The organism is Streptomyces sp. NPDC102490 (assembly GCF_044765285.1).
Lineage (GTDB): Bacteria > Actinomycetota > Actinomycetes > Streptomycetales > Streptomycetaceae > Streptomyces.
In genome coordinates, this window is the sequence record NZ_JBIWJU010000008.1 from 1 (window position 1) to 57671 (window position 57671).

Annotated in this window: 32 protein-coding genes and 9 pseudogenes (1 of these 41 running past the window's edge); 15 read left to right on the forward strand and 26 right to left on the reverse strand. The window is 70.4% G+C overall.

Going from position 1 to position 57671, the window contains the following annotated elements; all coding sequences use genetic code 11:
- A partial coding sequence (locus ACIRGB_RS19180; RefSeq protein WP_403866064.1) for a type I polyketide synthase occupies window positions 1-2153 on the reverse strand: 2153 nt, incomplete at its 3' end.
- Window positions 2154-2258: 105 nt separating this feature from the next.
- Window positions 2259-2789, reverse strand: a complete 531-nt coding sequence (locus tag ACIRGB_RS19185; RefSeq protein WP_403866066.1) for a pyridoxamine 5'-phosphate oxidase family protein — start codon at window positions 2787-2789, stop codon at window positions 2259-2261.
- A 375-nt stretch (window positions 2790-3164) separates the two neighbouring features.
- Here ACIRGB_RS19185 and ACIRGB_RS19190 point away from each other — a divergent pair, with 375 nt between their 5' ends.
- From ACIRGB_RS19190 to ACIRGB_RS19210, 5 genes and pseudogenes are all read left to right on the forward strand, one after another.
- Window positions 3165-14978 (forward strand): SDR family NAD(P)-dependent oxidoreductase, encoded by an 11814-nt coding sequence (locus tag ACIRGB_RS19190; RefSeq protein WP_403866069.1) that lies wholly within the window; start codon window positions 3165-3167, stop codon window positions 14976-14978.
- A 54-nt stretch (window positions 14979-15032) separates the two neighbouring features.
- Window positions 15033-19124, forward strand: coding sequence for a type I polyketide synthase (locus ACIRGB_RS19195; protein WP_403866072.1), 4092 nt, complete (start codon window positions 15033-15035; stop codon window positions 19122-19124).
- Window positions 19125-19195: 71 nt separating this feature from the next.
- Window positions 19196-20026, forward strand: a complete 831-nt coding sequence (locus ACIRGB_RS19200) for an SAM-dependent methyltransferase (protein WP_403866075.1) — start codon at window positions 19196-19198, stop codon at window positions 20024-20026.
- Window positions 20027-20137: 111 nt separating this feature from the next.
- A pseudogene (locus ACIRGB_RS19205) lies at window positions 20138-20807 on the forward strand (DDE-type integrase/transposase/recombinase); the annotation flags it as partial.
- Window positions 20798-21016, forward strand: a pseudogene (locus ACIRGB_RS19210) (IS701 family transposase); the annotation flags it as partial. The pseudogenes ACIRGB_RS19205 and ACIRGB_RS19210, both read left to right, overlap by 10 nt.
- Before the next feature lie 318 nt (window positions 21017-21334).
- Here the strand turns inward: ACIRGB_RS19210 and ACIRGB_RS19215 are convergent.
- Window positions 21335-22164 (reverse strand): IS5 family transposase gene (locus ACIRGB_RS19215; protein WP_403867144.1). Its coding sequence is split into 2 segments (ribosomal slippage): window positions 21335-21832 and window positions 21835-22164, totalling 828 coding nucleotides; the frame shifts between segments, so codons are not numbered across the junction.
- A 289-nt stretch (window positions 22165-22453) separates the two neighbouring features.
- Here ACIRGB_RS19215 and ACIRGB_RS19220 point away from each other — a divergent pair.
- Both ACIRGB_RS19220 and ACIRGB_RS19225 read left to right on the forward strand, forming a co-directional pair.
- Window positions 22454-23788: a M15 family metallopeptidase gene (locus ACIRGB_RS19220; RefSeq protein ID WP_403866078.1), complete on the forward strand. Its 1335-nt coding sequence runs from the start codon at window positions 22454-22456 to the stop codon at window positions 23786-23788.
- Window positions 23789-23887: 99 nt separating this feature from the next.
- Entirely contained in the window at window positions 23888-24790 is a 903-nt protein-coding gene (locus ACIRGB_RS19225) for an NUDIX domain-containing protein (RefSeq protein ID WP_403866081.1), read from the forward strand.
- Between the two features lie 328 nt (window positions 24791-25118).
- Here ACIRGB_RS19225 and ACIRGB_RS19230 read toward each other — a convergent pair whose 3' ends face one another.
- From ACIRGB_RS19230 to ACIRGB_RS19280, 11 genes are all read right to left on the reverse strand, one after another.
- Complete coding sequence (locus ACIRGB_RS19230) at window positions 25119-26555, reverse strand: leucyl aminopeptidase family protein (protein ID WP_403866084.1); 1437 nt, start codon at window positions 26553-26555, stop codon at window positions 25119-25121.
- Window positions 26556-26569: 14 nt separating this feature from the next.
- The gene (locus tag ACIRGB_RS19235; RefSeq protein WP_403866087.1) at window positions 26570-27148 is read right to left on the reverse strand and encodes a DUF2087 domain-containing protein; all 579 of its coding nucleotides are present in this window, start codon (window positions 27146-27148) and stop codon (window positions 26570-26572) included.
- Between the two features lie 141 nt (window positions 27149-27289).
- Window positions 27290-29281: a RiPP maturation radical SAM C-methyltransferase gene (locus ACIRGB_RS19240; protein WP_403866090.1), complete on the reverse strand. Its 1992-nt coding sequence runs from the start codon at window positions 29279-29281 to the stop codon at window positions 27290-27292.
- 7 nt (window positions 29282-29288) lie between these two features.
- Window positions 29289-30524, reverse strand: a complete 1236-nt coding sequence (locus ACIRGB_RS19245) for a cytochrome P450 (RefSeq protein ID WP_403866093.1) — start codon at window positions 30522-30524, stop codon at window positions 29289-29291.
- The gene (locus ACIRGB_RS19250) at window positions 30502-32004 is read right to left on the reverse strand and encodes an amidohydrolase (RefSeq protein ID WP_403866096.1); all 1503 of its coding nucleotides are present in this window, start codon (window positions 32002-32004) and stop codon (window positions 30502-30504) included. The genes ACIRGB_RS19245 and ACIRGB_RS19250 overlap by 23 nt, the downstream gene beginning before the upstream one ends.
- Entirely contained in the window at window positions 32001-32792 is a 792-nt protein-coding gene (locus ACIRGB_RS19255) for an alpha/beta fold hydrolase (RefSeq protein WP_403866099.1), read from the reverse strand. The genes ACIRGB_RS19250 and ACIRGB_RS19255 overlap by 4 nt, the downstream gene beginning before the upstream one ends.
- Window positions 32779-34767, reverse strand: coding sequence for a RiPP maturation radical SAM C-methyltransferase (locus ACIRGB_RS19260; protein WP_403866102.1), 1989 nt, complete (start codon window positions 34765-34767; stop codon window positions 32779-32781). The genes ACIRGB_RS19255 and ACIRGB_RS19260 overlap by 14 nt, the downstream gene beginning before the upstream one ends.
- A complete protein-coding gene (locus ACIRGB_RS19265) occupies window positions 34764-36134 on the reverse strand; it encodes a YcaO-like family protein (RefSeq protein ID WP_403866105.1) in 1371 nt (456 codons plus the stop codon). The genes ACIRGB_RS19260 and ACIRGB_RS19265 overlap by 4 nt, the downstream gene beginning before the upstream one ends.
- Window positions 36058-37248: a YcaO-like family protein gene (locus ACIRGB_RS19270; protein ID WP_403866108.1), complete on the reverse strand. Its 1191-nt coding sequence runs from the start codon at window positions 37246-37248 to the stop codon at window positions 36058-36060. Before ACIRGB_RS19270 ends, ACIRGB_RS19265 begins: the two co-directional genes overlap by 77 nt.
- A 135-nt stretch (window positions 37249-37383) precedes the next feature.
- Window positions 37384-37521: a bottromycin family RiPP peptide gene (botA, locus tag ACIRGB_RS19275; RefSeq protein WP_403866111.1), complete on the reverse strand. Its 138-nt coding sequence runs from the start codon at window positions 37519-37521 to the stop codon at window positions 37384-37386.
- Between the two features lie 126 nt (window positions 37522-37647).
- Window positions 37648-39534 carry a RiPP maturation radical SAM C-methyltransferase gene (locus ACIRGB_RS19280; protein ID WP_403867148.1) on the reverse strand — a complete coding sequence of 629 codons (1887 nt, stop codon included), beginning with the start codon at window positions 39532-39534 and terminating at the stop codon, window positions 37648-37650.
- 428 nt (window positions 39535-39962) lie between these two features.
- On the opposite strand from ACIRGB_RS19280, the gene ACIRGB_RS19285 reads away from it, so the two are divergent.
- Window positions 39963-40874 (forward strand): class I SAM-dependent methyltransferase, encoded by a 912-nt coding sequence (locus ACIRGB_RS19285; protein ID WP_403866114.1) that lies wholly within the window; start codon window positions 39963-39965, stop codon window positions 40872-40874.
- A 145-nt stretch (window positions 40875-41019) separates the two neighbouring features.
- Window positions 41020-42315, forward strand: coding sequence for an MFS transporter (locus ACIRGB_RS19290; protein ID WP_403866117.1), 1296 nt, complete (start codon window positions 41020-41022; stop codon window positions 42313-42315).
- A gap of 426 nt (window positions 42316-42741) precedes the next feature.
- Here ACIRGB_RS19290 and ACIRGB_RS19295 read toward each other — a convergent pair.
- Window positions 42742-43096 (reverse strand): annotated as a pseudogene (locus tag ACIRGB_RS19295) (TetR/AcrR family transcriptional regulator); the annotation flags it as partial.
- Here ACIRGB_RS19295 and ACIRGB_RS19300 point away from each other — a divergent pair.
- Window positions 43026-43289 (forward strand): hypothetical protein, encoded by a 264-nt coding sequence (locus ACIRGB_RS19300; RefSeq protein WP_403867196.1) that lies wholly within the window; start codon window positions 43026-43028, stop codon window positions 43287-43289. The pseudogene ACIRGB_RS19295 and the gene ACIRGB_RS19300 sit on opposite strands and share 71 nt — an antisense overlap.
- Window positions 43290-43299: 10 nt before the next feature.
- Here ACIRGB_RS19300 and ACIRGB_RS19305 read toward each other — a convergent pair whose 3' ends face one another.
- The 3 genes and pseudogenes from ACIRGB_RS19305 to ACIRGB_RS19315 all read right to left on the reverse strand — a co-directional run bounded on the left by ACIRGB_RS19305 (window position 43300) and on the right by ACIRGB_RS19315 (window position 46731).
- Complete coding sequence (locus ACIRGB_RS19305) at window positions 43300-44151, reverse strand: NAD(P)H-binding protein (RefSeq protein ID WP_403866120.1); 852 nt, start codon at window positions 44149-44151, stop codon at window positions 43300-43302.
- Window positions 44152-44323: 172 nt separating this feature from the next.
- Window positions 44324-45283: pseudogene (locus ACIRGB_RS19310) on the reverse strand (helix-turn-helix domain-containing protein).
- A gap of 263 nt (window positions 45284-45546) precedes the next feature.
- On the reverse strand, window positions 45547-46731 hold the full coding sequence (locus tag ACIRGB_RS19315; RefSeq protein ID WP_403867151.1) for an IS701 family transposase: 1185 nt from the start codon (window positions 46729-46731) through the stop codon (window positions 45547-45549).
- Window positions 46732-46857: 126 nt separating this feature from the next.
- Between ACIRGB_RS19315 and ACIRGB_RS19320 the strand changes: the two genes are divergently transcribed.
- A complete protein-coding gene (locus ACIRGB_RS19320) occupies window positions 46858-47253 on the forward strand; it encodes a hypothetical protein (RefSeq protein WP_403866123.1) in 396 nt (131 codons plus the stop codon).
- A gap of 339 nt (window positions 47254-47592) precedes the next feature.
- Here the strand turns inward: ACIRGB_RS19320 and ACIRGB_RS19325 are convergent, their stop codons facing one another.
- A complete protein-coding gene (locus ACIRGB_RS19325) occupies window positions 47593-48186 on the reverse strand; it encodes a TetR/AcrR family transcriptional regulator (protein ID WP_403866126.1) in 594 nt (197 codons plus the stop codon).
- A gap of 71 nt (window positions 48187-48257) precedes the next feature.
- On the opposite strand from ACIRGB_RS19325, the gene ACIRGB_RS19330 reads away from it, so the two are divergent.
- Complete coding sequence (locus ACIRGB_RS19330; RefSeq protein WP_403866130.1) at window positions 48258-48965, forward strand: hypothetical protein; 708 nt, start codon at window positions 48258-48260, stop codon at window positions 48963-48965.
- Window positions 48966-49393: 428 nt separating this feature from the next.
- Here the strand turns inward: ACIRGB_RS19330 and ACIRGB_RS19335 are convergent, their stop codons facing one another.
- Both ACIRGB_RS19335 and ACIRGB_RS19340 read right to left on the reverse strand, forming a co-directional pair.
- Window positions 49394-49957 carry a hypothetical protein gene (locus ACIRGB_RS19335; protein WP_403866133.1) on the reverse strand — a complete coding sequence of 188 codons (564 nt, stop codon included), beginning with the start codon at window positions 49955-49957 and terminating at the stop codon, window positions 49394-49396.
- A 104-nt stretch (window positions 49958-50061) separates the two neighbouring features.
- Window positions 50062-50319, reverse strand: a pseudogene (locus ACIRGB_RS19340) (hypothetical protein); the annotation flags it as partial.
- On the opposite strand from ACIRGB_RS19340, the pseudogene ACIRGB_RS19345 reads away from it, so the two are divergent.
- Window positions 50308-50586, forward strand: a pseudogene (locus ACIRGB_RS19345) (winged helix-turn-helix transcriptional regulator); the annotation flags it as partial. The pseudogenes ACIRGB_RS19340 and ACIRGB_RS19345 overlap by 12 nt on opposite strands.
- A gap of 280 nt (window positions 50587-50866) precedes the next feature.
- Here ACIRGB_RS19345 and ACIRGB_RS19350 read toward each other — a convergent pair.
- The 4 genes and pseudogenes from ACIRGB_RS19350 to ACIRGB_RS19365 form a co-directional block, all read right to left on the reverse strand.
- Window positions 50867-50983: pseudogene (locus ACIRGB_RS19350) on the reverse strand (3-oxoadipate enol-lactone hydrolase); the annotation flags it as partial.
- The gene (locus tag ACIRGB_RS19355) at window positions 50962-51537 is read right to left on the reverse strand and encodes a site-specific integrase (protein ID WP_403867153.1); all 576 of its coding nucleotides are present in this window, start codon (window positions 51535-51537) and stop codon (window positions 50962-50964) included. The pseudogene ACIRGB_RS19350 and the gene ACIRGB_RS19355, both read right to left, overlap by 22 nt.
- A gap of 31 nt (window positions 51538-51568) precedes the next feature.
- On the reverse strand, window positions 51569-51958 hold the full coding sequence (locus tag ACIRGB_RS19360) for a hypothetical protein (RefSeq protein WP_403867156.1): 390 nt from the start codon (window positions 51956-51958) through the stop codon (window positions 51569-51571).
- 403 nt (window positions 51959-52361) lie between these two features.
- Window positions 52362-52517: pseudogene (locus ACIRGB_RS19365) on the reverse strand (DNA-binding response regulator); the annotation flags it as partial.
- On the opposite strand from ACIRGB_RS19365, the pseudogene ACIRGB_RS19370 reads away from it, so the two are divergent.
- Window positions 52518-52694: pseudogene (locus tag ACIRGB_RS19370) on the forward strand (response regulator transcription factor); the annotation flags it as partial.
- A gap of 13 nt (window positions 52695-52707) precedes the next feature.
- Here the strand turns inward: ACIRGB_RS19370 and ACIRGB_RS19375 are convergent.
- The gene (locus ACIRGB_RS19375; protein ID WP_403866136.1) at window positions 52708-53850 is read right to left on the reverse strand and encodes an IS110 family transposase; all 1143 of its coding nucleotides are present in this window, start codon (window positions 53848-53850) and stop codon (window positions 52708-52710) included.
- Between the two features lie 455 nt (window positions 53851-54305).
- On the opposite strand from ACIRGB_RS19375, the gene ACIRGB_RS19380 reads away from it, so the two are divergent.
- Window positions 54306-57671, forward strand: the 5' portion of a protein-coding gene (locus ACIRGB_RS19380) for a hypothetical protein (protein WP_403866139.1). The gene runs 1638 nt beyond the window's last position; only the first 3366 of its 5004 coding nucleotides appear in the window; its start codon is at window positions 54306-54308; its stop codon lies off the right edge, out of view.

Consider the following 57671-nt stretch of genomic DNA (forward strand, 5'->3'; position numbering starts at 1 on the left):
CCCTCGACCGCAGACCCCTCCCCCGACACCACCACCGACCCCGGACTGTTCACCGCCGCGATCGACACCCCACCACCCGACTCAGCCACCACCGGTGCCACCACATCCTCACCCGCGGCAACCGCCACCATCACCCCACCCGGCGCCAACCCCTGCATCAACCGGCCCCGCGCACTCACCAACACACACGCATCCGCCAGCGACAACACCCCCGACACATGAGCCGCAGCAACCTCCCCCACAGAATGACCCGCCACAAAATCCGGAACCACACCCCACGAACCGAACAACCGGAACAACGCCACCTCAACCGCGAACAACGCCGGCTGCGCAACCTCCGTCGAATCCAACAGCCCCCCAGCACCCTCCTCACCGAAAACAGCCGCCCTCACCACCGGATCCAGCAACTCACACACCTGATCCAAGGCAGCCGCGAACACAGGGAACAGCCGATACAACTCCCGGCCCATCCCGACCCGCTGCGAACCCTGTCCGGTAAACACCACCGCCACACGGCCCGGGCCGGCCACACCGGACACACACCCCGCCCCGGCCCCACCCCCGGCAACAACCCCCAACCGATCCAGCAACTCCTCCCGCCCCGACGCAACCACCACCGCCCGATCCCCATGCACAGCACGACCAACCGCCAACGAATACGCAACATCCGCCAACACCACATCCGGCCGCTCCACCACGAACGACCGCAACCGAGCAGCCTGACCACACAACCCCCCCGACCCACGCCCCGACAACACAAACGGCAACACCGCCGGTGCCTGCCCGGAGTCCGCCTTACCGGTCTCCGGTTCCCTGCGCGGCACCGTCGAGGCGGGCGGGGCATCGCTGAGGACCAGGTGGCAGTTCGTGCCGCCCATGCCGAAGGAACTGACGCCGGCGATCAGCGGGCTGTCGGCCGATTCCCATGAACCGAGGTCCTGCTGCACTCGGAGATTGAGCTCGTCCAGCGCGATCTCCGGGTTGGCCAGCTCGTAGTTGAGACTGGCCGGGAGTTCGCGGTGACGGATCGCCATCGCCACTTTGATGAGGCCGGCGATCCCCGCGGCTGCCCCCAGATGCCCCAGGTTCGTCTTGACCGATCCGACGGACAGCGGTCGCGTTCGCGGCCGGGCGGAGCCGACGACGGCACCGAGCGCGGAGGCCTCGACGGGGTCGCCGGCGGGTGTTCCCGTTCCGTGCAACTCGACGTACTGGAGTTGCGCGGCACTGATTCGAGCGCGCTCGTGAGCGCGGCGCAGGGCGTCTTGTTGTGCGAGCTCGTCGGGCTGGGTCAGGGCGTGCCCGTTGCCACCGTGGTTCACGGCGCTCCCAAGGATTACGCACTGGGGAGTGTCACCGTCGGCCAGGGCGTCCTCGAGCCTCTTGAGCACGACGAGACCGCCGCCTTCGCCCGGCACATATCCGTTCGCGCGAGCGTCGAAGGTGTAGCAGCGGCCGTCCGGTGACAGCGGACCCCAACGGTCCGCGATGTCCACGGACTCCGGCAGCAGGTTGAGCTGCACGCCGCCCGCGACGACGAGGTCCGACTCGCCGGTGAGCAGGCTCTGGCAGGCCAGGTGAACGGCGACCAGCGATGACGACTGACCGCTGTCGATGCCCACACTGGGCCCGTGCACGTCCAGGAAGTGGGAGAGCCGGTTGGCGATCAGCGAACGTTCGGTGCCGGGGTAGGTGTGCCGGGTCGCCGCACTGGCACCCTCGCGGTGCACTAGGTGGGCGTAGTCGTCGGCGAAGGCGCCCACGAAGACACCGAGTCGGCCGCCGCGCACGCTGTCCGGCACGATCCCCGCGTCCTCCAGCGCCTCCCACCCCAGCTCCAGCACGAGTCGCTGCTGCGGGTCGACGGACGCCGCCTCGCGGGCGGAGATACCGAAGAACTCGGCATCGAACTCGTCGACGGCGTCGAGGAACCCGCCCCAGGGGGGCGCAACCGTCCTGTTCGGGCCGCGTCGTCCGGGCGGGCGCTCGGTGATCGCGTGGCGTCCCGCGGCCAGGAGGCGCCACAGTTGCCGAGGCCCGTCGGCGCCGGGGAAACGGCAGGACGTACCAACCACCGCGATATTGCCGTCTTGGGCCCGGACATCCACCCGGATCGTCCCCTTCCACGTTCGAATCGCGTCTTGCAGGGCCACGGCAGAGAGCGTCATTCACCGTGGGTCGTCAGAGGACAACGGGGGTTGTAAGAGGGCCCGTAGGCACAAGGAACAGGCCTGGAACGGCTTGCCTGACGGCCGATCTCAGTCGGTCAGGACCGCGGGAAAGTCCCACCTCGTCGCGGACTCCCATCCGGCAATTCCCGCCCAGCCGTAGACCCGTTCGGGATTCAGCCGAAACACGGGAGCGCTCTGACCGAAACGCGTGTGGACGCGATCCTCGCTCACTGTGAGTTCCCAGTCGTATTTCGCCCCGACACCTTCGGCGAGCACGTTGATTTCGTTGTCTCCGAGCACTCGGGAGCAACTGCCCTCTATCATCACGACGTCCTCGCCGACCTGCAGGTTCACGGAGGCCCGCGGGTTGGTCTTCAGGAATTCGCCGGAGCGGTTCTGGCTCGAGAACCAGAAGGTGTTCTGCTCCCAGACACCCCACAGGGGCCTACTGTGCGGGCGCCCGTCCGGGCTGGTGGTGACCAGCCAGTAAGTGGCCGCGGACTTCAGCAGATTCTCCGCCCAGCTCCACGGTTGTGTCGGCCCCGGCGCGGTCTGACGGAAGATGAATGCCGGCGTCCCCGTCGGCTTCTCCTTGTTGTCCAACACCTCGGCAGTCATGCTGCTGTCCCTTCGCTCGTCCGCTGCGGGCGACCAGCGAGACGCACCGGTCTGGCTTTCGCGATTCATGCTCGCAGTGCGACTGCGACAACGACACCCCGAAAATCCGCGCGCCGACCGGGAGGGCGACTAGGGGGATTAGGGGGTGCCCGCGACGACGTGCGTAAGAGCATGGTTGTTCACGCGACCGCCCAGAGGCGGTTCTGATCGTGCTCCCACTCAAGCCTTTTCGGCGCAGCTCTTCGCCGGACCGCCGGACCACCGGCCTCAGCAGACGCCTGCCACGTGTCCAGGCATGACAAGTCCGGGGTATGCCGGACCACTCCGGGGTCCCACGGGCCACTGGAACAGACAGAGACAGATGGGGTTGCTCGTATGGAGAACGAGGACAAGCTTCGCCAGTATCTCAAGTTGGTCACGAGCGACCTCTACCAGGCTCGCAAGAAGATCACGGAGAGGGAGGCCCAGGACACCGAGCCGATCGCCATCGTCTCGATGGCGTGCCGCTTGCCCGGCGACGTCTGGTCGCCGGAGGACCTCTGGGAGCTGGTCTCCAGTGGCACCGACGCGATCGGCGACTCGCCGACCGACCGCGGCTGGGACATGGACAGCATCTACGACCCGGAGCCCGGCAAGCCCGGAAAGACGTACACCCGCCAGGGCGGCTTCATGTCCGGCCTGGCCGACTTCGACGCGGACTTCTTCGGCATCTCCCCGCGCGAAGCTCTCGCCATGGACCCGCAGCAGCGGATCGTCCTCGAAGCCGCCTGGGAGTCGTTCGAACGTGCCGGCATCGACCCGGAGACCCTCCGCGGCACCGAGACGGGTGTGTTCATCGGCTCCAACACCCATGACTACGTGCCGTTGACCGTCACGGCCCCCCGCGAGGTCGACGGCTATCTGCTGCTGGGCAACGCACCCAGCGTGCTCTCCGGCCGCGTCGCGTACACGTTCGGCCTCGAGGGCCCCGCTGTCACCGTCGACACCGCCTGTTCCTCCTCGCTGGTCGCGATGGACTATGCCATCCGGGCCCTGCGCCGCGGCGAGTCCACGATGGCTCTGGCCGGCGGCGTCGCGTCGATGTGCTCGCCCCTGGTCATGGTCGACTTCAGTCGACAGCGCGGCATCGCGCCCAACGGCCGGTGCAAGGCGTACGCGGACACCGCCGACGGCACCGGCTGGTCGGAGGGGGTCGGCCTGGTCCTGCTGGAGCGGCTCTCCGACGCACAGGCCAACGGCCACCCGGTGCTTGCCGTCATCCGTGGTTCGGCGATCAACCAGGACGGTGCCTCCAACGGTCTGACCGCTCCCAACGGTCCCGCCCAGCAACGGGTCATCCAGGCGGCGCTGGCCGACGGCCAGGTCCCGATGGAGCAGGTCGACCTGGTCGAGGGGCACGGCACCGGCACCCGGCTGGGCGACCCGATCGAGGCGCAGGCCCTGCTGGCCACCTACGGCCGCAAGAAGAAGAACGGCGAGCCGCTGTGGCTGGGCTCCCTGAAGTCGAACGTGGGTCACACCCAGGCGGCCGCGGGCGTCGCCGGTGTGATCAAGGTGGTGATGGCCATGCGCCACGGCGTTCTCCCCAAGACGCTGCACGTGGACGAGCCGACGCACGAAGTGGACTGGTCGGCCGGCGGCGTCGAGGTGTTGACGGAGAACCGCCCGTGGCCGGAGAACGAGTGGCCGCGCCGGGCAGGTGTGTCATCGTTCGGGATGAGCGGTACCAACGCGCACGTCGTCATCGAGGAGGCGCCCGCGCCGGAGGCGGTCGAGGCCGAGCCGGTGAGCGCGCAGCCGACCGCCTTGCCCTTCCTCCTCTCCGCCCGTACTCCGCAGGCCCTGGCCGGCCAGGCGACGCGGCTGCGCGACTGGCTCGCCGAGGAGGATGTCGCCCTGCTCGACGTCGCGAAGTCGCTCGCGCTGCGCCGTGTGACGTTCGAGCACCGCGCCGCCGTGGTCGCGGGCAACAAGGAGGACCTGCTCGCGCAGCTCGACCTGCTGGCCGGCGGCGGCAGCGGTGCCACGGCGGTCGTCGGCACCGAGTCCCGCGGTCTCACCGCGGTGATGTTCCCCGGACAAGGCTCGCAGCGCACCGGCATGGGCTCCCAACTCGCCGCCGCGTTCCCCGTCTTCGCCGCGGCGTACTCGGAGGTGCTGGGGTGGCTCGACCCCGAGCTGCCGCGGATCATCGCCGAGGGCGGCCCGATGCTGGATCGGCCCGAGTACGCCCATCCCGCGCTGTTCGCGGTCGAGGTGGCGCTCTACCGGCTGGTCGAGTCGTGGGGGCTGCGCCCCGACCACCTGCTCGGTCAGTCCTGCGGGGACATCGCGGCGGCGCACGTCGCGGGTGTGCTGTCGCTCGAGGACGCGGCCACCATGGTCACCGCCCGGGCACGGCTGATCCAGACCTCGGCCGCCGGTGTGATGGTCTCGGTCGCGGCCGGCGCCGACGTGGTGGAGCCGGTCATCGCCGACTTCGAGGGCGTGTCGCTCGCCGGAATCAACAGCCCCGGTTCAGTCACCGTCTCGGGGCTGAAGGGCCCGGTCGAGACGGCCGTGGCGCGACTGACCGAGCTCGGCCACTCGTGCCGCACGCTGCGGGTCGGCGTCGCGGGCCACTCGGTCACGATGGAGCCGATCCAGGCCCAGTTCCGGGCCGTGGTGGAGACGTTGACCTATTCGCCCCCGTCCATCCCGCTGGTGGTGCCCGCCGAGGTGCTGTGCACCCCCGAGTTCTGGGTCCGGCAGATGCGCGAACCGGTGGACCTCGTAATCGGCGTGGCCCGGCTGCGCGAGCGCGGCGTCACCCGACTCGTCGAACTGTCGCCCGCCGCGTCGATGAGCAGCGACGTACGCAAGTGCTACGGCGACGAGTCGGTGGTGGTCACGCCGACCCTCCGCAGCCGACGCGACGAGGTGGAGTGCATCGCCGTGGCCATGGCCACCCTGCACGCCGCCGGTGTCGAGCTGGACTGGGCCGCCTTCTTCGCCGGCACCGGCGCGCGAAGTGTCGACCTGCCCACCTACGCGTTCCAGCACGAACGCTTCTGGCTGGAGACCAGCCACGTCGGAGGGCACGACCTCGGTTCGGTCGGCCTGCGCTCGGTGGACGCCCCGCTCCTGGGCGCCGGCGTCTCGCTCGCCAACGACGGTGGTTTCCTGTGCACCGGCCGGCTGTCGCTCTCCGCCCAGCCCTGGCTCGCCGACCACGCCCTGTTCGGCCGCACCCTGCTGCCCGGCACCGCGTTCGTCGAGTTCGCGCTGCGCGCGGCGGACCAGGTCGGCTGCGAGCTCGTCGAAGACCTGACCATCGAGGCTCCGCTGCTGCTGGAGCGGGGCGGCGTGGCGCTGCAGATCGTGGTCGGCGAGCCGGAGGAGTCCACCGACCGGCGATCGATCACCGTCTGGTCGCAGCAGCAGGACCCGGACTCCCCCGACACCGAGGCGGCCTGGACACGGCACGCCGGCGGTTTCGTCTCGGGGACCGCCGGCGTACGCCGCGACGACCCCGAGATGGCCGAGTGGCCGCCCGCCGGTGTCGAGGAAGTCGAACTCGGCGACTTCTACGAGACCTTCGCCGCGGCCGGGTACGGCTACGGGCCGGTGTTCCGCGGGCTGAAGGCCGCCTGGCTGCGTGACGGGGAGGTCTTCGCCGAGGTGACGCTGCCCGAGCACGTGGGCGACGCCGACGCGTACGGCATGCACCCCGCCCTGCTGGACGCCGCGCTGCACGCGATCGCGGTCACCGGCACCACCGAGGGTGTCGTCCCCTTCGTGTGGTCGGGCGTCCGGCTGCACGCCGTCGGAGCCTCCGCGCTGCGCGTACGGCTGACTCCGGTGGGGACCGACACGGTGGCACTGCTGGTCGCCGACGGGACCGGCCGCACGGTGCTGTCCGTCGACTCGCTGACCTTGCGGTCCGCCACCGCGGAGCAGATCGCCGAGAGTACCTCCCAGGCCCACGGCCCCCTCTACGAGATCGAGTGGGTCCCCGCCGGTGAGGCCGAGGCCTCGTCGCCCGCCGTCTGGGCGAACCTGGGCGGCGGCGCGCCCACGACAGGCACGGCGTACGACGGCTTCCCCGCGCTGCAGGCCGCCCTCGACGCCGGGGGCGAGGTGCCCACCGTGGTGCTGGCCGCTCCCGGTCCCGACCACGACCACGACGTGGCCGCGAGCGTGCACTCGGGTGTCAACCGGATGCTGGAACTGGTGCGCCACTGGCTGGCCGACGAACGGCTGGCCGCCTCACGGCTGGTCCTGGTCACCCGGGGCGCGCTGGCAACGTACGAGGGTGAGCACGTCCGCGACCTGACCGGTGCGGCCCTGCACGGCCTGTTCCGCTCGGCGCGTGCCGAGAACCCGGGCCGGCTCGTCCAGGTCGACCTCGCGCCCGGCGAGCCCGACACGGCCGTGGAGGCGGCGCTCGGCGCCGGGGAGGACGAGGTCGCCGTACGCGCGGGCACGACCCTGGTGCCGCGCCTGCTCAAGGTCTCCCCCTCGACGACGCTCACCGTGCCGGCGGAGACGGCCGCCTGGCGCCTGTCCGCCCCGCACCCCGGCACTTTCGACGGGCTCGCACTGATCGAGTCGCCGGAGGCGGTCGCGCCGCTGGCCGAGGGCGAGGTGCGGATATCCGTCCGGGCCGCCGGCCTGAACTTCCGGGACGTCATGTCCACCCTGGGCCTGGTCCGCGGTCAGGAAGTGCTCGGCGGCGAGGCGGCCGGAGTGGTGACCGAGGTCGGCCCGGGAGTCACCGGTCTCGAGCCCGGAGACCGGGTGATGGGCCTGTTCTTCGGACCGTTCGGGCCGGTGGCCGTGGGCGACCACCGGATGGTGGTACCGATCCCGGACGGGTGGTCGTACCTGCAGGCCTCGACCGTCCCGATCACCTACCTGACCGCGTACTTCGGGCTCGTCGACGTGGCCGACCTGCAACCCGGCGAGTCCGTGCTGGTCCACGCCGCCGCCGGTGGCGTCGGCATGGCGGCCGTGCAGCTGGCCACCCATCTGGGTGCCGAGATCTTCGCCACCGCCGGCCCCGCCAAGTGGGCGGCCGTTCGCGAGCTCGGCATCCCCGGCGAACGCGTCTCGAACTCCCGCACCGCACAGTTCGAGTCCGATCTGCTCGGCGCCACCGACGGCCGCGGCGTCGACGTGGTCCTCAACTCGCTCACCAACGAGCTCGTGGACGCCTCGCTGCGGCTGCTGCCGCGCGGCGGCCGGTTCGTCGAGATGGGCAAGACCGACATCCGCGACGCCGACTGGGCGGCCGAGGCGTTCCCCGGTGTGCGCTATCAGGCGTTCGACCTCCTCGCAGTGGCGCCCGAACGGGTCCACGAGATGTTGACCGAGCTGCTGGACCTGTTCGGCCGAGGCGCTCTGACCCTGCCTCCGACCACCACCTGGGACGTCCGCCGGGCCCCGGACGCGCTGAGGTTCCTCAGCCAGGCCCGGCACATCGGCAAGATCGCCTTGACCGTCCCGGTGCCCGTCGATCCGGCCGGGACCGTGCTCGTGACCGGCGCCTCCGGCGCACTAGGCGGCCTGGTCGCCCGGCACCTGGTCGCCGAGCACGGCGTGCGCAACCTCGTGCTGGCGAGCCGGCGCGGCCCGGATGCCCCCGGCGCCACCGAGTTCGCCGCCGAGCTGACCGGGCTGGGCGCGTCGGTGACGACAGCCGCCTGCGACGTCTCCGACCGCGCATCGCTGCTCGGGGTGCTGGCCGCGATCCCCGCCGAACATCCGCTGACGGCGGTCGTGCACATCGCGGGCATCAGCGACGACGGTGTCGTCGGCTCACTGACGACCGAGCAGGTGGACACCGTGCTGCGTCCCAAGGTGGATGCCGGCTGGCTCCTCCACGAGCTGACCAAGGACCTCGACCTCTCCGCCTTCGTACTGTTCTCCTCGGCCGTCGGAGCGTTCGGCGCCCCGGGCCAGGCCAATTACGCCGCCGCCAACGCGTTCCTGGACGCTCTCGCCCGGCACCGCCGTGCGCTGGGGCTGCCCGCCGTCTCGCTCGACTGGGGCCTCTGGGCGGCCACGAGCCACATGACGACCTCCCTGAAGGAGGCCGACTGGGAACGGATGGCACGCGCCGGTATCAAGCCGCTGTCCGACGAGGAAGGCCTGTCCCTCTTCGACGCGGCCCTCACCGTCGGGGCCCCGGTGCTGCTGCCGGTCCGGCTCGACCTGGCCGCGTTCCGCGGAGAGGCGCCGCCCCTGCTGCGCAACCAGGTCTCCGGGCGGGTGCGGCGTGCCACCGTCGCGAGTGGCGGCGGTGCCGGCTCGTGGACCCGCCGTCTGCTCGCCCGGCCGCCGGCCGCCCGGCACCGGATCGTCCTGGACGCTCTCGCCGCCGAGACCGCGGCGGTGCTCGGGCACGCGTCGGCGTCGAAACTCTCGCCGGACCGGACGTTCAGGGACATCGGCTTCGATTCGCTGGCCGCGGTGGAGCTGCGCAACCGGATCACCGCCTTCACCGGCCTGCGGCTGCCCGCAACGGTGGTCTTCGACCACCCGGACCTCACTTCGCTGACGGACTACGTGCTCGGCGAGGTGGTCGGCGCCGGCTCCTCCGCGTCGGCGGCACTCGCGCCCGCCCCGGCGGACACCGGCGGCGACGCGATCGCCATCGTCGGCATGGCCTGCCGCTACGGCGGCGGGGTCGACTCGCCGGAGGCGTTGTGGGCCATGGTCGAGGAGGGGCGGGACGCCGCCACGGAGTTCCCGTCCGACCGCGGCTGGAACCTGGCCGAGTTGTTCGATCCCGAGCCCGGCCGCCCGGGCACGACCAACGCCCGGGCGGCCGGCTTCCTGCACGGAGCGACCGAATTCGATCCCGAGTTCTTCGGCATCTCACCGCGTGAGGCCACCGCGATGGACCCGCAGCAGCGTCTGCTGCTGGAGTCGGCGTGGGAGGCGTTCGAGCGTGCCGGTATCGATCCAGTGGCGCTGCGCGGCACGAAGACCGGCGTGTTCGTCGGCCTCAGCGCCCATGACTACGGCAACCTGCTCGCACTCGAATCGCGCGGTCTCGACGGCCACCTGCTGACCGGGACGGCGCCCAGCGTGGCCTCGGGCCGCATCGCCTACGAGTTCGGCCTCGAGGGCCCCGCGCTGACGGTCGACACCGCGTGTTCGTCCTCGCTGACCACGCTGCACATGGCGGCCCAGGCGCTGCGGACCGGTGAGTCCGACCTCGCGCTGGCCGGCGGTGTGGCCGTGATGTCCACGCCGGTGGTGTTCCAGGAGTTCGCGCTGCAGGGCGGCCTCTCCGCGGACGGCCGCTGCCGGGCGTTCGGCGCGGACGCGGACGGCACCGGCTGGGCCGAGGGCGTCGGACTGCTCGTACTGGAGCGTCTGTCGGACGCACGCCGCAACGGCCACCAGGTCCTCGCGGTGGTGAAGGGCTCCGCGGTGAACCAGGACGGCGCCTCCAACGGGCTGACCGCGCCCAACGGCCGCTCGCAGCAGCGGGTGATCCGAGAGGCGCTGACCAATGCCGGTGTCTCCGCCGCTGATGTGGACGTCGTGGAGGGCCACGGCACCGGCACCAGGCTCGGCGACCCGATCGAGGCGCAGGCGCTGCTGGCGACGTACGGGCGGGAGCACACCGAGGAGACCCCGCTCTGGCTCGGCTCCCTGAAGTCGAACCTGGGCCACGCGCAGGCGGCCGCCGGCGTGGCGGGGGTGATCAAGATGGTCCAGGCGCTGCGGCACGGCCTGCTGCCCCGGACGTTGAACGCCGAGGAGCCCACCCCGCACGTGGACTGGTCGGACGGTGCCGTGAAGCTGCTGACCGCGGCACGGGAGTGGCCGGAGCGCGACCGCCCCCGGCTCGGTGCCGTCTCCGCGTTCGGAATCAGCGGCACCAACGTGCACGTGGTGCTGGAACAGGCACCGGAGGAGCCGGAGGAAATGGAGGGGCCACCTGCTCCGCCCGCCCCCGGTCAGGTACTCGCGCAGTCCGTCAAGCCGTTCGTCCTCTCGGCTCGCGGCGCGGCGGCACTGCGCGATCAGGCGGCCAGGCTCGGCGCCCACCTCGCCGAGCACCCGGAGGTGGACCTCGACGCCCTCGGCCGCTCGCTCGGCGGCCGGGCCACGCTGGAGCACCGGGCCGTGGTGCTCGCCGAGGACCTGGGCGCGCTGACCGCGGGGCTCGCGGCGATCGCCGGCGGCGCGACGGAATCCCACGAGGACGTAGTGCTGGGCAAGGGCGGCGACACGAACCAGCCGGTCTTCGTCTTCGCAGGTCAGGGTGGCCAGTGGAGTGGCATGGCCCTCGATCTCTGGAACAGCAGCCCGCTGTTCGCCGACGCCATGACCGAGTGCGACGCGGCGCTGGCGCCGCACGTCGACTGGAACGGCGCCTCGCTGTCGGACGTCCTCAGCGGCGCTCCGGGCGCGCCGAGTCTGGAGCGGGTGGACGTGGTGCAGCCCGTGCTGTTCGCGGTGATGGTGTCCTTGGCACGGCTGTGGCGGTCGCTCGGGGTCGAGCCGGCCGCGGTGGTCGGTCACTCGCAGGGCGAGATCGCGGCGGCCGTGGTGGCCGGTGTCCTCACGCCGGCCGACGGCGCCCGCATCGCCGGACTGCGCTCGCGCTTGATCGCCGGCCTGACCGAGCGCGGCGGGATGGGCTGGATCGGCCTGCCGGTCGCCCGGGTCCGGGAACGGCTCGCCGACTACCCGGGGCTCGGCGTCGCCGCGGTCAACGGGCCGCGGTCGGTGGTCGTCTCCGGCGCCGCCGACGAACTGCGGAGCCTGTGCGCGGCGCTCGCGGCCGAGGAGGTCCCGGTGCGCACGCTCCTGGTCGACTACGCGTCGCACTCGAACGCGGTGGAGGAGCTGCACGCCGAGCTCGTCGACGCGCTGGCCGACATCGTGCCCGCGGAGGCGGAAGTGCCGTTCTACTCCACGGTCACCGGCGGTCGGGTCGACGGCACCGAACTGAACGCCGACTACTGGTACCGCAATCTCCGGGAGACGGTGCGGTTCAGCGAGGCCGTCGAGGCTCTTCTGGACGACGGGCACAGCTGCTTCGTGGAGCTGAGCGCGCACCCGGCCCTCGTCGACGCGGTCGAGGCGGTGGCCGAGGCCCGGGACGCCGAGGTCGCCGCGTCGTGGTCGTTGCGGCGCAACGGCGGGGACGTCGCGTTCACCCGCTCCCTGGCCACGGCCTTCGTGCACGGGGCAACGGTCCGCTGGGGGAAGGCGTTTCCCGCCGGTGGCCGAATCGACCTGCCCACTTACGCGTTCCAGCACCGCCGGCTGTGGGTCGAGCCCGCCGGCGCGGTGACCGCGAGCGCCGCCGACTTGGGGCTGGCGTCCGCCGATCACCCGCTGCTGGGCGCCGCCGTGGAACGCGCCGGCGAGGACCAGGTGCTCTTCACCGGCAGGTGGTCGCTGGCGACCCATCCGTGGCTGGCCGACCACGTCGTGCTCGGCACCCTCCTGCTGCCCGGAGCCGCCTTCGTCGAGCTGGTCACCCACGCCGGGCGCCACGTCGACTGCGCCCGCTTGGAAGAACTGGCCTTCCAGGCGCCGCTGGTGCTCCCGGAGAAGTCGGGGGTGGCGGTGCAGGTTGCGGTCGGCGCCGCCGACTCCACCGGTCGGCGTCCGGTCACGGTGCACTCGCGGCGCACCGGGTCGGGCGCCGACAGCAGGTGGATCCTGCACGCGGAGGGCACGCTCGCCCCCGTCGGTACCGGCCCGGTGCCGGGCGACCTGAGGGTCTGGCCGCCGGCCGGCGCGGAGGCAGTCGATGTGACGGGCCTCTACGCGCGGCTCGCCGAGCGCGGATACGCCTACGGGCCCGCCTTCGCCGGCATCCGTGCGCTGTGGCGGGACGGCGAGGACATGTACGGCGAGGTCGCGCTGCCGGACACGGTCCGTGCCGAGGCGGGGCGGTTCGGCCTGCACCCGGCGCTGCTGGACGCCGCCCTGCAGGTGCCGGTCGCCGGACTGATCGACAGCGAGAGCGAGGCGGTGATGCCGTTCTCCTGGAACGGCATCACCGTGCACACCCGGGGAACGAGCTCGCTTCGGGTCGCTTTCCGGCGCAACGGCTCCGACTCCTCCACGATGCTGCTGACCGACGGCGCGGGCGACCCCGTCGCCTCCTTCGACTCCGTCGTCGCGAGGCCGGTCAGTCGTGCACAGCTGCGGAGCGCCGTGAACGCCGCGGCCGACACGGACGCCGACGACGGGAACTACCGCGTCACGTGGCGCGCGCTGCCCGGCGGCACGCGTACGCCGATCGACGGTACCTGGCTGGCGGTGGTCCCCGAGGGGCAGCCGGCCGAGGGCTGGGCCTCGGAGACCGTGCGCCGCCTCGCCGCCCACGCGCCGGACCTGGTGACCTGGGCAGTACCGTGCGGCAGCCTCGACCGGGCGGCGCTGGCCCAGCGGCTCCGCGAACTCGCGGCGAACGGCACGGGCCCGGTCGGAGTGCTGTCGCTGCTGGCCGAGGACGAGACCCCGTGCGAGGACGCGGCGGCACTGCCCCAAGGGCTCGCGGGCACGGTGGTGCTCACCCAGGCCCTGCTCGACGCCGAACTCGACGCCCCGGTCTGGGCGGTTACCCGCGGTGCGGTGGCGGCCGGTCCCCAGGACCGCATCGGCTCGCCCACCCAGGCGCTGGTCTGGGGGTTCGGGCGTGTCGCCGGCCTCGAACACCCGCGGCTCTGGGGCGGCCTGATCGATCTGCCGGAGACGGTGGACGACCACGCGGTCGCCGAACTGGCCGGTGTGCTCGCGGGCATTGGAGAGAACGAGGTCGCCGTACGCTCCCGGGCCGTCCTGGCCCGGCGTCTGGTCAGGGCGGCGGCGCCCGACCAGGAACCGCCCGAGTGGCGGCCGCGCGGTACCGTGCTGGTGACGGGTGGCACGGGTGGCCTCGGTGCCGAAGTGGCCCGTTGGCTGGCCGACCGCGGTGCCGAACATCTGGTGCTTGCCAGCCGCAGCGGTGCCGAGGCGGCCGGGGCCCGGCGTCTGGTCGAGGAGCTGGCCGCCAGGGGCGTCTCGGTCTCGGTGACGGCCTGCGACGTCACCGACCGGGCCGCCGTGGTCGAGTTGCTGGCCTCCGTTCCGGCCGAGCGCCCGCTGACCGCGGTCGTGCACGCCGCGGCCAGCCTCGACGGCGGGGCGATCGCCGACACGACGCTGACCGAGTTCGGCGACACCTTGGCCGCCAAGGTGCTCGGTGCGGCGCACCTCGACGAGCTGCTCGACCACGACAGCATCGAGACGGTGCTGCTGTTCGGCTCCATCTCGGCGACCTGGGGCGTCGGCAACCAGTCCGCGTACTCGGCCGCCAACGCCTACCTCGACGCCCTGGCGCGGGAACGGCACGACCGCGGCGGCCGCACCGTCTCGGTGGCGTGGGGTCCGTGGGAGGCCGGAATGCTGGCCGGGGACGAGGAGATGGCCGACTCGCTGCGCCGCGGAGGTCTGCCCCTGCTGCCGGTGGAATCCGGTCTGGCGACCCTGGACCGGATCGTCAGCGAGGACGAACCGTGCCCGGTCGTCGCACGAGTCGAATGGGCCCGGTTCCATGCCCGCTTCACCTCGCTGCGGCCCAGCCCGCTGCTGGCCGACCTGCCGGACGTCCGCCGGCTGCGGACGGCGGAGTCCCCGGCCTCGGCCGAACGCGGCGCGGCCCTCATCGAGAAGCTCGCCGCGCTGCCGGAGGAGGACCGGGAACCGGCCGTGCTCGATCTGGTCTGCACGCACGTCGCGGCCGTGCTCGGGCACGACTCTCCGGAGGAGGTCGATCACAAGCGGGCCTTCAAGGACGTCGGCTTCGACTCGATGATCGCGGTCCAGCTGCGCAACCGGCTCAACGCGGCGACGGGGTTGCGGCTGCCGGTGACGCTGGTCTTCGACTACCCGAATCCGACGATCCTGGCCTCGTTCCTGCGCTCCGAGGTGGCCGCCGCCGTGCCGTCGCCGACGGATGCGGCACTGGCCGAGTTCGACCGGCTGGAGGCGTCGCTCTCCGCACTGCCGACCGAGGAGACGGAAGTGCGCGACGTGCTCGTCGGCCGGGCGCGAGACCTGCTGAGCCGGCTCTCGGGCCCGGCGGAGACGGCGAGCGCCGAGGGCGACGTGGCGACACTGACGGCGGCCTCCGACGACGAACTGTTCAGTTTCATCAACACGCAGCTCGGCCGCCGGGACGAGTGATCCCCGTACGCACGTGGAACGTGCCGGGGCGTCGGACGAGAGGTCGAGGAGCAGATGGACGACAACGATCACAAACTGCGGCACTACCTGAATCTGGTCACAGCAGACCTCGTACAGGCCCGCAAGCGGTCGGAGGAGCTGGAGCGGCGGGTCGGCGAGCCGATCGCGATCGTCGGCATGGCATGCCGCTACCCGGGCGGCGTGCGCTCGCCGGAGGATCTGTGGGAGCTGGCGGTCACCGGGCGGGACGCGATCACCCCGTTCCCCCAGGACCGGGGCTGGGACCTCGACTCGCTCTACGACCCCGACCCCGGTCGCCCGGGTACCAGCTACACCCGGGAGGGCGGCTTCCTGACCGACGTCGCTGATTTCGACGCGCAGTTCTGGGGCATCTCGCCCCGTGAGGCCACCGCCCTGGATCCACAGCAGCGGCTGCTGCTGGAGACGTCGTGGCAGGCCCTGGAGAGGGCCCGGATCGATCCGCACTCGCTGCACGGCAGCGAGACGGGGGTGTTCGTGGGCCCGAGTGTGACCGACTACGCGGCCCTGTTGGCGCGCTACCCGGCCGGTTTCGAGGGGCTCCTGCTCGGCGGACTGGCGGGAGCGATCATCTCGGGCAGGATCTCCTACCTTCTGGGGCTGGAGGGTCCGGCGGTGACCCTCGACACCGGCTGTTCCTCGTCGCTCACCGCCCTGCACCTCGCGGCGGGAGCGCTGCGCGCCGGGGACTGCTCACTCGCCCTGGTCGGTGGCGTTTCCGTGTTGGCCACGCCGGGCTCGTTCGTCGAGTTCAGCACCCAGCGCGGGCTCGCCCCCGACGGCCGGTGCAAGTCCTTCGGCGACGCCGCGGACGGTACGGCCTGGGCGGAGGGTGTCGGCATGGTCGTTGTCGAGCGGCTTTCCGACGCCCGCCGCCACCGGCACCCGGTGCTGGCGGTGCTGCGCGGCTCGGCCATCAACCAGGACGGGGCGTCGAACGGGCTGACCGCGCCGAGTGGGCCGTCCCAGCAGCGGGTGATCCGGCGCGCGCTGGCGGCGGCCGGGCTCACGTCCTTGGACGTCGACGCCGTCGAGGCACACGGTACCGGCACGACCCTGGGCGACCCCATCGAGGCTCAGGCGCTGCTGGCGACGTACGGGCGTGGCCGGCGATCCGGTCATCCGCTGTTCCTGGGGTCGCTCAAGTCCAATCTGGGCCACAGCCAGTCCGCCGCCGGAGTGGGCGGTCTGATCAAGACGGTGATGTCGCTCCGGCACGGCACGCTGGCACCGACGCTGCACGCCGACCCGCCGTCCACCGAGGTCGACTGGACGGCCGGCGACATCGAACTCCTGCAGGAGCCGCGGTCGTGGCCGGATACGGGGGACCGGCCGCGGCGTGCGGCGGTCTCCGCCTTCGGCATCGGCGGTACCAACGCGCACGCCATCCTCGAAGCGGTGCCCGAGGACGACGCCGGAAGGGAGGGCGACGGCGTAGCGCACCGCACGCTCGCGGCCGTTCCCTGGCTGGTCTCCGGCCGCACGGCGGCCGGGATGCGCGCCCAGGCCGCGCGGCTGGCCGCCTTCCTGACGGACCGGGCCGAGCCGGCCGACCCCACCGACGTCGGATACTCGCTGGCCACCACGCGCGCCGCCCTGGACAGCCGCGGCGTCGTCGTGGCCGCCGACCGGGGCGACCTGCTCGCCGGACTCGGCGCACTCGCCGGGGGCGCACCGCACGCCGCGGTCACGACCGGCACCACCGGGCGCGGACGGCTGGCCTTCCTGTTCACCGGCCAGGGGGCGCAGAAGCTGGGCATGGGCCGCGAGCTGTACGCGGAGCACCACGTCTTCGCCGAGGCGTTCGACGCCGTCTGCGCGCACCTTGACGGTCCGCTCGGCCGTTCGCTGCGTGACCTGACCTTCGCCGGGGACGACCCGCTGGACCTGCTCGACCGCACCGGTTTCGCCCAGCCGGCCCTCTTCGCCGTCGAGACCGCGCTGTTCCGGCTCGTCGAGTCGTGGGGTGTACGCCCGGACTTCGTCGCGGGGCATTCCATCGGCGAGGTCACTGCCGCGCACGTGGCCGGGATACTGTCGCTCGAGGACGCCTGTGCGCTGGTCGCCGCCCGAGCCCGCCTCATGCAGGACATGCCTCCCGGCGGCGCGATGGTCGCCGTCCGTGCGGCCGAGGAAGACATCCTGCCGATGCTCGATCAGCTGACCGGCCTCGTGTCCGTGGCCGCGGTGAACGGTCCTGCCTCGGTGGTGCTCTCCGGCGACGAGAAGACACTCGCCACGCTGACGGCGACGCTCACCGAACAGGGTCTTAGCCCGCGCGGACTGCGGGTGAGCCACGCTTTCCACTCACCGCGGATCGACCCGATCCTGGCCGGCTTCCGGTCGGCGATCGAAAGCCTCTCGTACGCCGCGCCGCGCATCCCGATCGTGCCGCTCGCACCGGGCGGGGCGGACCGGGGCGAGCGGATGCGTTCGGCGGACTACTGGGTCACCCAGGCCCGTGAGGCGGTGCGGTTCCACGACGGTGTCGTGCGCCTGAGCGAGGCCGGTGTCACCACCTTCCTGGAGCTCGGGCCGGGCGGGGTCCTCGCCGCACTCGGCCGGGACTGCCTGCCGCCGGCCGGTCCGGGCATGCCCGAGCGGGCTTTCGTGCCGACGCTGCGTCAGGGCCGGGCCGAGCCCGCCGCGCTGCTGGACGCGGTGGCTGCCCTTTTCGTCCGCGGGGTGCCGGTCGACTGGCGCGCGGTCTACGCGGGCACCGGCGCCGCCCAGATCGACCTGCCCACCTACGCCTTCCAGCGCCGCCGCTACTGGCTGGTCGATCACCTGCCGACCGGGGCGAGTCTGCTGGCCGACCAGGGGGTCGGCGGCGGGACGGGCGCCCCGCTGGCGGACGCGGTGACGGCCGAGACGGTCCCCGGGGTCCCCTCCGTACGCGTCACGATGGCCGATCGCCCGCGTCAGGAGTGGGCGGAGATCCTGCTCGCCGCGGTGCGCGACCAAGCGGCACAGCTGATGGGCTACGACGCACCCGAGGACGTGGACCCCCATCGGGGCTTCGCCGAGCTGGGCTTCGACTCGCTGACCGCAGTCTGGCTCACCGAGCGCCTGAGGGCCGTCACCGGGCTGGAGCTGTCCCGGACACTGGTCGTCGACTGGCCGACGCCGCACGCCGTGGCGACACATCTGGCCGACCGGTTCGCCGCGCTCGGCGACCTCGAAACACCACCGGCCGCCCCCGTCGCCGCACCGGCGCGCCCGACGCCGACGGGCGCGGACCGGGCGACGCCGCCCGCGACCGATCCGCTGCCGGTCCTCTTCACCCAGGCGTGCGCGCAGAACCAGGTGAAGGACGGGTTGGAGCTGTTGGCCGTCGCCGCCCGGATGCGCGTGGGTGCCGGCTCGCCCCGTATGCGGGAACCGGTCAGGTTCTCCCAGGGGTTCGCGGGTCCGACCCTGGTCTGCGTCCCGTCCGTGATGGCTCCCTCCAATGTCTACCAGTACGCTCGGACGGCCGACACGCTGCGCACGACGCACAACATGGCCGTGCTGTCGTTGCCGGGCTACGCCGACCACGAGTCCCTTCACCGCACCCGGACCGATCTGGTGGCTGCGGTCGCCGAGACGGTGCTCTCCCACGTGACCGGCCCCTACGTTCTCGTCGGATACTCCTCCGGCGGCTGGATCGCACACGCGGCTGCCGCCCGGCTCAAGAGTCTCGGCACCGCACCGGAGTCACTCGTGCTGCTGGACAGCCACCTGCCGGGCAGTACGGGTCTGGCCGAGATCCAGTCCGGCCTGCTCGGCGACGCGTATGCCGAATGGACCGCGACGCAGCCGCCACGCGGCGCCGAACTGACCGCGATGGCACACCACCTCCAGTTGTTCGACGACTGGGCACCGACCGACATCGACGGCGTGTCGACACTGCTGCTGCGTGCCACCGGACGCATGGGCGGCCAGCCCCGCACGGGCGAGCACTGGCGGGCCCACTGGGGCCCCGACCATGACGCCATCGACGTGCCCGGCACCCATCTGAGCATGATCGACGAACACGCCGCGAGCACCGCCTCGGCGATCAGCGGCTGGCTGGCCCGGCGGCCCTCCCGTCCCCGGCACACCGACTCGATCAGGCAAGCCCCGTGACCGATACACGCCAGTGGAACCGCCCCGCGTGCGCACACGCGGCTACTGATCACCCCATGGAGAAGAAGGACATGACTGACCACATGGATACCCAGCCGGAGCGGGTCTCGGACTTCTACGACGTGTTCACCCACATGTTCCTGCGTTTCTGGGGTGAGAACTTCCACTACGGATACTGGCTTTCCGACGAGGACGACAGTTCCGTGGACGTCGCCACGGATCGGCTCACCGACGTGCTCATCGAGCAACTGGGGCTGCGGCCCGGCCAGCGGATGCTCGATGTCGGCTGCGGTATCGGAACGCCCGCGCTCCGCCTGGCCGGTACGGTCGAGGCGGACATCACCGGCGTCACCATCAACTCGGGACAGGCGCAGGAGGCCAATGCCCGGGCCGCGGTGGCGGGTCTGTCCCATCGTGTCCGGTTCGATCACGCCGACGCGATGGCGCTGCCCTATCCGGACGCCTCGTTCGACGCGGCCTGGGCGTTCGAATCGCTCCTGCACATGGAGCGTTCCCGCGCGCTGGCGGAGCTGAAGCGGGTGCTGCGCCCCGGCGGCCGCCTGGTGATCGCCGACACCTGCCAACGCGAGCCGATCAGGCCGGAGTACCAGGACGTACTCGACGACGCGAAGGGGAAGTTCGCCATTGTCGAGCTTCCCGGAATCGACGACTACCGGGCCCTGATCACCGGCGCGGGCCTGGAACTGGACGAGTTGCTGGACGTCAGCGAGCACACCAGGCGCACCCTGCGGATCATGGCCGATGGCGCGAGCGAGCACCGCGGCTCCCTGGAGGAGCAGTTCGGCGATGCGGCCCGGCAGTTGATCGAGGTCCTGGTGCACCCGGTCTCCACGCTGCCGGAGTTCGGCTACCTGGTGGCCACGGCGCACAAGGCGCCGTGAGCGCGTCGCCGGCCGTCGAAGCGGGAGCGCGGCCGGGCTCGGAGGCCGCCGGATCGGCCGATCACTCGCCAAGCGCTCCGCCGCACCGAGCTTCGCGAGCGTGCGGCGCGCATGGTCGCGGAGATCCGCCCCAACTACCCCACTGAGTGGGCCGCGATGAAGGCGGTCGCCGCGAAGCTGGGCATCGGGGCCGCCGAGACGGTGCGGACCTGGGTCCACAAGGCCCAGGTCGACGCCGGCCATCGCCCCGGTGCGACCTCGGAGGAGGCCGCGGAGATCAAGCGGCTGAAGGCCGAGAACGCCGAGCTGCGGAGAGCGAACGAGATCCTCAGGGCGGCCTCGGCTTTCTTCGCTGCCGAGCTCGACCGGCCATCGAAGCGCTCGTAGCGTTCATCGACGAGCACCAGCAGGTGTTTGGAGTCGAGCCGATCTGCAGAGTCCTCACCAGCCACGGACTCAAGATCGCGACGAGCACCTAGAAGGCATACCGGTGGCCCGCTGTACCGTCGCCCGGCTGATGCGCGTCCTCGGCCTCCAGGGCGTCCGCCGCGGCCGCGGCATCCGCACCACTGTCCGCGACGACGGCCACGACAGGGACGATGACCTGCTGCAACGCGGCTTCACCGCCTCGCATCCTAACGAGCGATGGGTCGCCAACTTCACCTACGTGACCACCTGGTCCGGGATCGTCTACGTCGCCTTCGTCGTCGACGTGTTCTCCCGGGCGATCGTCGGCTGGTCCGCGGCCACCAGCAAGCGGGCCAAGCTCGTCCTGGACGCATCGCTTACTACCTCGCCTACGCACCCGCCGGCCCCGAGGTTGCCGAGCTGGCCCGGATCGCCGGCAGCCGGTGGGCGATCGAGGAGTGCTTCCAGGCAGCGAAGAACGAATGCGGCCTGGATCAGTACGAAGTCCGACGCTATCCGGGCTGGTACCGGCACACCACCCTCGCCATGCTGGCCCACGCCTTCCTCGCGGCCATGTCCGCCACCGCAACGACGGCAAGGGGGGTCTCAGAAACGGTTCCGGTGACCTTGCACCCCTCACCGTGGCAGAAGTCCGGCGGCTCCTGGCAGTTCACCGTCCCCCACCGACACACCGGCGGAAAACCGATCACGCGCCGAGGTGGTCCTGGTGGCGGCGCCGTCACCAGGCAACCGCACGACGCTGCCACTACCCTCGCCGACACGGTGGAGGTTACGAACTTCCGGCACCGGCCGCCAGGGCAGCCGAGTAGACTCAAGAAGGCGCCTCTGACCAGCAGAGATAGCGAACTGCGACTGGAGTGCTAGGTCCTGTCTCTTTGGTCAGCCTCGGGTCCAGATGAGGATGCCCGCGAGGTGGAGTGCGGCCTGGTAGGCGATGGCGAGCTTGTCGGTTCGTGTGGCCAGGCCGCGCCACTGCTTGAAGCGGTTGATGCACCGCTCGACGGTGTTCCGCTGCTTGTAGACCTCGCTGTCGAAGCCGGGCGGACGGCCACCGAGCCGGCCTCGCCGCAGGCGGTGGCCGACCTGGTCGGACGGCTGCGGGATGACCGCACGGATGCCCCGGCGCCGCAGGTGGCTGCGGATGGCGCGGGAGGAATACGCGCGGTCGGCAAGAACGGCCAGGGGCCGGGTGCGAGGCCTGCCCGGACCGGTGCGGGGCACGCGGATGCGGGACATCACCGTCTCGAAGGCGGGTGCGTCACCTGCCTGGCCCGCGGTGACGGTGAAGGCGAGAGGCCGTGCGCGGCCGTCTGCGGCCAGGTGGACCTTGGTGCTCAGCCCGCCACGGGAGCGGCCGAGCGCGTGATCGGCGGGCTCGCCGGTGCGGGCCGCCCCTTTTTGAGCGCTCCGGCAGCGTGCTGGTGAGCTCGAACGACCGTGGAGTCCACTGACACGGTCCAGTCGATGTCGTCGTCGGCGTCCGCCGCCGCCAGGACGGCGGTGAGGATCATCTCCCAGGTGCCGTCCACGGCCCATCTGATCAGCCGCTTGTGAGCGGTCTGGAAAGAGCCGAGCTCGTCGGGAAGGTCCCGCCAGGGCGAGTTGGTGCGGTACTTCCACGCGATGGCCTCGAGGGTGCGGCGGTGGTTGGCCCATCGCCGCCCGCGGACCGGATCCGCCGGCATCAGCGGCTCGATCCGGTCCCACATCGCATCGGTGATCACTAATCGGACGGACACATCCGATCAACTGACCAACCCATCAAAGAGACACGCGCTAGGTGTGCTCGACCTCTTCCCAGAGCCCCGACAAGCCGAAACGATGCGCCGCCTCACCAGCGAAGCGACGACGCATCCCGACGGGTACACCGCACGAGACGTCCTGGCCCACCCTGTGTGGTATCGACTTCACCGGGGTCACGCTGACCGGCTGTTCCCATATCGCAGCCGTGTCGTTAGACCTCACGACTCAGCCACCGCGACCGTCCTAGGGGGAACGATGACCTCGGCCACTACGGAGGACCAGCCGCCGCAACCACCCAAGGGGGCCGCACCGGACGGCGAACCGCAGGAAGCCGGTGTTCGAGAAGAGGAATACCGCTACCGCAACGCTTCGGTCGGCCGGGAGGACACCCGACTCGTGGTGATCCGCGGCAACTCGGCGTCAGGCAAGTCAAGCGTGGCCCAGGGCCTGCGAGATCACTACGGCCGCGGTATCGCGATCGTCGGCCAGGACGTGATCCGCCGGAACGTGCTCCGGGAACACGACACCGCGCGCGGCGCCAACATCGCCCTGCTGGGCAGGATCGCGCGCGCAGCCCTGGACGCAGGCTTTCACGTGGTGCTCGAAGGGATCCTGTACGCCGACCGCTACGGCCACATGATCACGTCGCTGGTACGGGGCCACCGCGGCGCCTCCCACTGCTACTACCTGAACGTGCCGCTGGAGACGACGCTGGTGCGGCACGCGTCGAAGGCGGACGCCGCGTACCTGGCCCACGTCACCGACAGCCACCTCACCTCCTGGTACCGCGAGATGGACCTGCTGCCCGGCGCTCTGGAAACCGTGATCCCGGCCGACAGCACGCTCCAGAACACCATCGCGCGCATCCTGCGCGAAACCGAGCTCGCATCTGCCTCCCCCATCCCGCCACCGCAGGACAAGCCGTCACAGGGAGCCTCCATGAGCAAACTGGTGTTGATGTCCGATCCGCGCGTCGCCGCGATCCCGGTGCGCGAGTGCGGGGAACCCCTCGTGGACGTGCGAGACCGCGGCTTCCGCGTCGACCCTCGCAAGCAGGATCCGCTGGGCGCGTTCGCCCACGTCCGTGAGGGCGTCCTGGTCCGGCTGGAGCACGCCCGCTCGCTCCTGCCCGCGGGCACCGACCTCCTGTTCATCGAGGGCTACCGGCCGCTTGCCCTCCAGCAGCGCTACTTCACCGAGTACCGGGACGAGCTGGCCGCCGCCCACCCCGACTGGACCGCCGAGACGCTGCGCCAGGCCGCCAGCCGGTACGTGTCGCCGCCGGAGATCGCGCCCCACTCCGCGGGCGCGGCCGTGGACGTCACCCTCGTCGACCAGGACGGCCACGAACTCGACCTCGGCACCCGCGTCAACGCCTCTCCGGAGGAAAGTCACGGGGCCTGTTTCACGTGCGCCACGAACATCAGCGACCGTGCGCGTCGCCACCGCACGCTGCTGCTCAACGCGATGGAGAGCGCCGGCTTCACGAACTACGGGACCGAGTTCTGGCACTTCTCGGCAGCGGACCGGTACGACGCGCTGATGCGGCAGGAGCCGCACGCACGCTACGGACCGATCGAACTGGCCTAGCCCGCCGACAGCCCCGACACAGGAGCGCGGCCGCCACACCCTGGTCCGGTTACGACGGCCAGACCGGCAACAGGCGGAAAGCGTCGAACGGAGGCACGTATGCCTGACGACATCCAACAGGCGATCCCGGCCATCCCGAGCCCGACGAGCGGAAACGGCCCGCAAGAGCACCACATGCACCTGCTCGGGCGGTACTACCGCCAAGTGGAAGCAGGCCGCAAGACGATCGAGGTCAGGGTGGCCACCCCGAACAAGCGGACCATCGTCGCCGGCGACACGGTCGTCTTCCACGACCGGGACACCGGCCGGGAACTCGACGTCACCGTGCAGCGGATCACCTCGTACCCCTCCTTCGAGGACCTGCTCGGCTCGGAGGATCCCGCGCGCATCGACCCCGACCGACCGCCCGCAGAGCTGCTCACCGCCCTCCGCAGCATCTACCCGCCGGCCAAGGAGGCGCTCGGGGTGCTCGCCCTCGCCTTCGACCACCGCCCCGCCCGGCCGGGGCGCCCCATGCCGATGACGGCCGAGGAGTACGCGCAGACCGTCCCCCACCACACCGTCTACGGCTGCCTGTACATCCGCGACGAGCACGACCGGCCCATCCAGCTCCGCTCGGTCTACGGCTCGAGACTCTGGCAGTTCCCAGGCGGCAACCTGGACGCCCTGGGCGAGGACCCACTGCAGACCGCCCGGCGCGAAGCGGTCGAGGAGACGGGCCTCGAACTGGGCCTGGGCACGCCGAAGCTGCTCCTGACGCACTTCCTGCACGCCGGGCCCCGCCTGCCGCTGAACAAGGTGGGGTTCATCTTCGACGGAGGCCAGCTGAGGCCGGACCAGCTCGACCGGATCCGCCTCGACCCCGCCGAGCACGACATGTGGGCCGTCCACGACCTCGCGACCTGGCAGGAGCTGATGGCACCGCGCGCCTTCGCCCGCCTCGACGCCGTCGAACGAGCCCGGCACGGTGAAGGCCCCGCCTACCTGATCACGCACACCTGACGTCCCAGCACACCCGCCCAGGAGGCAACCGTGACCGCCGAGGACGCAAAGGTAGCGCCGCGGGAGCAGACGATCCTGCTGCGCGACGACCCGCCTCTGCCGACGCAGACGTGGGTCCTGGCCCCGCAGCTGTGGGAGGACCTGCTCACCGAGTACGGCTTCCGCGTCGAAGCCATCGGCCTGTTCCCGCACCCCGACGAGAGCGCCTCGGTCGGCCAGCAACTCATCCGCGCCCGGCGCCTTCCCGACCGGCCGACGTGCGTCACCAGCCGACCCCGCTCGACAGCCTCAAGCGGCTGGGGCATCGCGCAGTTCCCTCACGGCGAGGTTATGGCTGGGTCTCTGTCGCCGCTCCCAGCGCCCGCAGCGTTTCGACGAGGGTGCGGACGCCGAAACCGGTCGCTCCATGGGGCACCTCCCCGTACGGCGGCTCGTCGTTCCAGGCCGGCGCCGCGATGTCCAGATGGGCCCAGCGAGTGCCCGGGGGCAGGAACTCGGAGAGATAGAGAGCGGCCTGGACGGTATCGCCGTGCCGGTGCGAGCAGTTGACGCGGTCGGCGACGGCGGAGCGCAGGTGGCGGCGCTCGTGGGCGAGCAGCGGCAGTCGCCACAGCGACTCCCCGGCCCGCCCGGCGGCCCGGCCCACGAGGTCCGCGATCGCGTCGTCCGTGGAGAAGAGGGCGCCGGTGCGGGTGCCGATGGCGTGCACCGCCGCCGAGGTCAGGGTGGCCACGTCGAGTACGAGGTCCGCCTGCCCCGGTCTGCTCGCCCGCACCAGTACGTCGGCAAGCAGCACCCGCCCTTCGTTGTCCGTGTGTGTGATCTCGGTGGTCGTCCCGTCGAGGTGCCGCACCACGTCCCCCACCCGAAGGGCCCCGCCGTCGGGCATGTTCTCCGCCAGCGGCAGATGCGCCCGCACGCGGACCGGGAGGCCGAGACGGGGTAACGCGACCAGCGTGCCGAGAACGGCGGCGGCCCCGCCCATGTCGGCCTTCATGGTATGGAGTTCGTCCGAAGGCTTGAGCGAGAGTCCGCCGGAGTCGAAGGTGACCCCCTTGCCGACCAGGGCCACCGTGAGCGCGGGCGGTTCAGCAGGTTCGTACAGCAATTCCACGTACCGTGCGGGTTCCGCCGAGCCCCGGCTCACGGCCGCGAGACCCGCCAGCCGCAGCCGTGCAAGGGCCGGCCCTCCGTACACCTCGCAGGACAGGCCGGCCGCCGCCGCCGCGGCCTCGATCCGGCGGGCGAAGGAGGCCGGGGTGAGCACTCCTGGTGGGGAGTTGACCAGGTCCCTGGCCAGGCAGGTGCCCTCGGCCACGGCCAGCGCCTCCGCGAGGGCTTCGGGTGCGCCGCCCGTCACCCGAACCTCGACGGGCGGTGGCAGCGCCCGGGCCGAGCGAAAGGTGTCGTACCGGTACAGCGCGAGCCGGGCGCCCTCCGTCACAGCCCGCACCCGGTCGGCGGCCGGCATCCCCGTGCCCTCCGTCAGGGCGAGATCGAGGCGTACGGTCCGCGCCGGGCCCACGGCCCGCATAGCGGCGGCAGACGCCTGCCGGAGGACCGCGGCCGTCGTCGAACCGGCCGGGCCGAGACCCACGTTCAGGAGCACGCTCCGCCCGTCCGCGGTCGGCTCGGCCACCACCTGGCCCTCCCTGGCCAGGAACCCTCGCCGCCGCACGAACGGGCTCGCTTCGGCGGCGGAGTGGCAGGGGCGGGCCACCACATCGGCCGGTTCGTGCGGTTCACCGGCGCGGACCACGGTCACGGCGGTGGCCTCGGTCAGACTCGCTCGTACTGGGCGGCGGCGTCCCGGCGCAGCAGCCCCTCGTCGACCAGCGCGCGCCGCAGGCTGACCCAGTCGTCGAGCCAGCCGCCGCAGATGGCGTTCACCTTGGACTCCGGATAGGTGACGTCTTTCTCGAAGGAGTCCGCGACGACCGAAAGGACCCGGTTGCGCACCTCCGCGTTTCCGGGGATCGAGGTCAGTCGGCCCTTTCGGAAGTACGCGCCGGCCCCGTCTCCGCCGCCCCGCCCGGTCAGCCGTACCTCCTCACGCACGGCGAGGCGGAAGGTGTCGTCAAGGAGCACGTATGTACCCCGCGCCGGGTCGTGGCGCGCGACCCGTCCCTCCGCCAGCTTCTGGAGTGCCATCGCCGCGGCTGCCGGGCGCAGCCCAGTGCGCTCCGCGACCTGCTCCAGGGTGGTGGCGCCGAGGACCAGGGCCGCGTACGCCGACCGCCGGTCGGTCTGGGCAAGCAGGCCGACCAGGTCGCGACAGGACGGCGGCCGCTCCTGTGACCCGGCCGGGCCGGAGGCGTCTGGAGTCTCGGACGGGTTGTGGGTGTTCGTGGGAGTCAACTCTTCGCTCTCGGTTTCTTGTTCGGGCCCGCGCACCGGATCGGGGCGGGCGGTGGATCGGGGGACGCGCCCCGGAACGTCCCCAGGACTATCGTGCGGAGCGGCTGCCGGGAAACGGCGTATCGGCGACATGCGGACTCTTCAAGCCAGATCCCGGCCGGCCCGCGCCGCCGTCGAGGCCGGGCCGTCGCCATCGGCGCGGCGTGCGGGCCCCAGGGACAGGGGCACCGCGGTGCGGGCCTGCCTCGGAGTGCCCTTGGCGGGCGGGGCGCGGTAGGCGGAGGGCACGGCCCGGGTGGCCAACGCGATCACCTTCGTGCCCTCGCTGTGGATCCACCGCCTGCGCTCCCACGCGGCCAGCGTCTTCGCGGCCCAGGACCAGTCCTCGCCCGGCCCGCCAGGGGCGCACAGGTCGCGGTGGCGGGTTCCGCCGATCAGGGACCGGTAGAGGCGGGCCTCGGCTCCTGCCAGCAGGGTCCGGCCGGTCGGCAGGTCGGGCCGTCGGTCGGTGAGCGCGATGGAGTCGAAGCCCAGCCGGTAGGTGAACGAGGCTTGCCGGTGCCGGGCCCGCCACAGACTCACCCGGGCCGCCAACGTCCGTCGCAGCGCGGGGTTCCCGGGAGCGTCCGCGAACTCACCCTCGAAGTGGTATGCGATGTTCCAGAGGTCGTCAGGGGGGAGGTACGGATAGACATGGTGATACCCGGGCAGCGGCCGGGTCAGCCGCAGTCCGAACTCCTCGGGCCGCTCCACATACGGACTGAACCGGTCGAAATGCACTGCCAGGATGTCGTTGTCCGGCGGTTGGAGATGGGTGAGCGACGGCGCGAGGTCGATCTGTTCCTGAAGTGATGTCGGTGACTCGTTCGGATACCCGGTCAGCACGTTCCACACCGGCAGTACTCCGTATTCGGCGCAGCCGAGGAGGAAGCGGATGTTCTGGTAGGCGGTGGCGCCCTTTTTGAGGTGGCGGAGGCCTTCGGTGCTGAGGCTTTCGATGCCTGGCTGGACGGAGCGGATGCCGGCCCGGCGCATGGCGCGGATGTCGGCCCATTCCATGTTGGCCTTGACTTCGAAGAAGAGGGAGTGGTCGGTGTCGAGTTTCTCGATGAGCGGCAGTGCCGTGTCGAGGTATTTGAGGTCGAGGATGTTGTCGACGGCGAAGAAGTCCAGGACACCGTAACGGTTCATGAGGTGCTGCAGCTCATCGGCGACGGTGTCGGGATGTTTGCTGCGGTAGTTCATGGTGGCCCCGTTCAGGCCGCAGAAGGTGCAGTGTGTCTTGGCGCCCCACCAGCAGCCCCGGGAGAACTCGACGGGAAGGGTGATGTCGGGTTCGAGGTCGGCCAGGCCCGCTGTGTGCAACTGATCGAAGAATCCGTCGTAGTTGGGTGTGGGGACGGTCAGTGGCCGGTCCGGACGGGGTTCCGCGGCGGGTGGGGCGGCGGGACCGTTCCGGGAGCGAAGACGTCCGTGGCTGGGCACGGGCGTGCCCGCTGCGGTATGCCGCAGAAGGGACGTGAAGGCGTCCTCCCCGGGGCCGTCCACCACCGCGTCCACCGCCGGATGGTGGGCCAGGAGCGTGCGGCCCATGGAGCCCTCGCAGTTGCTGCCCCCCATCACGATCACCCCGCGATAGCCATGCTCACGCAACCGCTCGGCCACCGCCAACGTCGGCCCGTTCTGACTGAAGGTGCTCGTGAAACCGATCACCGACGGCTCCCGCTCCAACAACCGCACGGCACTCCGCTCCACGTGCGTCTCCGCCACCTCCCGCAGCGCGTCCACCAGGGCGATCGTCTTCTCCTCGACCCCGTGCGCCCGCAAGTCCGCGTAGTAACCGGCCCGTTCGTCCTCGTCCGCGTGACGGCGCGCGAAGATCCAGTCGCCCACTGCCAGGTGGTACAGCTCCTCCGAGACAGCCCGATACGCCTCTGACCACTCCTCCCGGCCAAGGCTCAGAGCCGGACCCGCCCGACGGGCCAGCCCGTAGAAGTCGAGGTAGGCGTAATGGGAGTCGACCTCCCACCCCTCGGCCTCGGCCACCGACCGCAGCGTCCCCACCTGGATCGAGGGCCGCCGTACGTTGTTCCACGGCATCGAGACCAGCGCGGCCCGTCGGAGTACCGTCATCGCTACCTCACCACACCAACCGCAGATCGTAGGAGTTGCGCAGGAAGGGCGGAGGGTCTTCCCGCAGCTGCGCCGGGACCTCGTACCGGGGCAGCACCCGGTGCCACTCCTCAAGCGCCGTCAGGATCTGCGCTCGGGCGAACGCGGCTCCCAGGCACTGGTGGGCTCCGGTGCCGAACGCGATGTGCGGATTGCGCTCCCGGTCGAAGTCCACCCGCTCCGGGTGCGCGAACACGGCTGGATCATGATTGGCCAGCGCCAACGGCAGCAGCACCGTCTCGCCCCGGTCCGCTATTCCGCCTGCACCGGCCCGCGCCGCCATCCGGCCCGGATACATGCAGGAATTGATCCGCAGGAACTCTTCCACGGCGGCCGACCGGATCTCCCGATCGGCCAGGAACCGCTCCCGGTCCCGCTCGTGGTAGGCGAAGTGCTGCATCGCGTTGGCCAGATGGTTCACGGTGGAGTCCACGCCGGCCAGGAACAGCACACACAGCAACGATGCCCGGTCGTCATCGCCGACCGGCTCGCCGCCGATCGTCCACGACAGGCTCGCCGTCGTCAGGTCCCCGGCCGGCTCGGCCCGTCGCAGCGCGATGTGTTCTCGCGCGAACCGCTCCAGCGCGGGCAGCCCCGACTCCCCGTACGCGGCCTGCTTCGGGTCCGGCTCCGACCGGGAATCGATCATCGCCCGGTCGATGGCGAGGAGCAGCTCCAGCCGCTCCGGCGGCCAGCCCAGAGCCGTCATCAGGTTCTCCAGGACGTACGGACGGGCGAAGTCCTCGTTGAACGAAGCCCCGCCGTGCCCGGCCAGTTCCTCGATCCGCAGCCGAGCCCGCTGCCGCATCCCGGGTGTCAGCTCTCGCACCCGCTGCGGCGTGAACCAGGACGCGAGGCGGCGCCGCCACTCGGTGTGCTCGCCGCCTTCCACGGTCAGCGGGATCCACCGCTCCTCGTCGGCGCCTTCGGCCGCGCTGACGCGCCCGACCGTGAACGCGTCCTCGTCGCGGAACGCCTCGCAGATCCCGTCGTACGACGCGAGCACCCAGAAGCCCGGGCCCCGATCGCTGTGGAAGGCGCCGTCCCGGGCGTGCGCGGCGGCCACCCGTCGGTATTCCTCCGGCGCGTTGAAGAAGTCGAAGTCCACCGAGGCCGGGCAGGACCCGGCCTCGGCGTCCTGTGCAGGATCCGACCCCGGGCGCTTGGGCGGCGCCGTGTGTTCAGGAAATTCCTCGGCCAGCAAGAGCAACTGCCTCCTTCGTCGGTCGATCGCCGGACGTCGGCGGATCGAGTTCGCCACGTGGCCAGACCGAGGTGTCAAGGCCCGAACCGGCAAGGCGCAGGGCCCACAGTCGGTCCAGATCCGCCTCGTCCAGAAGGACACCGTCGATCAGCACCGCGTCCGGCCGGGCAAGGCCAGCCACGCGCCCGGCCGGCGGCCGGCGGTAGAGGACCAAATCCGGCGAGGACGAGGGCGCGGCGCCCGCTGTCGCGGACGACTGCGGTGCCATCGCCCGGTACGCGTTGACCGTCGCCGCCCGCAGCAGGGCAGGGAAGCCAAGGCCGGCCCGCTCCAGTTCGGCAAGCTCCTTGTGGAAGGACGGCCCTGCCAGCACGAACGGGTTGCCGCAGTCCGTCCCCACCAGGAGCCGGCCCGCCACGTTCTCGGTCCGTGCCACCAGCTCGCCGAGCCGGTCCACGCTCCCGCTGCGGCTCCGCGCCTCGGACGGGTCGAGTCGCAACGCCTCCCGCGCCGCGTGCTGCCAGGCCCGTCGCCGGTTCGGCGTCGCCGCGGCCAGCGCCGCCCGTGAGGGCCGAGTGCGGGCGCGTTCGCCGCTGCGCGCCCGCCAGCACACCAGCGTCGGGCAGATCAGGTGCCGGGTCCGGCCGGACCCGGCCAGCGCCTCGCCGAGGGACGCCGCCCTGTCCGCGACCCCGGTGCCCGCGAGGGCGTCCGCCAGGGCCGGCCACCGCCGGTCCGCCGGCAGCCGGAACACGTTGGGCACCGCCCCGTACAGGTGCTCGCTCGTCCGCATCCCGCGCGCGGCCGTTGTGAACGGCACCCTCTGCGGGGCGTGACCCACCAGCAGTACGCCCGCCCGGGAGGCCCCGCGCAACAGCCCCTCAAAGGCGGCCGGTTCCACGTCGTCGTAGACCTTCACCCCGTCGTAGCCGAATGCGACAGCCTCCTCGATGACCCGGCGAACCGCCCGCTCGTCGTCCACCACGGTCACCACCTCGGGCAGCCGGGTGGACGGCCCGTCGACCACCCCGGCCGTGATCCACAGGCGGGGCAGCACCACGTGCCTGGCCCGACGGGCGCCGTCGGCCAGCAGGTGTGCGGGCTCTCCCCACAGCTGTCGACAGCCCGTCACCCCGTGCACCAGCAGGCCCACCAGGTCGGCCAGCGAGGACACATGTGCGTGCGCGTCGACGAAGCCCGACACCGCGTACCAGGAGCACGGCCGCTGCTGCTCGGGGGTGCGGGGACCTGTGCGTGGCTCCGTGCGGGGCGAAGGCCGGGCCGTGTAGGTACCATTGGCCACGGTCAGATCTTCCACCGGTCCCGGCTCACCGGTCACCGGATCGATCCGCCGCACCTCCCGGATGGTGTGAGTGCGTTCCCGGTCCGCGAATTCCTCCAGTGCGGCGACGAGAGGGTCGCCGTCCGGCAGCAGATCGCGCCGGTACCGCCACTGCGCTTCTTCCAGTTCGCCGCTCACGCCGCCCCCATCCCCTTCTCCGTCCCCGGGACCAGTTCTCGCGCCACCTCCGGCAGCCGGGCCGCGGCCCGGACCCGAGTGGGGGCGTCGAGCAGCCACAGCCGCGCCCCGATCCTTTTCTCGCCCGCTCGGAACGGGTCGAGGTCCGGGTCTCCTGAGGCGGTGACGAGGACCAGTTCCTGTTCCGGGGTGCCACGCTCGACCGCCCGTTCCGCGCCGTGCAGCAGGCCCCGGGTCGCAGCGCCGAGTTCCCGTCGGCCTACCCGGTCACAGGCGTCGACCATCCAGGCAGGGGCTCCCTTGGCGAGGAAGTTCTCCCGCAGATACGCGTGGCCGTCCGGCCCCTCGACCGCCCTGGCCTCCTCCTCCACCGCGTCAGTGGGGATCACGACCTCCTCCGCGTGCGCGCAGAAGGACACCGCCCTGGCGACCCGGGAGTCCTCGCCGGCCGTCCACAGGGCCACCCGGCCCCCGAAGTACAGGCCGAGCAGGGTGTACCGGTCCCGTCCGAGGTGGTCCAGCACGGCCCGCAGATCCGCCGTGTACCGGTCGGGGGCATGCGCTTCGGCGGTGCCGACCGGGTCGCTCTCGCCGCGCCCGCGCAGGTCCACAGCGGTCACGTCCGCGTCGGCGGGGAGGGCCGCGAGAAAGCCGGAGTCGCTCCAGACCCGCCGGTCCATGGCCACCCCGTGCACCAGAACCACCGCCGGGCCCGGTCCTGGCCACCGCTCGGCAACGATCCGCGTGCCGTCCGCGGCGACCACGGCGAAACACTCACTGCTCCGCACGGGCACCTCCCACCCCTGCCTCGACGGGCGGCTCGGTGGCCACGTCGCGGTCAGGGCCTGTGACTCCCAGGTAGGCCGCGCGCCCCAGCTCGTCGCGCATGCTGTCCCGGGTGGCCAGCACCAGACCGCGCCGTGCCTCGAAGTGAACCCAGCCCCTCTTGCCCCAGGCGCGCAGCTCGGCACGGAGTTCCGCCTCCGGCCGGTCCGTCATCTGGACCACCCGCTCGACGGCCTGGTCCACCCGCCCGCCGTGCACCAGCTCGCGGAACAATCGGTCGGCGGCCCCGCGCAGCACGTGACGACCGGCGCCCACCTGCGGGCGGTGGTCGTGCAGCACGGTCAGGTCCGGTCCGAACCGGTAGGCGAACCGGGACTGGTGGTGGAGCTTCTTCCACAGCCCCACCCGCGCGCCGAGCCTGCGGCGCAGGGCCAGCATCTCGTCGGCGTCCGGCCTTTCGTCGGTCTCCGCGTGGTCGAAGGAATACGCGAGCGCGGTCCGGTCCAGGGCCGGATCGGCGTGGATGAACCGGTACTTGGGTTCAGGGCCGCGCAGCACGATCCGGAACTCGTCGGGATTCTCGAAGTACGGGCTGTAGCGGTCCACGCGTACTTTGCTGACCGTCGACGGCGGCGCCAGGTGCGTGATGAACGGAAGCAGCGCCAGCTGTTCCTTCAGCATCTGCGGGGTCTCCATGGGCATCGCGGACAGCAGGTTCCACTGCGCGTCGATGCCCAGCTCGTGGCAGAGGATCAGGAAACGCAGGTTGTGGTAGGCGGTCGCGCCCTTGCGGAGCAGCTTCAGCGCCCCGCTGCTCAGGCTCTCGATCCCGGGTTGCACCATGGTCACCCCGGCCGCCCGCATCTCGCCGACCTCGCGCGGCCCGAGGTTCGCTTTCACCTCGAAGAACGTGGTCACGTCGACCTCGGCGGCGGCGAGCGCGGCCAGGCCGTTGTCTCGCCGGGCGAGGATCGTGTCCACCGCGTAGGTATCGAACACCCCGTGCTTCTCGGTGAGTTCGCGCAGCGTCTGGGTCAGCTGCCGCCCGGGCTTGCTGCGGTAGACCATCCCGCTGCCGTTCTCCCCGCAGAAGGTGCACTGCAGCTTCTCTCCCCACCAGCAGCCTCGCGACATCTGGAACGGCAGCGCCACGTGTGGAGCGATCAGATCGGCCCACGGCAGGTCCCGCAACCGCTCGAAGTACTCCTCGTAGCGGGGAACCGGGGCGGACGACGCAGACTGCACCACCGGCAGCGCGACCCGGATCTCCCCCTCCGTGCGCAGCGCGAGGCCCGGGACCGCCGCCAGGTCGGCGGTGTCCCGTGCCTCCCGAAGCGCGGTCACGGCGGCCTCGCCCTCGCCCTGCACCACGGCGTCCACGAACGGATACGCCGCCATGACGGCCTGCCCCATCGGGCGGTCACAGTTGGCGCCGCCGAGCACGATCAGGCGCTCGGGAGCGCGTGCCTTGAGGGCCTGCGCCACGGCAAGGGCGGGACCCAACTGGCTGAAGGAGGTGGTGAATCCGTACATCTCCGCGTCCAGGGCGAGCAGCCGGCCGACGAAGCCCGACACGAAGGCGGGGGCTGTCGCGCGCAGCGCGAGCACCTGTCGTACGAGGTTGTCCGCAACGCCCTTCTCCTGCAGAAAAGCCGCGTACGTGACGCACGCGCGCTCCTCAGCCGTCTCCGGGTCGGGCGCGTCGGCCCCGGTCTCCACCTGCCGCGCGGGACCGCCGAAGATCCAGTCGCCGACCCCGAGCCCGTACAGCTCCTCGCCGATGGTGTCGTAGACGGTGATGAACTCCGCCGGCACCCAGCCCAGGGTCTCCACGGCGTACTGCGACCAGTCCAGGTACCCGTACACGGGCGTGACGGGGTCGCCCGGAGAGTGGTCGGCCAGGGCCGCCAGGGTCGCGATCTGGATGGACGGGCGGTACAGGCTGTTCCACGGCGGTGCGATCAGCGCGAGCCTCACCGCGGATCACTTCCCTGGGGGCGCAGCCTCGCGTCGAGTCGGCCGGTGGGCAGAACCGGGTAGCCGGCCCGCGCCTTGTCCAGCATCTCGAGCCCGCAGACGACCACGTCGACCACGGTCACGGCGCCCGGCTCGGTCAGGATCCGGAAGTGCGGCTCGACTCCCACCGCTTGGAGCCGCCGCACCAGCCTGCGCAGCAGGTCCTCGGGGGCGGCGGTGGCGGGCAGCCCGTCCGCCGTCTCGAAGGGGACGGTCCGGTGGGGCAGGGCGCGGACGTCGAACCGGGCAGCGGCCAGATGGCGGGGCCAGCGGGTCAGGGCCCGTGCGATCTGCTCCGACTCACGCGCCGCGTCCACCGGGCCGTGCCGGTACATGGTGCGGACCTGGAGGTATTCCAGGAGGGCGCGGTGCAGGGCGTACACGGGGTCCGGCGAGGCGCCGCTGCCGACCAGCCGGACCGGCTCGTCGGCGGTGGCGTCGCATACCAGGTAGGCGGGCACCCGGGTGTCAGCGGTGAGGGAGACGATCAGCAGTCTGCCCCCGCACGCGCGCTCCACCTCGGCGGTCAGCTCCCGGAGTTCGGCGGGGAGTGCGGCGGGGTCGACGACGGGCAGGGCGGGACCGGTCTCCGGTGGCCTGAAGTAGCAGGAGGCGAGCAGGCAGGACCATGCATCGCGTTCGATCGCCTCGTTGACGGCGTGCAGCAAAGCCTCGTGCAGGGTGGCCCCGGCGGCGTACCCGGCGCTGGAGGTGTAGTGCCACAGCGGTGCGAAGGCGCCGCTGTCCTCAGGGTGCGGCCAGTTGCGGTAGCCGCCGTCCCGCAGGAAGACCGGGTGGTGATGGGGTGCGGGTGCCCCGGGCGGGGACGCACCGTTGTCCCCCGCACCGGCGGCCCCGAGGCCGAGAGCCTCGGAGACCGGACGGTAGCTACGGGTGAGTACCGGAGCCTTGGGCGCGATGCCGGCGAGCCGCCGCAGCAGTGCGGACGGCCGCGCGGTGGGCTGCTCGGCGATGGCGGCTGCGGGCAGGAACTGGGTCTCGTCGGCGCGGTGGTCGCGCCGCCAGTCCAAGTGGTAGTGCTCGGCGCTCTCGAACAGAGCGCTGGCCAGGCTGCGGTGGCCGAGGCCCTTGCCGGAGCTGCGCGAGCACAGGGCGCCGTCGGCGTCGGTCAGGCGCACCTCGTAGGTGGGAGCGGTGTCGATCCCGTACTTGTGGATGTCCGCCGTCAACCGCTGCGCGGTCAGCCAGTCGCCGACCGTGGCCAGGGCTTTGCCCAGGGGTGTCTCACGCTCAGGCGGTACGTCGTCCTTGCGGGTTCCGTCCAGGATCGCGTCGGTCAGCAGCTCGTGCTGGGCTATGGGGGGCAAGGGTTCTCCTCACTTCTTCCGTGTCGAACACGGGTATGCCTGCGCGGACCAGGCCCAGCAGCGGCTGGGGCTCCGTCACCACGTGGGCGAGGGAGAGCCGGGTCGGCGGGAGATCGGGGCCGAGAAGGTCGACGGTGCCGCGATCGGCCCAGACGCGGAGGGAGCGGGCGGACAACTCCTCCAGCGGGGACAAGGGGGCGGTCGGGTTCGGGCCCGGGGCAGCGGCCACGGCGGGGGCCGGGCCGGGGCCGTTGAGGTCGAAGTCCAGAGCCACACACCGCCTGAGCGCCGGCCAGCGCTCGAAGCGGCGCATGAACTGCCGTTCGGCGGACTCGGCGGTCGGGTTCAACCGCCACATGGTCTCGGCCTGCGCGAGTTCGAGCAGAGCGCGCTCCTGCGCTTGCGCGAGGGTGTGCCCGCTGCCGAGCCCGGTGGCCGGCATCAGCCGATTCGCGTGCCGGGCCACGGCGAGCACGGTTGGGGTGCGCGTCACACCGGCAAGCGTCACGAGCTCCGGATCGGGCCCGGCCTTCCCGGCCGCACCGGGCGCGAGGGCACGGCGCGGGGGACCGGCCAGCCTGCGGTAGAGGAAGACGCCGTAGTCGACGGACTCCGTCAGTTCCAGCAGGGCCCCGGTCAAGGCGGCCTCCGGGTCGGGCGCTGCCGCCCATCCGATCGTGCTGGACAGGCGGGCATCTGCTGCGCGCAGCACGCCCGCCCTCAGCTCCTCGCCGGCCACCCAGGGAGATGACCAGAACAGCGGTATCCGGCGGTCCGGGCCGCTCGCCGGAGCGCTGTACCGGCGGGTCAGGCAGCCGGGGGGAGCGGTGCGGACTCCAGAGTGCCCGTCGGCGAAACCAGGAAGGGTGCCGCCGACGGGGCTCGGCGGGCGGACCACCTGGGCGAGAGGCGAGCACGCCACCAGGCGCTCCACGGCCTCGGAGAGAGCCTTCCTCCGGGCCAGGGGCTCCTCGGCGGCGGTGCCGTAGCCGTCGGCGGTCGCGGAGCCCCGTGCGGTCCGAATCCTGCACCGCACGGTCATGGTCTCCGCGGCCGGCCATGCGCGGTAGGAGACCTCACTCAGCTCGCACCGGACGGCCGACGACCTCGACATGCTCACCTCTCGCCCTCTGTGGTGGTCCGAATCGGCGGTGTCAGCGTCCGGGGCGGGCCGATGGCCGCAGGTCACGGGCAGCGGTGCCCGTCCTTGTGTGTTCGGCGTGGCCGTCGCCGGTCCCGGTCACGGACGTCAGACGGACTGGTTGTCCTCGGACCAGACGCCCCACGACTCCAGCTCCTCGAGTTCGAGGGCGCTGAGCTCCGCGTTGTTGGGGTCGTCGTTGAGGAAGTCCGCTGTCATGCAGTCGAATACGACCACGGGTCCCATGAGGGTGTTCCTTTCGTCGGTTCGTTCCGGACTGTCGTGTCGGGTCCTTCTTGTCACGTGCCGCCCGCCCTGCGGGCCGGCCTGATGTGGTGGCGCACGGGCCCCTCGCGCGGTGCCGACACCTCCCTACGGTCGGGTGGTGAGCGTGAGTGGCACGGGGGTGCGGGGCCGCCGGGGAGTGCCCTTGACCGGCGGGGTGCGGTAGGCGGAGGGCACGGCCCTGGTAGCCAGGGCGATGACCTTGGTGCCTTCCGCGTACACCCATCGGCGACGCTGCCAGTCGCGCAGCGTTTCCAGGGCCTGTTCCCAGCATTCCCCCTGCCAGCCGAGCTCCTGGAGGTCGCGATGGCGGGTTCCGCCGATGACGGCTCGGTAGAGCCGGGCGTCGTCCCCTGTCAGGTGGGTGTCGCCGCCGGGCAGGCCGGGGCGCTGGTCGGTGAGGATGACGGAGTCGAAGCCCAGCCGGTACGTGAACGAGGCCTCTTCGTGGTGCCCGCGCCAGAGCCGGATACGGGCCGCGAGCCGCCGCCGGACAGGAGCGTTGTCGGCGGCGTCGGCGAACTCTCCCTCGAAGTGGTACGCGATGTTCCAGAGGTCGTCGGGGGAAAGATATGGATAAACATGGTGATATCCGGGCAGCGGTCGTGTCAGGGACAGGCCGTAGCGCTCTGGATGTTCCACGTACGGGCTGAACCGGTCGAAGCGGATCAGAGTGATGTGCGGCGGCGTGAGGTGGGTCAACGAGGCGACGGCGTCCAGCTGGGCGGTGATCGACTCGGGGGTCTCGTTCGGGTAGCCGGTGAGGATGTTCCACACCGGCAGTACTCCGTATTCGGCGCAGCCGAGGAGGAAGCGGATGTTCTGGTAGGCGGTGGCGCCCTTTTTGAGGTGGCGGAGGCCTTCGGTGCTGAGGCTTTCGATGCCTGGCTGGACGGAGCGGATGCCGGCCCGGCGCATGGCGCGGATGTCGGCCCATTCCATGTTGGCCTTGACTTCGAAGAAGAGGGAGTGGTCGGTGTCGAGTTTCTCGATGAGCGGCAGTGCCGTGTCGAGGTATTTGAGGTCGAGGATGTTGTCGACGGCGAAGAAGTCCAGGACACCGTAACGGTTCATGAGGTGCTGCAGCTCATCGGCGACGGTGTCGGGATGTTTGCTGCGGTAGTTCATGGTGGCCCCGTTCAGGCCGCAGAAGGTGCAGTGTGTCTTGGCGCCCCACCAGCAGCCCCGGGAGAACTCGACGGGAAGGGTGATGTCGGGTTCGAGGTCGGCCAGGCCCGCTGTGTGCAACTGATCGAAGAATCCGTCGTAGTTGGGTGTGGGGACGGTCAGTGGCCGGTCCGGACGGGGTTCCGCGGCGGGTGGGGCGGCGGGACCGTTCCGGGAGCGAAGACGTCCGTGGCTGGGCACGGGCGTGCCCGCTGCGGTATGCCGCAGAAGGGACGTGAAGGCGTCCTCCCCGGGGCCGTCCACCACCGCGTCCACCGCCGGATGGTGGGCCAGGAGCGTGCGGCCCATGGAGCCCTCGCAGTTGCTGCCCCCCATCACGATCACCCCGCGATAGCCATGCTCACGCAACCGCTCGGCCACCGCCAACGTCGGCCCGTTCTGACTGAACATGGAGGTGAAGCCGATGACGGAGGGGGCGTCCTCCATAAGCGTGCGGGCCGTTCGCTCCACGTGCGTCTCCGCCACCTCCCGCAGGGAATCGATCAGCTCGATCGTGTTCGCGTCCGCCCGATGGTCGCGCAGTACCGTGAAATAGGCGTCACGTTGTGCGGCGTCGGCATGCCGCTGGGCGAAGATCCAGTCGCCGGCCGCTAAGTGGTAGAGCTTCTCCGAAACGGTTTCGTAGGCGTCGGCCCAGATTTCGCTGGAAAGGCCCAGTTCCGAGCGGGCGAGACCGTAGAAGTCGAGGTAAGCGTAATGCGCCTTGACCTGCCAGCCCTCAGCTTCGGCGATCGACCGGAGAATTCCCACCTGAATCGAGGGACGTACGACACTGTTCCACGGCATGGAAACCAATGCGGCCTTTTGGGTAGCGGACACGGAATCCCCCTCGAGCACCGACTGCGGAGTCACCTCGAAAGGTTCACTTGTTTCGCCCTCATGAGTCAACAGGATCAAAAGCACTGGCAAAGCTTCGGCTGAAACCAGCCCCAGCGAGGAGTCCGCGATTGTAAAGAAAACGTGAAGAGAGCGCGAGCTTCCCGGCCGGGGAGAGCATCCGTCGTTCTCGCCTTCCTCGCAGGTCAGAGTGATCCGCACGAGGCTCGATGGAGGTTTCGCGCTGCGCGCGCGAGGGTGAAACGTGGTTGCGGCAGCCAGTTGCGCCCCATAGGGTGCTCCGGCTGACGAACCTAGGAAATCTCTTTACCCTTGCTTCCGGTGCGAATTTTTCCGCCACTCGCCATGGAGCCGTCCATGAGGAATGAGGAGAGCGCGTGACCGAGCCGATCCACGGGTTACGGCAGGCCGCGGGGGGTGCCGACGAGGGAGCGACGGGTCCCTTACGGCCCACCCTGACCGGCGCGGCCGAGACACTGCTTGCCCCTCTCTATGCGCGGGCGCTCGACGCCCGCTCCCTGCATCCCCTCCTCGGTGACCGCGCTGCGGCCGACTTGGTGGCGCGCATCGACTACGACTTCGGCCGGCTGGGAATCAACGAGACCAACGCCGTGGGGGTCGCTCTGCGCACCCTCTGGTTCGACCGTCAGGTGCGGCGCTTCCTCGCGGCACACGGCACGGCCACCGTGCTCCACCTCGGCTGCGGACTCGACGATCGCTTCGGCCGCCTCGCCCCGGGCCCGGACGTCCACTGGTATGACCTCGACCAGTCGGAGGTCATGGACCTCCACCGGAGGGTGCACCCCGCCCATCCGCGCCGACATACCATCGCCGCCTCCGTCACCGATCGGGACTGGCCCGAGCAGATCCCGACGGAGCACCCGGTCCTGGTCGTCGCCGAGGGCCTGTCGATGTATCTGAAGGCCGAGGACGGACCGCGCATGCTGCGCCAGGTCGTCGCCCGCCTCCCGTATGGCGAACTCGTCCTCGACACCTACTCGCGATTCGCCGTCGGCTCCACCCGCCGCTTCGCCCTCTTCCGCCGCACCGGCGCCCAACTCGCCTGGGGCATCGATCATCCGAGCGAACTCGCCCACCAGGTCCCGGGGTTGCGTCTCGTCGGCTCGGTCAGCGCGTACGGGAGCGCCAAAGGCGTCGACCTGCGCGGACTTCCTCCACGACTGCGGGCCCGGATGCTGATCGACACTCAGATCATGGCGCGTCTGCCGGTACTTGGCAGTGTCGGTCACCTCTCACGCCACTCCTTCGGTACGAAGAAGCAGACCTGAAGGAGAAGAAACCCGAACTCGACCACCCCTCGCCACGAGTCCGCCTCATCCCATCCCGCCTGTCACCGGGCGTACCCCGTAGCGGCGGCGTCTCGCCCGCCGACCGAGGTCCGACCGGTTGCAGTCGATTCACCAGAATTGATCCATGCTGATCGCATATCTCCTCTCGCACGGCCTGTCCTTGCTGGGCAACACCGTGGCGAGCATCGCCCTCCCCTGGCTGGTGCTCCAGCGCACCGGTGACGCGGCGGCCGTCGGCCTGGTGGCCGCTGCCAGCGCTGTACCGATGCTGCTTTCCGCCATCATCGGCGGCGTGTTCATCGACCGGTTCGGCCGCCGGCGCCTCTCCGTCTGTGCCGACCTCGCCTCCGCCGTCTGTGTCGCGGCGCTCCCCGTCGTCGACGGCCTGACCGGGCTGACTCTCGCCTGGTTCGTCGTCCTCGGAGTGGCCGGGGCTTTCATTGACGTTCCCGGCATGACCGCCCGCGAAGCCCTGGCCCCCGACGTGGCCGAGGCCACCGGAATGGACATGTCCCGCATCGCGGGCCTGCGCGAGAGCGTGGGCGGCGGCGTGGTGATCCTCGCCCCGGCGGCGGCCGGTGGCCTGATCCTCCTGGTCGACCCCGGTACGGTGCTGTGGGTCACCGCCGCCTGCTCAGCCCTCGCCGGGCTGGTCACCCTCACCCTGCCCAAGCAGCTCGGTCGCCGCCCGACGCCGAGCACCGAGGCGGCATCCGGCCCGTGGGCCGATGTCCGCCGCGGCTTCGGCGTGCTGCGTGACGACCGCACCCTCGGCACGATCACCCTGGTGTCGGCCGCGAGCATCGCGGTCCTCGCACCTCTCCAGAACCTTGTGCTCCCCGTGTACCTGGTCGGCGAGAACTCGCCGGGCGGCTTCGGCCTGGTCGTGTCCTGCCTCGCCCTGGGCGGCATCGCGGGCGCCGGTGTGTACGCGGCGATCGGTGCGAAACTCCCTCGCCGCACCGTCTTCGTCGGTTCCCAGCTGGTGTCGATGGTCGGAGTGGCCGGGCTCGCCCTGCTCCCGCCGGTACCGCTGCTCGTACCCTGTGCGGTCCTCGCCGGCATCGGTGCGGGCCCGCTGCCCGCGCTCTTCCTGGTCCTGGTCACCGAACGCATCCCGGAGGACGTCCGGGGCCGCGTCCTCGGTCTGCAGAATGCCGTCTCCATGACAGCTGTCCCGCTGAGTACTCTGTTCGCCGGCTTGGTGGTGGAATGGGCCGGGCTCCGTGAGACGGGCGTAGCACTTGCCGTCGCGTGGTGCGGAGTCTCCCTGCTCCTCCTCGCCGTACCGGCGCTGCGCCATCTGGACAGCCCCACGGCCGCGGCACCCGCCTCCTCGCCCTGCCCCGCCCAGCCTTCCGGCGTCCCGCACCCCGTGTCACCCGTGGATCCGGAGCAGGCCTCGCACCACACCGACTGACAGGCCGTCGTAGTGCTGTTCCCGGTCCCGTTCTGTGCAGCGGTCCTCTTCGGCTCGGTCGTGGAGACGTCGCAGCTGGTCGAGGCCGGGAGCGCTGCGCCTCGCTCTGGCTGCTCGGAGGTGGGGCATGCCGCTGGCGCGACGGGCAGAAGCACCACTCCGGCACACGCTGGTCTTCCACCAGGCCGGACCACGTCGACTGCCTCGTGCTGCGCGAGAAGGACGGTCCACTGGTCGTGGACGTCAAGCCGCGGCACCGCCGGCACCTGCCGATCCTCGCCTCAGGCCGGGCGACAATCAGCGCAGGCTGATACAAACGGATGCCGACCGGTTCGGCGAGGACCCGCGCCGTCCCCATGCGGCTGGTGATCCGGCTTACCCGCACCCGGCTCCAGCAGCCGGGTACTTGCGACCTGGGCGCTGAAGTCACGACTGGGGTGGTCGCAAGGCTCCGGCGATGACGGTGGTCACCGTCTTGCGGACGCCGGCCCTCTGCGGTGGGGCGCTTGTCCGGTCGGCGGCGAACAGCAGGTGTCCGGCCCCGACGAGGGTGGGGGGCGAGCGTGTCGATGTCGGCGCCACCGGCCAGACGCCCCGACTCCTGCTCGGCGGTGAGGTACGCGGCGATCATCGCGGTGCCTGGCACGAGCAGTGGGATGCCGGTCAGACCGGCCTCGCGCAGCCGGGTGCGGAGACCGTCGCGGAAGGTGATGAGCGCGACGACCGCCACCGTGACCGGCCTGAACAGGTCCTGCAGCGCGTCGGCGTGGTGGTCCACCACGCGTGCCCAATGGCGGCGGGTGCTGCAGTTGTGGCCTGTCGGACGCGTTCTCTCCCTGGTTTTCCTGGCTGCGGTCGCCGTGGCGGGCGGAGTGTTGTGGGGCTTGGTGGAGTTCTTGGGCGTCCACCAGCTGAAGGCCGAGACGCAGTTGACCTCGAAACCATTCCTGCTCCCATGCAACATCATCGCGTAGGGCCAGAATGTCACTCCGGGGCAGGACTGGCGGCTGGTGGGGCGGGTTGGGTGAGGATTGCGGTGACGGCCTGGTCGAGGGTGGCGGCTGGGTGACCGAGGACGTGCTGAAGATCGTCGGTCTGTCGCTCCAGTGCGCCGGCACGGACCTGGTCCTCAAGCCAGCCCTGGGCACCGGGCGCGCGGCCGTGCCGGTCTCGGTGGACGACGGGTCTGCCGGAGATACGGCTGAGTGCGTGGGCGAGCTGGCTGTAGGTCCACAGGTTGCCGGTGAAGTCGTAGGCGCGGCCGAGGTGGCAGTCCTCGGTGAGGACGCGGGCGGCGGCCTCGGCGAGTTCGCTGCGGAAAGCGGTATTGATGCCACGCCCGCCGGTGCCGCTGGCCAGTTCACCCGAGGTGACGGCGGCGTGCAGGCCCGCGTTGAGGAATGCCTCGCTGTAGTAGGGGTGGCGCAACAGCGTGTGGGGCAGCCCGCTTGCGAACAGGGTGCGCTCGGTGGCGTGATGAGCTGCGGTGACACCGCGGGCCTGAGTGTCGGCACCCAGGAAACTGGTGTAGATGATCGCTCCGACTCCGGCGGTGTGGGCCGCGTCGATGGCTGCCTGGTGCTGGCCGACGCGGCGGGAGGGTTCCAGCTCCGGAGAGGAGATCAGCAGCAGCCGGTCGGCTCCCTTGAACGCGGTGCGCAGCGTTGCCGGGTCATCGTAGTCACCGAGGCGGACACGGACCCCGCGAGCGGCGAGATCCGCGACCCCTTTGGGATTGCGCACCGCGGCAACGATGCGATCAGCGGGTCCCTGGGCCAGCAACTGGTCGATGACCAGTCGGCCGAAAGCCCCCGAGGCGGCCGACACAACAATCATCCACAACTCCCTCACCGTGGTGTAGCCGTCGCCGGCGCGGCGGTTCGTGACCGCTCGGTCCCGACGTCCGGCTCACCATCGATGAACAGCGAACCGCGCGTCAAAGCCTTTTCCAGGCTCCAGGATTCTGAACCTCAACAGCAACCAACCGCCTGCTCGTGCTGTGACCGCATTAGGTTCGCCGGGTTGTGCCCAGGCCGCTGGGGTGAGGGCGCGTCCCCCCCCAGCGGATGCCATTCTCGCTGCGGATGCGGACACGTTCTCGGCGTTGTGCGGCGAGCACGTCGGGGTGGCGGCGTTGGCGTTGCGCCAGCGCAGGTAGCGGTGCAGGGCCTGGGTCTGTGCGGGGTGGCTGCGGTGGTGGGAGTTGGCCAGGGTGAACTGGCGCAGCGGTCCGAAGTGGGCCTCGATCGGGTTGGCCCAGGAGGCGTAGGTGGGGGTGAAGCACAGCTCGACCTTGCTCTTCTTCGCCCAGCGGCGGATGTCCACACCGGTGTGGGCGGAGAGGTTGTCCAGGATGATGTAGATCGGGGCTCCGTCGGGGCGAGGCGGCGCGGATCGACTTCAGCGCCGCGGTGACGTCGTGGGTGCGGTGGTAGGTCGACGGCAGCCGGTTGGGCTCGCTCGGTTTCGCCCAGCAGGAGCCCGCGGCGGTGGGCCGGATCCCCGGCGGCCCGAACTCGTCGAAGGCGAACACCCGGTCAGGGAAGCGCCCCAACACCTGCTCGATTTGGTCGAGGGTGGCGTCACCCTCGCGATCTGGGGACTCCTTCCAGGTCTTGGTGCGCTGGAAGGTGTTGTCGCGGCGCGATAGCGGGCGCCGTAAGGCTTCCCGGCCGATGCGGATGACACGGCCGTGTACGCGGCGCAGGTAGGCGGCGAGTTTGCGGATCGACCAGCGGGTGTAGGGCTGACCGAGCTTGTTGGGGCGGGTGGTGGCCGCCTGTACGACGAAGTCCTCGTCGTCAGGGGTGAGCTGGCGGGGACGGCCTCCCGCCCATCGAGGGTGTAGACAGGCCAGGCCGATCTCGTTGAACTGGTGGATCATGTCCCGGACGGTGTCCTCGTCGGCCTGCACCAACTTCGCGATCACCGGGACGTGGTTCCCGTCGGCCGAGGCCAGCAGCATCATCGCCCGCCGGTAGCGCACCGAGCTGGTACTTCCTCGGTGCACGATCTGCCCATCCAACCGCCCCAACCATCAACCCGGCGAACGTTCCCGGTCACTGCACTAGTACTGCAACGGTGCTTGCTGTGACTGGTGACCAGGTCAGGGGATGTGTCCGCGTTGTTTGTAGTGACTGGTGCGGGCCTGGTGCTGTCGTCGTCGGCGCCAGGTCGACCAGTGCAGGATGTGCTCGACGGGTGCGGGCCGACGGTTGGTGAGGCGGGTGATCAGCCGTCGTACCTCGGCGAGGCTGAGGTGGATGAGCTGGGAGGATCCGTTTCTGCTTTCCCGGCATCCAGCTCTCGGGCTCGCAGGACGGTCAGGCAGGCATGGGCGGCCATGGCGAGGGTCATGTGGCGGTGCCACCCGGGATAGCGGCGGACTTGGTAGTCGTCCAGTCCGCATCCCTGCTTGGCGCTCTGGAAGCACTCCTCGATGGCCCACCGGCTGCCCGCGATGCGGATCAGGTCATCCAGCGTGGTTCCGGCGGGGCAGTAGGCGATGTAGTAGGAGATCTCCTGCGGTCGGGCGACGCTGCGGCGGGCGATCACCCAGTGGCGGCGGTCGGGCCGGTGCCACGGCCGCACCTCGACGCGTGCCCAGTCATAGATCCGCAGGCCGTGAGCCCCGTTGCCGCAGGAACGACGCTTCCATTTCTGCCGGGCAAGGCCGTTGAACAGGTCGTGGACGGGATGGTCGATGGCCCAGCGGGTGACCACGGTGTCGTGCCGGGTGGTCGCCATGACGTGGAAGACGTCCGCCCGCTCCAGCTCGGAGCGCCAACCTCTGCTGAACCCGTAGGCGGCATCCGCGGTCACCCACCGAAACGGGATCTTGTCCGCGATCGCGCGGCGGACCATCGCCTTGGCCATGGCCACCTTGGTCTCGAAGGCGACCTCGTCGCCGATGCCGGCCCCGTGGCATCTTTCGCGGTCGTCGGTCCAGGAGGTGGGCAGATACAGACGCCGGTCGATCAGCGTCCGCCCGCGGTCGGTGGCATAGGCGAGGAAGACACCGACCTGGCAGTTCTCCGTTCGCCCGGCGGTGCCGGAGTACTGCCGCTGCACCCCTGCCGACTGCGTGCCCTTCTTCAGGAAGCCCGTGTCGTCCACGACCAGGACGGCGCTGCGGTCGCCGAGGTTGTCGACCACGTACTGACGCACATCGTCGAGCACCTTGTCAGCGTCCCACTCGATCCGGTTCAGCATCCGGTGGATGCGGTCCGGGCCTGCGTAGCCGGCTTCTTCCGCCAGCGTCCAGCCGTTTTTCCGCTGCAGCGGAGCGATCAGGCCCCGCATATAAGCCAGTGCGGACTCCCGCGGCTCCGACCTGCTGAAACGGTGCACGAACCGCCCATGCACAGCTTCCAGTTCGCCCGCCCACAACCTGACATCAGCAAGGTCCCCACCCATAACCACACCCACGACCAACCTGGTCACCAGTCACAGCAAGCACCGTTGCAGTACTAGGGCCTGTCCGATGGGTCGTATGAGCTGATTAGGGGCGTGCCCCACTGTTCGCTGAACGAAGGGGGCCGCATGGCACGCGATACAGCTGAAGCAAAGGCAGAGATGTACGGGATCACGTTTCCTGCCTGGCGCGGAAAGCACTACGTGACGCTGGCTGAGCTTCTGGTTCGGCTCGGCAGCTTCGGCTTGGACCTGACCTGGCGCATCGAGTTCGACGAGATCGTCGACCCTCGCTGTGTCGAGTTGAAGAGACGGTCCGCCGACACCGGCATGGACACGTTGACGTTGTTGTCGCTGACGACCCCCTTCCTCGAGTTGATCGACGCCGAAGCACGGGGGTTCGCCGGGGACGAGCTGGTGCTCGTCCTGACCGAGTTCGACAGTTCCTCCTGGGACGTCAGGGCTGTCGACGAGCGCGTACTCAGCAAACTTCGTCACCACTACCCGGGTGCCGAGGATCTCTGAATCGACTTCTTCGCGCGGGGGCTGTGCTGCGTAGTGGCCCACGGCGCACTGGGCGGCAGCGGCGAACTCATCGCCGCCCGCGGCCGATACGCCGCCATGTCCGACGCCCAAGCCGCCCAGTACGCCCCGACCACGGCCGTTCCCCACCCCGCCGCGCCCACTGTCCCGGACCAGGTATGACCCGCTCGCCCGAACGATCCACCGTGACCCCACCCCCCATCACTACGGACCTCGACTCGGTGCCGAGGTCACTGAATGTGGCTCGCGACAGCGCGGTCTCGTCGCCGCGTCGGAGCAGGCCGCGCTCGCGCACCCGCATCGGCCGTACGGGGCTCGAGCTCACGTGATCAGGGGCAGGTAGATGGTGTCGACGATCTCCCGGATGTCGTCGGAAGGCACCGGCTCCAGTTCCATGAGCACTTGGTGCCGGAGCAGGTCGAAAGGGAGGCGGGTGATGCGTGGGGTGAGTTTCGTGCCGTCGATCTCTCCGCGTGCGGCGGCGCGGTGGGTGATGGACTCGATCAGCGCCCATCGAGCCTCGACCAGCGTGGCGCGCAGTTCGGCCGGTGTCGTTCCCGTTTCCTCGAAGTAGGCGGCCAGTTGCGCCGTCATGGCTGCCGCGAACGCTGTGAACGCTCCATTGAGCTGTTCGAGAAGGGCGATCGTGTCATCGCGCAGGGACCCGGTGTCGGGGTCGGTGAGTGTGAATTCCGCGCCGGCTCGCTGGATGGCGTCGCGGACGAGGAGGTCTTTGGTCGCCCAGTGGCGGTTGACGACCGGCCGACTGGTGCCGGCGCGTTCGGCGACCGCGGCGAAGGTGAGCCCCGCGTATCCGCGTGCCATCAGCTCGCCCCACGCGGCGTCGAGGAGCGCGGCCCGCAGTTCCGCGCCGCGTCGGCGACGGGGGGTGGAATCCGACCTTGCAAGATGCATGAGTGCATCTTATAGTCGATGGCGGGCACGCGGCAAGCGAGCGATGCCCACCTCATGCGAAGGGGAAGAGAATGACCACACAAGCTGATGCGCACCAGTCCACCCCGGTGACGGTCGACCTGCACACCATGGGCCGCAGTTTCGACGAGACGGAAGTCGACCGATGGGAGCTGGAAGCCGCACGGCGGGCCCTGAGGAACCTGAAGAGCGTGGTCGGCGGCCAAGTGATGATGGATCTCCTCGGTGAGCAGATCGACGACGGCGACCGTTACCACAAGGAACTCGTCGCAGCCTCCCGCGGCACCTACCGTGAATCCCGCACCGAGTTCACCGTCTACGGACTCAGCGGCACCCAGCTGGCCGAGTGGTTCCAAGCGCAGGCCGGCACCGGTCGCTTCCAGGACAAGTCGTTGCTCGTCAACGCCCATCCTGAGCACTATGTCGAGCCGCCCTCCTACACCGGAGGCATGGTGGAAACGATCGGCGGCCACCTCACCCGGTTCAAGGTCTCGGTGGCACGCGAACTGCCCGCCGCCGTCAGCGCCTACCTGGACGCCTCCTACCCGGTGACGCTGATGAACGCGGCCCTCAGCCTGGACGATGGCACCCCCTTCGCGTACTGCCTGCACCAGGCGCGGGACACCGACACCGGTGCCGACGTGGTCGTACGCGTCATCTATCCGTCCGCTGCCCCGGACTCGATGATCGAGGGACACTGCGAGCACCTGGCGATCGAATTCCGCAGCTGGATCCGCAATGCGGCAGCCGCGACCCGCTGACCTGCGCGCCCGGGTCGTCGCGGACGGCTCGTGGCCGATCACACGTCAGTCGAGCGCCCCGCGTCTGCGGGGAGGACAGCAGCAGCGTCCCGCCTTGTGATCAACCGGACGATGTCCGTCGGCCCCTCGGTGGCACGGGCCGCGGCAGGCTCGTTGCGGACCGTTCATCGGAAGCCGGTGACTGGGTCGCGCATGGCTTCAGGGACGGATCAGCTGCCGAGGTCGAACGCGCCCGACGCGTAGAACGGCTCGGCGGGCTCGACTGATGCTTCGGTGAGCTCTCCGTGGCAAGTCGGTCCTGCTCCCCCGTCAGCCACCATAAAGGGCGACTCGCTCGCCGTGGACGGCCACCGCACGAGCGCCCCTACGCGGTTCGCCCACACAGGGCTGGACCGCGGCCTGAACCTCTGCGCTCGTCGCTGGTGGCTTCACGGCCTGGCCGCCGCCCCGCCCTGTCCGGCGGCGAGAAGTCCGACGGTGTGCATGCCATAGTCGTGGAGGGTGTTGGCCCGGCGGGGTTCGATACCGTGCAGTGCTTCGACGGGCAGGCGGGCAAGGCAGTCGGTGGCCTGTGCGGGAGGGGGATGGTGAGGACACCGCCGGGGTGGTCGTTCTGGTCGGAGGCGGTGACCGTCGGCCCGATATCCACCCTCATGTCCACACCAAGACGGGGACGGGGTGCAAACCCGCAGCCTTCTCCCCCATCCCGCGTCGGTCGCGGTGCCGTCGGAGTTGAGCCAGCCACGTGCGACGAGACGGGTTGTTGCCGCGGCCGCCTCCTCGTCGTTCCACAGCCTGGTGGCACGTGCGATCGCTTCCGGGAAATGACCTGTCGCGCTCTGCAGTACAGTGCATTCGCACGGTCCGATGTCGTTGGCGGCGAGCACGGTGAAATGCGCGTCGTCACGCCACTCGCGCAGCACTGTGAGCTGCTGCCAGAGTGCGACGAGTGGATCGGAGGGGAGGGGGATCGAGGCGTTGACGGCGACCATCGTCTTTCCGGCGTAGTCGGCGCGTGACGACTGGGGCGATCAGCGCGCGCCTCCGCGATCTGATCGACGGCGAGGTTGACGCCGACGCGCTGCACCGCGCGCTCGACGGCTGCGAAGCGGGCGGCCTGCCACTGCTGTGGCGTTGCGGTGTCCCACACGCCTGTCATGGCCTGCACCGCCCGTGGGCTGAAGTTGTAGAAGGCGGCGAGCGTGACCTGCCATGGGGCTGGCCCCATCGGGGGCGAGCGGAACGCGAAGTACGCCGGCCCGTCCTCGCTCACGCCGAGTTTGGCGGCCTCTTCTGGCGCCCCGGGGATGAAGTAGATGAAGAGGTGGGCCGCATTGATGGTGTCGTCTGCCATCTCGACCAGGGCCCCCGCCGCTTCACGGAACTCAAGCGCGCCGTCGACGGAATCAGCCAGCGCATGCTCACCGTCACCCTACGCAGCCTGGAACGGGACGGCATCGTGACTCGAACCGTCCACAACGTCATGCCGCCGCACGTCACCTACCGGCTCACGCCCATGGGCAGCACCCTCTACGAAGCCACTACCCCGCTCCTGCGGTGGACCGTCGAGCACCTGGCGCACATCGACGCGGCCCGCGCGGCCTACGACGCACGCGCCGCCACCTCGCTGGCCGGATCCGTTCAGCCTGAGCAGGGGCAGAGCGTCCTGAACCGAGTGATCACGGAGCGGGACGGAACCGGCGTACTGGGATCCGGCGGGGCGACAGAGTAGTGCGTGCGCACAAGCCATACCCAGGCGATCTGGCCGACGCGCGCTTCGACCAGTCGTCGTCCTGACCAGCTGCCGGTACAGCTCCGCCGATCCGCTTCTTCAGTCTACGCATCAGCTTGAAGCCGAGCATGTGGGCGAAGGCGAACCCGACGATGTAGGCGCCGTGAGTGTGCCATGTAGCACCGAGGGACGGCCCCATGACCAGGACCGGGGCCTGTTCCGGCCCGTCAAAGCGGTATTGCATGCTGTCGACGTTCTTCTCACTCACCCGTTCACGCTCCCACATCTCACATTCTCTTCGTGAACGGGGGCGGAGCCACTCGCCAGACCTCCCCACGTGTCCGCCGCCGGCCGCAGGTCCTCCACATCCGGCTTCACGTACCAGCGCTTCGTGGTCCGGGCGTCGGCGTGGCCGGCCCACCGGGCGAGGAGGTGGTCCGGGACCCCGTGGTTCGCCAGGTACGTCAGGCAGCTCGCACGGGCGTCGTACAGACGGACCCGACGCAGCCCGCTGCGGTCCATGACCTTGTAGGCCCGCTCACGCAGCTGCCGCCCGTTGAGCGCCCTGCCCCCAGCGTCCACGAGAACGTAACCGCTGTCTTCGTACCCGTGCCCGGCCGCCGTCTTCTCGTCTGCCTGAACATCCCGGAACGCGGTCAAGGCAGCCACAACCGGAGCCGGCAGAGGAAGCTGCCGTTCACCGGCGGGCGACTTGGCGTCCTTCTCCACCACGATGTCGTTCCCCATGACCGTCCGGGTGTTGGTGATGGACACGGCGGCTTCGTCCAGGTCGACGTCCGCCCAGCGCATGCCACAGATCTCCGCCGGCCGAAGACCCATCAGAGCGAGAAGTAGTGGTGCCTGCAGGCGGTCACCTGCGATCGCACGAACGAAAGCGCGCACTTCCGCGACGCTCCACGGCGGCACTGCGGTCCTGGCCCTGCGCTCTGCGCTCTGCCCTGCGTGCCTTACGGGGAACGGTCACCTCACGAGCAACGTTCACCCGGACCAAGCCCCGTGTCACTGCCCGGTCAAGCGCCTCCTTCAGCCGAGCCAGCGACATCTCGACCGAGGTCGCCCCCAGGCCGGTGCCCGGCCTCCCTCCCCGCCCACGCCCCTCCTGGAGCGCCCATCTCATCCATGCCTGGACGTGATCCTCGGTTAGGTCCTGGAGCCGAATGCGTCCGAGCCTTCCGCGGACGCGGGCCAAGGTCATGGTGTAGCTGTACGCAGTGCTCTCTTCCAGGTCCTCGGCCTTCATGGCCAGCCACTGATCGAGCCACTCGTCCACCGTCACCTGCCTGAGAGGTGCCCGCTCTGCCTCGTAGCGACGATGCACGATGCCCGCGTACTCCGCCTTCGCCTCCCTCAGCGTGGCGAAGGTACGTGTCACCTGTGTGCGCTTCCCGGTGACCGGATCAGGGCCTGCGTCGACCACGAACCGGTACCGGACCTTCCCCTTGGCATTGGGGGCAAGCTTCTTGATCGGATAAGACAGAACTACTCGCTTTCCTTGGAGTGTGGGAGCCCCAGCGCAGCCTTCTGTGTTGATGTCGAACACCAAGCCCGGGGGGGGCTGACGAGCTCCACCAAGGATTGCCGTGATCGCCGGTTTGGCCAACCGGCGATCACGGTCTATGTTTCGCTCGTCGCCAACCGGGGCCCGCCATGATCTCGCGTTCGCGTTCGGTGAGTAGGGTGAGGCGTTCCGGCGCGGTGAGGGGCATGTGGTCGGCCGGGGTGGCCAGGAAGCGGGTGATCAGGGAACGGGTGGCCGTGGGTGAGAGCAGGGAGTCGCCCGCGGCCACGGTGCGGATGCCGCACTCGCTGCACTGGGCAGATCGAACCACGAGATCGCCGACCAGCTGCTCCTCAGCCCCCTAACCGTGCGCAGCCACGTCTCCCGCGCGATGACCAAACTCCACGCACGCGTTCGGGCGCAGTTGGTCGTGATCGCCTACCAGAGCGGCCTCGTCCGGCCGGCCCCCGACAGCTGACACACGAACGCCCCTACAACGCAGGGGTGTGGGAAACCGGTCTGACCAGGTTGAAGACCTCGCGGGCGGCATATCGCTTGAGGCATCGGATGATCTCACGGCGGGTCTTGCCCTCCTGGGTGCGGCGTTCGTAGTACGCCCGGGTTCGCGGGTCGTGGCGCAGGCGGGTGAACACGATGCGGTTCAGGGCAGCGTTCGCCTGACGGTCGCCGCCGTAGTTGAGCCGACGCGTGCACCGCCGGCCAGAGGAGTACTCGATGGGGCTGACTCCGCAAAGGGCAGCAAAGGACGCCTCAGTGTTCAGTCGCTCGGGATTGTCCCCCATGGTGATCAGGAGAGTGACGGCACTGTCCGGGCCAATGCCCACCGGTACGAGCAGTTGCAGCGCGTAGCGTTCGACGAGCCGGGTCAGGCGTTGGTTCAGCTCGTCGATCTGTCCGCTGAGCTGTTCGATGCGTTCGGCGAGCATGCGTAACGTCATGTGGGTGGCCTGGGCCACCGCGTCCTCGTCTCCCCCACCATCGGGTGGGCTGAGAGTCGCGCAGGTGCGGAACAGCTCGGCATTGCCCAAGCTTGACAACCGCTCCCGCAGGGCGGGGTCGGCGATGACCAGGACGGCCTTGAGCTGGTTGATCGCCTGGGTGCGGGCCTTGACCGCGGAGTCCTTGGCAAGTTTGTAGATCCGGGCGCTGTGCACGGGTCCGTCGCCGGATTTGGCCTGGGCCCGGGCGCGACCACTGAGCACGGCTCGCGCTGCGGCCTGCGCATCGAGCGGGTCCGACTTACCGAGCAACCGGCGGGCCGACCGATCGGGCCGGTTCACTTCGAACACCTCGACGTGCTGAGCCAGCAGGTAGCGGCACAGGCCCGCGCCGAAAGTGCCCGTGCCCTCCACGCCGGCCCGGCGCACCGTCCCCCGCTTGCGGGCCCACACGAGCAGCTGCCGATAGCCGGCCGCCGTGGCCGGGGAAACGACTCGTTGCCCAGGACCTTCCCCAGCGGGGAGGTCACGGCAGCGACATGCATCTCGCCGTGCGTGTCCACGCCCAGTACGACCTCTCTCCGCACGGGCGGGTCCGTGTTCGAGGAGGTGCTGCGCTGTCTGGTCGTCATGGTGGTTCGCCTCCCGGGTGGTGACGTGCTGGGCGGATCGCACCGGCCCGCATGGGCGGTCTGAACCGTGATGGCGCCTGAACTCGGCAAGGCCCCTATTGGGACACGCCCTGTGGCTCGGTGGCTGGCAGCATCCCGCGACGACAGTCGACAGGTCTGTGACTGGACACTTCGGTCATAGATCTCATGAGTCAGACCTCCGCCTGGGACGGCACTGCACAACCGTCCCATCGATCCCAGTACAGCGGCATGACTCGATCACTGCCGGATGACTTCGACCGAACCGATGCTCAACTGACTGAGCGCGCTGACAAGGCGTTGACTACCGTCCACTCCTGACCGTCATGGCCGGCAGCGCTCGGGTCAGCACCGGCTACAACGGAATTCCTACGCCTGATCCGGTCCATCGACCCAGGAAAACTTGGTGTGTCAGCGCAGCCCTCTACGCTGGGATCCGACACGCGCATAGTGGGGCGGCGGGACGGTCAGAGGACGGCAGTGGCATCGAACGACAGCAGGGCACACAGCTGGCAGAGCATCCGGGAGTGGGACGGCAGCCAGCATCGCGCGTTCGAGGAGCTCTGCTTCCAGCTCCGGACGCCGGCGCCTCCGGGCTGGGAGACGATCAAGACTGCTGCTCCGGACGGCGGCGTCGAATGGTATGACCAGGCGCCCGACGGCAGTGCTGCGCACGGATACCAGGTCAAGTTCGTCCACAACATCGACGATCTCATCCCTCAGGCGAAGAAGAGCGCCAAGACGGTCGGCGAGAACGTCGCGAACCGGAAGATTGTCCGGCTTGAGTTCCTCGCTCCCTTCGACCTCTCCGACCCCACCCCTGTCACCCCGCGCGGGAAGGCGCGTACCGGTGCGAGGGAGCGGTGGAACAGCAACGTCGCCCGGTGGAAGAAGGACTTGCCCGGTCTTGCCGACGTGGACATCCGCTACGTCGGTGGCGGTGAGCTGCTGGAGCGGTTGACCCGGCCTGGAAATGAGGGGCGTCAGTGGTTCTTCTTCGAACGGCGGGCGCTGGGCAGCGAGTGGTTCAGGGAACAGGTCACGCTTGCTGAGCGTCTGGCCGAGGCGCGGTACACACCCGAGCATCATGTGACGTTGCCCCTTGCGCGTGTGGCGGATGCGTGTGCCCTGCCGCAGGAGTTCTTGAGGCAGGGCGTCCAGCGATCCCGGGATCTGCAGGCCGCTATCGTGACCCTCCTTTCCGAGATGACACGCTGGTACGACAGCTATCCCACGCCGGCCAGCAGCCCCGACCATCAGGCGCTGGCGCGGTGGGTGCACGCGTGGACGCCCGCGTTGCGGGAAGGCGCCCACACCTTGGTCCACGACCTGTCCGCTGCATCCGCAACGTCCGGTTTCCCCGCCGAGCAGAGTTCTGCTGTGGTGGAGGACATGCTGGAGCGGCTGGGTGAGTTCAAGGACCTGGCTGACCGGTTCACCGAGGAAGAGCGTGAAAGCGACGACGCCATACCTGCGGCCGGACGGGGCGCAAACGCTCCGGTGACCGCGGTGCAGAGCGTGCAATGGTTGTGCGAGCGCGCTCTGGCTCGTGCCTTCGACGCCTGCGAGCGCTTGGACGGCTTGTTGCGGAGTCCCGCTGCCCAGACAGCGGAGAAGAAGACCTGGCTGCTCCTGGGGGAGGCAGGGCAGGGCAAGACGCACTTGCTGGTCGACGCCGCGCGGCGGGCCGTAGACGAGGGCCGTCCGGCGCTGGTGGTGTTCGGGCAGGAGCTCACCGGGCACAACACGCTGAGTGAGGTCGCGCAGAAGCGTGGCCTGGGGCCGCTTGCCGAGCGGGACTTCCTCCAGGCGATGGACGCCGCTGGCGCGGCAAGCGGTTGCCGCTTCCTGTTGATCATCGATGCGCTCAATGACTCCGACGACGCCGGGAACTGGAAGAGCGAACTGCTCGCGCTGCAGGTGCGTCTGGCCGGGTACCAGCACATCGCTTTGTTGGTGTCCTGCCGCTCGACCTTCAAGTCGATCGTCGTGCCTGATCGCTTCGATGTGCCAGTCTCCGTGCACTCCGGCTTTGCAGGACGGGAGATGGAGGGGCTGGAGAGCTACCTGCGGGATGTGGCGGCGGTTCCCCCCAACACTCCCCTGCTGGCCTCAGTCTTCACCAACCCCTTGTTCGTAAAGCTGTACGCGGACAGTCTGAGCAAGAGCCTGGAGCGTGGCGGCTCGGGCGGCCATCCGCGTGTCCGGAGCGCGGTGTTCGACGCCTATGTCGACCACCGTGCGGAGACCATCTGCTCCCGGCTCGGACTCGACCCCCTGGAGCGGCCCGTGCACCGTGCGGTGGACGCCCTGGCGGCGCGCATGGCCGCCGCGCGGCGCTCCGTGCTGCCACGTGATGAAGCCCGCGCTCTTGTCGACGCGTACGCACCGGCGGCCACGTCGTGGCCGGACACGATGCTCGGGCAGCTCCTCGCCCAGGGCCTGGTGTCCAACGAGCGGACCTACAAGGCCGACCAGGCAACCGGTATCGGTTTCCCCTACCAGGCGTTCGGCGACGACCGCGTTGTACGGTCGGTCTTCGCTGCCCACCAGGACGAGATCGACGCGCTACGCGAAGGACACCCACTGACCGCCGATTCCGCGCTGCGAAGCTGGCTGAGGCAGGCTGCCCCGAACTACCAGGAAGCAGCGTCGATTCTCCTGCCCGAACAAACCGGGACGGAACTCATCGACCTGCTGACCGACGCTCCCACATCCGCAGAGGACACAGCTGGCCCCGGCAGACGCGCGGATGCACGAGGCTACCGACTGGCCCGCAGCTTCCTGGAAACGCTTTCACTGCGCAGCACAAGCAGCGTCAACGAACGCACCATCGAACTCCTCAACGAGACCGCCGCACGCCACGGACGCAATTCCGACGTGCTAGAGGCGGCGGTAGCGGTCACCGCCGAGCCGGGGCACCTGCTGAACGCCGACCGTCTCCACCGGGTGCTGCTACGAAAACCGCGGCCCGAGCGCGACGCGTGGTGGGGCGTAGAGACCTACTCCTTGCTGTGGGACGTCACGGCACTGCACCGGCTGCTGCGCTGGGCCGAGCAGTACCCCACCCCGCGCCATCTCCACCCTGCATCCCTCACGGCCCGGCCTCGGCTCGGGGACCGGACCCGCCGACCGGTGCAGACGGCCGGAGCCGACCACGAGGAAGTCGTCCGGCTGGCCGCCACGACACTGGTGTGGACCCTCACGTCCTCCAACCGGTTCCTGCGCGACCGGGCCACCAAGGCCCTGGTGCAACTGCTCCTGGGGCACGGAGACGTTCTCGTCTCCCTCCTGGACAGATTCCTCCACGAGGACGCGGAGAAGATCGATGATCCCTACCTCTTCGAGCGTCTGGTGTGGGTTGCTTATGGAGTCCTGGCCCGTCGCAGCGAGGACGACGGCAAGCACGACCTCCTCGGGACAGTCGCTCGGCGGCTCCTCACGTACTCCTACGGCGGGGTCGATTCGCCCGCGCACGCCTCACGGAACGGGCTGCTGTGCGAAGCGGCTACACGCGTTGTGACCTTGGCGCACCGTGCTGGAGCCGTCACCGGCGAGGAAGCAAACGCGGTCAGGCATCCACACGCCTGCCCTCCGATCGGGCAGGCTCCTACGGAGGAAGACCTCGACGTGCTCTTCCCGCGGCGGGAGCAGAACAAGTCGCTGTGGGGATCGCTCCGCTCGTCCCTTTCACCCCTGGGAGACTTTGCGGACTACCAGGTCCGGCCGGCCGTAAGGCACTTCAGTTTGCTGCCGCTGTCGACCGACTATCCCCGTCGGCCGGCGTGGCAGCGCGCCGACGATCCTGTCGTAGTCGACCCCGCTCGTATTCCGGCCTTCGCGCAA

Excerpts from the sequence above, each read along its gene's own strand:
- ACIRGB_RS19185 (WP_403866066.1), bottom strand. The coding sequence starts at position 2,789 with ATGACTGCCGAGGTGTTGGACAACAAGGAGAAGCCGACGGGGACGCCG.
- ACIRGB_RS19190 (WP_403866069.1), top strand. The coding sequence starts at position 3,165 with ATGGAGAACGAGGACAAGCTTCGCCAGTATCTCAAGTTGGTCACGAGC.
- ACIRGB_RS19195 (WP_403866072.1), top strand. The coding sequence starts at position 15,033 with ATGGACGACAACGATCACAAACTGCGGCACTACCTGAATCTGGTCACA.
- ACIRGB_RS19200 (WP_403866075.1), top strand. The coding sequence starts at position 19,196 with ATGACTGACCACATGGATACCCAGCCGGAGCGGGTCTCGGACTTCTAC.
- ACIRGB_RS19220 (WP_403866078.1), top strand. The coding sequence starts at position 22,454 with ATGACCTCGGCCACTACGGAGGACCAGCCGCCGCAACCACCCAAGGGG.
- ACIRGB_RS19225 (WP_403866081.1), top strand. The coding sequence starts at position 23,888 with ATGCCTGACGACATCCAACAGGCGATCCCGGCCATCCCGAGCCCGACG.
- ACIRGB_RS19240 (WP_403866090.1), bottom strand. The coding sequence starts at position 29,281 with ATGACGGTACTCCGACGGGCCGCGCTGGTCTCGATGCCGTGGAACAAC.
- ACIRGB_RS19270 (WP_403866108.1), bottom strand. The coding sequence starts at position 37,248 with ATGTCGAGGTCGTCGGCCGTCCGGTGCGAGCTGAGTGAGGTCTCCTAC.
- botA (WP_403866111.1), bottom strand. The coding sequence starts at position 37,521 with ATGGGACCCGTGGTCGTATTCGACTGCATGACAGCGGACTTCCTCAAC.
- ACIRGB_RS19280 (WP_403867148.1), bottom strand. The coding sequence starts at position 39,534 with ATGCCGTGGAACAGTGTCGTACGTCCCTCGATTCAGGTGGGAATTCTC.
- ACIRGB_RS19290 (WP_403866117.1), top strand. The coding sequence starts at position 41,020 with ATGCTGATCGCATATCTCCTCTCGCACGGCCTGTCCTTGCTGGGCAAC.
- ACIRGB_RS19300 (WP_403867196.1), top strand. The coding sequence starts at position 43,026 with ATGAGCGCGACGACCGCCACCGTGACCGGCCTGAACAGGTCCTGCAGC.
- ACIRGB_RS19305 (WP_403866120.1), bottom strand. The coding sequence starts at position 44,151 with ATGATTGTTGTGTCGGCCGCCTCGGGGGCTTTCGGCCGACTGGTCATC.
- ACIRGB_RS19315 (WP_403867151.1), bottom strand. The coding sequence starts at position 46,731 with ATGGGTGGGGACCTTGCTGATGTCAGGTTGTGGGCGGGCGAACTGGAA.
- ACIRGB_RS19320 (WP_403866123.1), top strand. The coding sequence starts at position 46,858 with ATGGCACGCGATACAGCTGAAGCAAAGGCAGAGATGTACGGGATCACG.
- ACIRGB_RS19325 (WP_403866126.1), bottom strand. The coding sequence starts at position 48,186 with ATGCATCTTGCAAGGTCGGATTCCACCCCCCGTCGCCGACGCGGCGCG.
- ACIRGB_RS19330 (WP_403866130.1), top strand. The coding sequence starts at position 48,258 with ATGACCACACAAGCTGATGCGCACCAGTCCACCCCGGTGACGGTCGAC.
- ACIRGB_RS19335 (WP_403866133.1), bottom strand. The coding sequence starts at position 49,957 with ATGGTCGCCGTCAACGCCTCGATCCCCCTCCCCTCCGATCCACTCGTC.
- ACIRGB_RS19355 (WP_403867153.1), bottom strand. The coding sequence starts at position 51,537 with ATGGGTCTTCGGCCGGCGGAGATCTGTGGCATGCGCTGGGCGGACGTC.
- ACIRGB_RS19360 (WP_403867156.1), bottom strand. The coding sequence starts at position 51,958 with ATGAAGGCCGAGGACCTGGAAGAGAGCACTGCGTACAGCTACACCATG.